Source organism: Delftia sp. SD018, from assembly GCF_017355445.1.
GTDB classification, from domain to species: Bacteria; Pseudomonadota; Gammaproteobacteria; order Burkholderiales; family Burkholderiaceae_C; genus Comamonas; species Comamonas acidovorans.
Genome location: NZ_JADDRN010000026.1, coordinates 1 through 54,890, shown reverse-complemented (window position 1 = coordinate 54,890; position 54,890 = coordinate 1). Strand labels below are relative to the sequence as shown.

Genomic DNA, 54,890 nt, shown 5'->3' with positions numbered 1-54,890 from the left:
CTTGGAGCGGCCGGTTTCGCGGTCCATCATGACCTTGGCGGAGGCCACGTTGCCGAACTCGGCAAAGTTGCTTTCCAGGCTGGAGTCGGTCACGGAGTAGGGCAGATTGCCCACGTAGATTTTGGTGGTCATAGGAAAACCTCTTCGATTGGATGTGCGCAAAAGGGCGCACCGTTGGCATGCATGCGGCGGACTGTGCAATCCGCGGCGGTGAATGGGTGGGAGGGCGGCAGGCGGGCCGTCAGCACGCAGGCGGATGCTGCATGCAAGTCTGGAGCCAGCCCTGGGTGACGGCAAAAAGCCGTGCTGCTTCGCGGGAGGCGAACGCCTTGTCGAAACGGAATACGCGGCAGTAGCTGCCGTTGCCCTGAGAGCGATGGACCGCGAAGGAGGCGCGGAAGCGGCCGCAGTCGGTCGGGTGTGTCGAGGGCGAGACGACGTACTTGCCCATGGGGATGCCGGTGTTTGAAATGTGGTTCAGTCAGGTTCGCAGCCTTGAACAGGCCTGCGTGAGCATCTGGGAACTCGGTTGGCTGCAGCTCTACAGACCAACTGTGCGACAAAGGTCGCAAGAGACATCCTGCGGGGAGCGGCGGACAGCCGTTGTGCAGGGAAGGGAAGTGGGCGGCTTAAGCGCTTGGCCTCAACAACGGAGCTGACTATAACCTGTTGTGTATTTAGGCGCAATTTAATATTCTTTTTAATTGTAAAACAGTGCGTGGTCGCCGATTTTGTTATGTTATAACGTAACTGTTTTGATGCAGGGCAAGGTCGCTGACCGCCCTTTTTGACCAGGAAACCACCATGTCCCACTCCCTGACCACCAAGCAACAACGCGTGCTCGACACGCTGCGCCAGGCCGGCGCGCCGCTGACGGCCTATGCGCTGCTCGACCAGTTGCGGGACCACGGTTTGACGGCCCCTACCCAGGTCTACCGCGCGCTGGACAAGCTGGCCGAGCAGGGCGTGGTCCATCGCCTGGAGTCGCTGAATGCCTATGTCTGCTGCTCGCATCCGGACGAGGGCAGCCATGATTTCTCGGCGTTTGCGATCTGCGACAGCTGCGGCCAGGTCGATGAGTTCGTGGACGACGCGCTCAACCGCTGCCTGGGCAGCTGGGCGCATGGCAATGCCTTTGCGCTGGCCCACTCGAACATCGAACTGCATGGCAAGTGCTCCGCCTGCACCGCGCTCCCCGCCTGAGACCCCTCCCTGCGCATGCGGCCGCAGTGCCCGCCGCGCGATCCCTGTCCCTGTTCGAGAGATTCCATGATGCATACCGTAGCGCCGGTTCAGCCGCCGCATGCCCGATTGCCTGTGACCGTGCTGTCGGGTTTTCTGGGCGCGGGCAAGACCACCTTGCTCAACCACATCCTGCACAACCGCGAAGGGCGGCGCGTGGCCGTCATCGTCAATGACATGTCCGAGGTCAACATCGACGCGGCCCTGGTGCGCGATGGCGGGGCCGACCTGTCGCGCACCGACGAAAAGCTGGTGGAGATGAGCAATGGCTGCATCTGCTGCACGCTGCGCGAGGACCTGCTGCTGGAGGTGGCGCGGCTGGCGGGCGAGGGCCGCTTCGACCAACTGGTCATCGAGTCCACGGGCATCTCCGAGCCGCTGCCGGTGGCCGAGACCTTCACCTTCGCGGGCGAGGACGGACGCAGCCTGGGCGATGTGGCGCGGCTGGACACCATGGTGACCGTGGTCGATGCCTTCAACTTCCTGCACGACTATGGCTCGCGTGACAGCCTGCGCTCGCGCGGTGAATCGCTGGGCGAGGAGGACCGCCGCACCGTGGTCGATCTGCTGATCGAGCAGGTGGAGTTCTGCGATGTGATCGTGCTCAACAAGATCGACCTGGTCACCGAGGAGGACTGCACGCGGCTGATGGCCATCCTGCGCGGGCTCAACCCGCGTGCCAGGCTGGAGATCGCCTCCTTCGGCCAGCTGCCGCTGGATCGCGTGCTCGATACCGGGCTGTTCGATTTCGAGGAGGCCTCCAGGGCGCCGGGCTGGTTGCAGCAATTGCGTGGCACGCACCAGCCGGAGACCGAGGCCTATGGCGTTGCCGGCTTTGTCTACCGCGCCCGCCGCCCCTTTCATCCCCGGCGCTTCTTCGGCCTGGTGCAAAGCGAATGGCCGGGAGTGGTGCGCTCCAAGGGATTTTTCTGGCTGGCCAGCCATCCGGCGCTGGCCGGCTCCTGGTCCCAGGCCGGCGCCGTGGCCCGCCATGGCCCGGCCGGGCACTGGTGGGCCGCCGTGGAGGCCGAGCGCTGGCCGCGCGACCCCGAGAGCGTGGAGCGCATCCTGGACAAATGGGTCGATGGCGTGGGCGACGCGCGCCAGGAACTGGTGCTGATCGGCATGGGCATGGACGAGGACGCGCTGCGCGCCCGCCTGGACGAGTGCCTGCTGACCGATGCAGAAATGGCCCTGGGCCCGCAGGCCTGGGCGCAATGGGACAACCCGTTTCCCGACTGGAATTGAACGAATACCGCGCCGGCCTGGGTCGGCGCGGCCCCTGGAGCCCCGAATGCCTGCACCTCTTCCCGATGTTTCCCTGACCGATCCCGCGCCCAGCCTCAGCCCGCTGCAATGGGTGGGCATGCAGGGCATAGACCTGCCCGTGACCGTGGCCGAGCCCGGCTACTGGCGCGAGCTGCATGCGCGTGCCGATGTGCAGGTCGATCTTCCTGCGCCCCATGTCAAGGGCATACACATGTCCCGGCTGTACCGGCAACTGGACAGCCTGGCCGAGGAGTCCGCGCTGTCTGCCCTGGCGCTGCGCCAGGCGCTGCAGGCCATGATCGACAGCCACCTCGACTGCCAAAGCCGCAGCGCCCGACTGCGCCTGTCGCTGGACCTGCTGACCCAGCGGCCGGCCCTGGTCACCCACGATCTGTCGGGCTGGAAGTCCTATCCCGTGCGCCTGGACGCCACGCTGGCGCAGGGCGTGTTCCAGCTGCGGCTGCAGGTGAGCGTGGGCTATTCCTCGACCTGCCCCTGCTCGGCGGCACTGTCGCGCCAGTTGCTGGAGCATGGCTTTTTGCAGGCCTTTGCGGGCGAGCCCCTGGTGGAGCCGGACCAGGTGGCTTCCTGGCTGCGCCGGCATGGCACGCTGGCCACGGCACACAGCCAGCGCAGCGAGGCCCAGGTCAGCGTGGACCTGGCCTGTGATGGGCCGGACCTCGGCATCCTGCCCCTGATCGCCCGCGTGGAGCAGGCGCTGGGCACGCCCGTGCAGACCGCGGTCAAGCGCGCCGACGAGCAGGCCTTTGCCGCGCTCAACGGCCGCAACCTGATGTTTGTCGAGGATGCGGCGCGCCGCATACAGGCCGCACTGGAAGGCATCTACGCCCGGCCGCGCGTGCATGTGCGCCACATGGAGAGCCTGCATCCGCACGATGCCGTGGCCTGGGCATGACCGGCGAGCCGGCACCCGTTTCTCTACAACCCAAGGAGTTTTCCATGCAAGTTCTCTCGTCACTCAAGGAAGCCAAGCTGCGCCATCGAGACTGCCAGGTGGTGCGCCGCCGCGGCCGCATCTACGTCATCTGCAAGAGCAACCCGCGCTTCAAGGCCCGCCAGGGCGGCGCAAAGAACAGGCGCAAGGGATGATCCGCAAGAACCCGCGCGGCGACCTGCCGCGCATCCATGCCAGCGCCTTCGTGGACCCCACCGCCATCCTGTGCGGACTGGTGGTCGTGGAAGAGAACGTCTTCATCGGCCCCTATGCGGTGATCCGTGCCGACGAGATGGATGCGGACGGCCACATCGACCCCATCGTGATCGGTGCGCACTCCAACATCCAGGACGGGGTGGTGATCCACTCCAAGTCCGGCGCGCGCGTCAGCGTGGGGCAGCACACCTCGATCGCCCATCGCGCCATCGTCCACGGGCCCTGCACCGTGGGCAATGGCGTGTTCATCGGCTTCAACAGCGTGTTGTTCAACTGCGTGGTCGATGACGGCTGCGTGGTGCGCTACAACGCCGTGGTCGATGGATGCCATCTGCCGCCGGGCTTCTATGTGCCGTCCACTGCGCGCATAGGCCCGGAGACCGACCTGTCCACGCTGGCCCAGGTGCCCGCCGACGCCAGCGATTTCTCCGAGGACGTGGTCCGCACCAACAACGAATTGGTGCGCGGCTACAAGGCCATCCACAATGAGTTCTGACCGGCCGGGAGGGCTGCATGTCCGATTCCGCTGATCTCAAGAACCTGGGGCTGAAGGCCACGCTGGCGCGGCTGTGGGTACTGGACATCTTTCGCCACGGGGACCAGCGGCATCTGGCGGCGGAGGAGGTCTACCGCCAGCTGCATGACCAGGGCCGGGGCACCAGCCTGGCCACGGTCTACCGCGTGCTGGCGCAGCTGGAGCAGGCCGGCATGCTGCGCCAGCAGCGCTTTGCGGCGGGCAAGGCGGTCTATGAACTCGACGACGGCGAGCACCATGACCACCTGATCTGCACGCGCTGCGGCCTGGTGCAGGAGTTCCACGATGCCGTGATCGAGCAGCGCCAGAAGCTGCTGGCGCGCTCGCATGGCTTTGCCATCGTGGAGCACTCGCACATCCTCTACGGGCGCTGCATCAAGCCCGACTGCGAGCGGCTGGCGGGCCGGCCGGAGGCTACCTCTCCTTGAGGCTGCGCTGCGCACGCTCGCAGATGCGGCGCGTGGCGGGCACGGGCGATTCCTGGAGCCATTGCGCGCACAGGGCGCGCACCCAGTCGGGCCGGCTCTTGGCCGCGTCGTTGAGCCAGTTGGCCACCGAGTCCTGCACATAGGGCGAGGCATCGGCGTGCAGCCGCTGCAAAAGGGGCAGGGCGATCTCCGGCTGCTGCTTGAGCGCCGTGATATGGCTGCACCAGACGCCGCGCGGCCGCAGGGCCTCGCTGGCGAAGCGGCGCAGGCGGTCGGAGGGCCGCCTTGTCCACCGGGACAACTCGGCCACGGCCTGCGGCAGGTCGCTGGCCAGATGCGGGCGCACGCCCATCCACGACCATTCGCGCACGCCGAAATGCGCGTCATCGGCCAGCGGCTGCACCAGCTCCAGGCGTTGGCTCAGGGTCAGGCCCGGCTGCGCACCGGCCATGAAGCAGGCCCAGCCGCGCACCGTGTCAGAGCGGTGCGTGAGGCAGCGCTGCCAGCCGGCCTGGCCCAGCGCCTGCCACAGCAGGCCGCCAATGCACTCCATGCGTTTGAGAATGCCAAGCTGGCCCAGCGCCTGCGCCGTGTCCTCCAGTTGCGGCCACGCGTCGGGAAAGACGGCCTGCAGCAGCCGGGCCTGGTCCACGGCCAGGCTTTCGGTCAGCGTGGCGGTCTCGATCTCGCCCAGGGACAGGGCCTGCAGCAGTTCGGGAGTGATATCGACCGTGCGGTTGGCGCCCTTGCGCCGGGGCGTGGGCGCCGTCATGCGCTGACCTCCACGCCTGCGGCGGCCTTGGCCAGCAGCTTTCCCAACTGGCCGCGTTCGGCGGGCGACAGGTTGGAAAACAGGCCGGCGATCCATTGGCTGTGCCGGGCAAACAGCTTGCGCGCCAGCTGGCGGCCCTTGGCAGTGAGCTGCACGCGCAGCGCGCGGCGGTCGGCCGGGTCGGGCAGGCGCTCGGCCAGGGCCTCGCGTTCCAGGCCGTCCAGCAGGCCGGTCACGGTGGCGCGGGTGATGCCGGCCTGCTCGGCCAGGTGGTTGGGCGCCAGCCCTTCGCTGGCGGATTCCAGCAGGAACAGCAGCACGAAGCGCCCTTCGGACAGGCCATGGGGCGCCAGCAGCGCGGCGCAGTCACGGTCGATGCGCGCAGCCAGGGACAGGGTCTGGAAGCACAGCCGCATGCTGTCCACGTCGTCCAGCTTGCGGCGCTCGGCCTCGGCCAGCAGGGCCTGGTATTTCTGTTCGAGTTGCATGCGGCAAGCATACAGTATGGTGGCTAACCATGTGGCTGCGCCTCCAGGCAAGCAGTGGCCTGTGCGCGAAGGCTGCGCCTGCGGCGCAGCCTTCGCACGCCTATGAGCACGCCCGTGGCGCTCATCAGCAGGCCGCCCAGGCTGAAGGCCAGCAGCAGCCCATCCCACAGCGGCCGGCGCTGCAGCAGCGGCAGCCAGTCCCAGCTGTGCAGCATGGCGAACAGCCAGCGCTTGAGGCGCTGGGTGCCATCCAGCCGGCCCAGCACCTGGCCCGTGTGCGGGTCGATGTGCACCCAGCTGGCCGCGGCATCGCCAAAGACCACGCGCAGCACGGGCAGGGGCTTGTCATGGCCGCCCATCATGGTGTGCTCGGCGCGCTCGTACCAGTACAGGTCGTGCGCGGTCAACCATTCGCTGCGCAGCACGGGGGCGTCGATCAGCACGGCCGCGCGGTCCAGCAGGGCCTCGCGCGAATGGGCCACGGGCGCGGCGCTGGCGCTGTCCAGCACCAGGGGCGTACCGGCTGCGGGCTGGGCCAGCACCTCGGTGCGGCCTGCGGTGCGCAGCCAGCGCAGTTCGCGCACGGGGCCGCGCGCTGCGGCGATCAGCGACTGCGGCGTGGCGTCGTCCCCGGTCAGGCGCAGCGGGCCCTGCTGCCACCGGGCCATGTGCAGTGGTGGCGTGCCCGTGTCGAACAGGCGCCAGGGGTTCATGGACATCAGGCCGCTGAAGATCCAGGCCAGCGTGGTCAGCGCAAACAGCAGGCCCGCCACATGGTGCCAGCGCATGGCTCGGCCCGGGTAGGGCGTGCGCCGGCCGCTGCGGTAGGGCTGCCTGAACCGCCAGCGCATCACCCCGACCACGGTGCCGGTGACGGCCACGGCAATGCCGACCAGCGACAGCACGTTGACGATGTCGGCCCAGGCGCCATCAAAGGCATTGCCCCGGAACATGTACAGCCAGTGCAGCCAGGCGCCCAGGTAGTTCCAGCCGCGCTCGGTGCGCGTGGCATCGCGCACCACCTCGGCCGTGCGGCCGGAGATGTAGAGCAGCGTGCCCTGGGCATCGTCCAGTTGCACGCGGTGCAGGGGGCGGTGGATGTCCAGCGCGCGCGAGTGGCTGAAGGCATCCTCATCCACCGTGCCCAGGTAGTGCAGGCCCGTGCCGTCCCCCGCGAAGGCGCGGGCACTGGCCAGGGCCTGCGCCTCGCTGGTGGCGGGCAGCACCTGGCCGCTGGCCGCATCAATGGCCACGGGCTGGCGCCGCCCCTCGGGCGTGGCCAGGTAGCTGGCACGGCCGGCGCTGCCGGCATGCAGGCGCAGGTCCTTGAGCGGGCCGTCGATGCCGGCCGCGCGCAGCGCCTCGGCGGGCGCGAGCAGGGCGGCGTTGCCATCGAGCGGGGGCAGGTGGCGCAGCCGTTCGGCCTCGGTGAGCTTGGGGTAGCCCACATACATCATCACCATGCCCGAGACAAACCACAGCGCAAAGAACAGGCACACGGCAATGCCCAGCCAGCGGTGCAGCAGGAACAGCCAGCGTTTGAGGTGAAGGCGCATGGCGCGGCCCTCTCTCAGAACGCCACGCGCAGCGTGATATCGGCCGTGCGCGGCGCCCCCAGGTAGGCCATGGTGCTGGTCAGGCTGGCGGCATAGACGCGGTCCGTGGCATTGCGCAGCCGTGCAACCACGGTCATGCGCGGGTCGATCCGGTAGCTCAGGCCCAGGTCCAGCAGCGTGTAGGCAGGCCAGGACAGGGTGTTGGCCGCGTCGGCATAGATACCGCCCACGCGGCGCAGCCCGGCGTTGACCTCCAGCGCCGGCGTGATGCGGTAGCTGGTCCAGAGGTTGAGCACGCTGGCGGGCGTGTTCGTGGGCCGCTTGCCGGCCAGGGACACGCCGCCTTGCTGGTAGTTGTCATAGCGCGCGTCCACATGGCTCCAGTTGCCCTGGACCGACCAGCGCGGCGTGGGCGCCAGGCCCATGGACAGCTCCACCCCGCGCGAGGACTGCTGGCCCACCAGCACCGTGCGCGTGCTGTCCTGCGGGTCCTGGGTGGAGATGTTGCGGCGCGTGATGCGATAGACCGCCAGCGCCGCCGTTCCCTTGCCCTGCCAGAACGACAGCTTGCTGCCCGCCTCCACCTGGCGGCCCGTGGTCAGTCCGGTGTTGTTGATGGCGTCGGCAAACGAGGCGCCCATCAGCATGCCCGACGGCGGATCGGCCGCCGTGGAGAACTGCGCGTAGAGATTGGCCTCGGGCGTGGCATCCCAGACCAGGCCCACGCGCCCGGTCGTCGGGCTGTAGCTGCGGCTGTAGCTGGCGGGCAGCGCGGGCGTTACATCGCGGCGGTTGGTCAGGTCCACGTCGATGCGTTCATGGCGCAGGGCGGTCAACAGGTGCAGGGCCGGGGTGAGGGCCGTGCGGTTTTCCAGGTACAGGGCGGTGGTGGTGACCTTGTTGTCGCGGTCGGGCCTGAAGCCGGGTGCCATGCCGGGAATGTCGTAGAAGTTCTCTGTCGTGAAATCGTAGGGATTGACCGTGCTCACCGTGCCAGACAGGCTGTTCGGAAAGCGTGTCTGCCGGTTCACGCTCACATCCAGCCCAAAGGCCCATTCGCTGCGCCGGCCGGCCAGCTCGCCCAGGTAGCTGCCTTCGATGCGGTCGCCCACCATGCGCTGGTCATGGCGCTGCAGCAGCGCGGCCGAGCGCACCACCGCGCTGTTGTCGGGCGTGAAGCGGTAGGTCTCCACGTTGCGGTAGTCGCGCAGCGCGTCATAGGCGTAGAAGGTGTTGCTCAGCTTGAGCCGGTCGCTGGCCCGCCATTCGGTGATGGAGCGCAGCCACTGCACGCGCTGGGCGTACAGGCCGTCGGCGCTGTTGTAGTTCTTGCCGAGGGTGGCCTCGTCAATGCGCGCCTGGCCGCGCAGCGGGTTGAGCAGCGGCGTGCCCCAGTAGGGGCGGTCCACGCGCTCATGCTGGGCTTCGTAGGCCAGGGTGTGCGTCAGGCCGCCACCCAGGTCGGACAGCAGCGAGGCCGCCAGCTGCGTGGAGCGCGACTGCGTGCCGCCCACCCAACTGCCGGCATCGCGGTGGTTGAGGTCCAGGCGCAGGTAATGGGTGGTGCCCTGGCCTTCGCCGGCATCGCCCAGGCGGCGGTTCAGCCCTACGGAGGCTTCCTTGAGCCCATAGCTGCCCAAGCGCAGCTGGCCTTCGGTGAAGCTGTCGCGCTGGGCCAGTTTGGTGATGTAGTTCAGCGTGCCGCCCACGCCGCCTGCGCCATAGAGAAAGCCGGAGGCGCCGCCAATGGCCTCCACCCGGTCGTAGATCCAGCTGTCCACGGGCCGTGCCGCAATGGAGTACTGCAGGTTGATGCCGTTGAACAACTGGCTGACCGACCCCGTGCCGAAGCCCCGGTAGCTGATGCCGATGTTGCCGGGCGGGCTGTAGGCCGTGACGCCCGGAATGGAGCGCAGGATCTCCTGCGTGTCCTGGGCGCCACGCGCCTCGATGGCGGCGCGGTCCACGATGTGCACCGAGGCCGGTGTCTCGCGCGCCGTCAGGCCCAGGCGGCTGGCCGTGCCCACGGTCTTGTTGAGCGGCAGCAGTCCGTTGGCGTCGGCCGTGGCCTGGTCGGAGACTTCGACGGCGGGCAGTGCCGCCTCGGCCAGGGCCTGCGCGTGCGCGGCAGGTGCCCATGCGGCGCCCAGCGCGCAGCACAGCGCCGTGGCCAGTGGATGGAGACGAAAGGCGTGCGTGGACGCGCGCACCGGCGCCGCCATCGCGGGGAAAGGGGAAGAATTCACGAACTGACTCCGGGTCTTGCACCGCGCATGCGGTGCAGTCCTGGGCCACAGGCGCGGCACAGGCGGGCCGGGCGCGCATCAGCAGGCCCGGCGGCGATTCAAGAGAACACGGCAGTCAGCGGGGGAGGGCCGCGCGCCGGCAGCGGCGCGCGTGTGACGGAGGCAATGTGCGCCGCCACCAGTGGCAGCAGCGCGTGGGCCAGCGGCTGCTGGTGGGGCACGGCCATCGCCGGCAGGGCCGGCGGCGGTGCGCCAGCGGGCAGGCACATGGGGCAGTCGAGCTGGTGGTGGCCCATGCCAGGCGCCGCGCTGTCGCCCAGCGCCACCAGCTTGACGTCGCCGCTGGCCGTGCAGACCAGCTCGAATCCCTGGGGATGGACCAGGGGCGATGCCACGGCAACGCCCAGCGTCACGGCAAACCAGGCCAATATCAGCCGGGTGAGCCAGAACGAGGAGCGAAGCGCTTGCATGGGGCGTGATTATGGCTTGGGGGCTGGCGTCGGTGTGAACAGACTGCCGCCCAGCTTGACGCCAGCCTTCAGGCCGCGCTTGGCGAACCAGCCCTGGTTCATCTCCAGCACATAGCGCACGGGCTTGGCCGAGCAGTGCGAGTCCTCGGTCATGGGCTTCATGTCGGCCAGGTTCACGATGGTGCCGTCATCGGCCACGAAGGCGGCGGTCAGCGGCAGCAGGGTGTTGCGCATCCAGAAGCACTGCACGGCAGGCACCTCGAAGACGAAGATCATGCCCTCCTGCTGGGGCATTTCCTGGCGGAACATCAGGCCGATGGCGCGCTCGCGGTCCGAGGCGGCCACCTGGGCATCGATGCGATGGATTCCGGCCGTCAACTCCACGCGGCGCAGATTCATCTGGGGGTTGCCCTGGGGCTGTGCGCCTGCCGATACGGCGGCACCAGCCAGGCAGGCGGCCATGAGCAACCGCTGCAGCGCGCGGCGGGAAAGGGATGTGTGGAGGGGTGTCGAAGGCTTCGTCATCTTGCACATTCTGTCGCAGGGGGCGCGTGGCCGGACGCAAAAATCGGCCTGGCCGGGCCATCATGGCCGGGCGGGCGGCAAAAAGCCCGCAGTGCATTGCTGACTTGCGGGCTTTTTTGAGGGGATGCCTGCTGGCATCCCTTGGCATGGATCAGGCCACGGCCTTGTGTGCCTTCTTCGTGGAGCGCTTGGCGTGCTTCTTGCCGGAGTGCTTGCCGCTCTTGGCGACCTTGGCCTTCTTGGCTGTGTGAGCGGGAGCAGCTGCGGAAGCGGCCGTGGGAGCCGACATCGGCGCTTCGGGTGCTGCGGCGGCCTGTGCGAAGGCGCCTGCGGCAAACGAACCGGCGATCAGGACAGCGAGGAGTTTTTTCATATATGCCATTTCCTAGAAAAGCGGTAGAAGCCAAGTTGAATCAGACAACGGTGCGAAATTCTTGATGCACCGCACATGCTCAACGCGCTTACTGTATCGCCGTTGACAGGAGGGCGGCCCGATTGTCGTTAGAATTTTCTGCACCAAATTCGTGCCCGTTCCGGGCATTCACTCTTGCCTCGTGCACCAGCCAACGGAGACCCGTCCCCATGAACCGCTTCCAGCACATCCAGGTGCCGGCCGAGGGCCAGAAGATCACTGTCAACGCCGACATGTCGTTGAACGTGCCAGACCAGCCCATCATTCCTTTCATTGAAGGCGACGGCACCGGCGTGGACATCACGCCCGTGATGATCAAGGTGGTGGATGCCGCCGTGGCCAGGGCCTATGGCGGCAAGCGCAAGATCCAGTGGATGGAGGTCTTCGCGGGCGAGAAATCCACGCGCATCTACGGCCCCGATGTCTGGCTGCCCGAGGAAACCATGCAGGCCCTGCGCGAGTACGTGGTCTCCATCAAGGGCCCGCTGACCACGCCCGTGGGCGGCGGCATCCGCTCGCTGAACGTGGCGCTGCGCCAGGAGCTTGACCTCTACGTCTGCCTGCGCCCCGTGCAGTATTTCAAGGGCGTGCCTTCGCCGCTGAAGGAGCCCGAGAAGACCAACATGGTCATCTTCCGCGAGAACTCCGAGGACATCTACGCGGGCATCGAGTACGAGGCGCGCAGCGACAACGCCAAGAAGCTCATCGACTTCCTGGTCAAGGAAATGGGCGTCAAGAAGATCCGCTTCCCCGAGACCTCGGGCATCGGCGTCAAGCCCGTGTCCATCGAGGGCACGGAGCGCCTGGTGCGCAAGGCCATCCAGTACGCCATCGACAATGACAAGCCCAGCGTGACCCTGGTCCACAAGGGCAACATCATGAAGTTCACCGAAGGGGGCTTCCGCGATTGGGGCTACGCGCTGGCCGCGCGCGAGTTCGGCGCCCAGCCCATCGACGGCGGACCCTGGCTCAAGTTCAAGAACCCGCGCACGGGCCGCGACATCGTCATCAAGGACTCCATTGCCGACGCCTTCCTGCAGCAGATCCTGCTGCGCCCGGCCGAGTACTCGGTGGTGGCCACGCTCAACCTCAACGGCGACTACATCTCGGACGCGCTGGCGGCCCAGGTCGGCGGCATCGGCATTGCGCCCGGCGCCAACATGTCCGACTCCGTGGCCTGCTTCGAGGCCACGCACGGCACGGCCCCCAAGTACGCGGGCAAGGACTATGTGAACCCGGGCTCCGAAATCCTCTCGGCCGAGATGATGCTGCGCCACATGGGCTGGCGCGAGTCGGCCGACCTGGTCATCAGCGCGCTGGAAAAGGCCATCCAGAGCAAGCAGGTGACCTACGACTTCGCCCGCCTGATGGACGGCGCCACCCAGGTGTCGTGCTCCGGCTTTGGCGAGGTGATGATCTCCAAGATGGATTGACGGGCGCCCGCTCTCCATGAAAAAACCGCGCCAGGGCGCGGTTTTTTCTTTGCTGGTCGTTGAGGGATCAGCTCTTGGGCAGCGCACAGCCATCGGGCCCGCAATCCTCGCCTTGGGGCGCTGTTTGCTCGTCGGCGGTGATGGCCGCCACCTGCTGCACCCACTCGCCCAGTTGCTGCGCCCAGCCCTGTGCATCTCCCAGCCAGGGACCGATGTCGATGCGCTGTATGGCGCGCTGGCCCGGCTGCTCTGCCTCGGGGTGGTCGAACTCCAGCGCGAAGGTCGGGAAACCCTGGCCCTGGGCCAGTTCCAGCCATTCGCGCGACTGGGCGATATGGGCCTGGGTTGCGGCGCCCGAAAGGCGCTGGAAGGCGTCGGTGAAGGCCGCCACGTCCAGGCCCAGGTCCCGGGCCAGTTCCAGCAGCACGGCCGGATCGCTGATGCGCCGGCCTTCGACGTAGTGGGCCTGCTGCTGGCGCGCCAGCATGTCCAGGCCCCGGCCCGCCAGTTCCTCGGCGGCCAGCAGCGCCGTGGTGGGCGGTTCGGAGTCCAGCACGGCGCCCAGGTCGTTGAGCAGGCCGTCGAAGTAGGCCGTGCCGAAGGGCTGGCCCGTCATCTCCGCAATGCGCTGGTCGTGCGGCATCACGTGGCCGCGCCAGTCGGCCGTGATGGTGCGGGTGTGGGCGCCCGTGAGCATGCCGCCGCCATGCCATTGCAGCGTGACGCCGGGCACGCTGCGCGCGGCCTTGACCAGGGGCGCGGCGGCATAGCACCAGCCGCACAGCGGGTCGAAGATGTAGTGAAGGACAAAGGGCGGCTGCGCGGTCGTGGTCATGGCAGGAGCGGGCTGTGATGAAGGCGCCCACTGTAGCGGCTATTGGCTTGCCCGTGACGGGGCAGGGCCGCAGGCAGAATGGGCGACTGCCGCCGTGCAGCCACCGTGCTGCCATCGCCGATTCCGTCTGCATTGCCATGCGCCTCAAATCCACGCCGCCTCCGTCCGATCCGTCCGTTCTCTCTGCCCCGGCCGCCGAGCCCAGCGTCCAGTCCGTCGCCCGGCGCGGCATGCTGGGTTTTCTGCTGTTCTGGCTGCTGGTCATGGGCGTGCTGTACTGGGCCATGCAGATGTACCTGAAGCCGGCCGGCGTCAAGGTCCAGGCCGATGGCACGGTGGCCATTGCGCGTGACCGCGATGGGCATTTCCGCGTGGAAGGGGCCGTCAACGGGCAGCCCGTCATGTTCCTGGTGGACACGGGCGCCAGCATGGTCGGCGTGACCGAGCCGCTGGCCGAGCGCGCAGGCCTGGACGGCGGTGAGCCCGTGCGCTTTCGCACCGCCAATGGCGAGCGCGACGGCCGCATGGTGGTGGCCGAGCAGGTGCGCGTGGCCTCCCTGGTGGTCAGCGGCCTGCGCGTGGGCACGGGCTATACCGGCAGCACGGACAGGGATGCGCTGCTGGGCCAGAACTTCCTGCGCCAGTTCGATGTGGAAATACGCGGCGACCGCATGCTGATCCATCCGCGCGGCAGCGGGTCTTCGCCCAAGCGGTAAGTACGTAAGCAACTAAGTAACTAACTAGTTAAGCAAGGGAGAGGGACATGACAAACAACGCCTTTCGCACCGACAGGCGCAGATGGCTGCAGACGGGCGCAGCCCTGGCGGCGCTGGGCTGCACGGCCTGTGCCAGCGTGGGGCAGGGCGGTGCCTCTTCCACCGGCGCCGGTACCGGCACCGGCCTGGCCGAAGACCTGGGCGAACGCCTGGAACAGGGCGTGCAGAGCGGAGAACTGGCGAACCTGCACGCCGTCGCCGTGATGCGCCACGGCCGGCTGGCGCTGGAGCGCTATTTCCAGGGCGAGGACGAACGCTGGGGCGAGCCGCTGGGCAAGGTGGCCTTCAACGCCGACTCCCTGCACGATGTGCGCTCGGTCAGCAAGAGCATCGTCGGCCTGCTGTACGGCATGGCCCTGGCCGAGGGCAAGGTGCCCGCGCTGGACACGCCCCTGGTCCAGGCCTTTCCCGCCTACGGCGATCTGGCGGCCGATGAGGGCCGGCGCGCCATCCTGGTCTCCCATGCCCTGGGCATGACCATGGGCCTTCAATGGGACGAGGACCTTCCGTATTCCGACCCGCGCAACAGCGAAATCGCCATGGAGCGCAGCAGCGACCGCTACCGCTACGTGCTGGAGCAGCCCATCGTCGCCCCGCCCGGCGAACGCTGGTGCTACAGCGGCGGGGCCACGGCCCTGCTGGGCCATCTGATCGCGCAGGGCAGTGGCATGCCGCTGCTGGACTATGCGCGGCACAAGCTGTTTGCTCCGCTGGGCATCGACAAGGCCGAGTGGACGCCTGGCACCAACGGCGAGGCGGCCGCCGCCTCCGGCCTGCGCCTGCGGGCGCGGGACCTGGCCCGCATCGGCCAGCTGGTGCTGCAGCAGGGCGAGTGGCCGGGTGGAAGGCAAGGCCGGGCGCTGGTGCCCCGGCATTGGATTGTGCAATCCATTCAGCCGCGCGTGGACGCCTGGCCCGGCCTGCGCTACGGCCACCACTGGTACGTGGGGCAGACCCGCGCCGGCCTGGCGTACTACATGGCCATCGGCCTGGGCGGCCAGCGGCTGGTGGTCGTGCCCCAGCATTCGCTGGTGTATGCCGTCTTCATGGGCAACTACGACAGCCCCCAGCAGGTGCAGCGCGTGGGCGCCGTGCAGGGCCTGATCGCCGCTGCCTTGCGTTGACTGCCTGGCGTTGACAGCCTTGCCCTGACAGCCGAGCGCGGGCACGTCGGGCGTGCGAGAATCCCGGCTTCCAAGGTCGGCCGCATGCCCGGCTCGCGCAAGCAGGGCGCGAAGCGGGGCGGGCCGGTGCGTGTCGAGGCTCGATCCACTTTCCTGGTTCCGGTGCCGGCCCATGAGCCCCTGAGGCCATGGCGCCGGTTGTTTCTGCCTCCCGCATGATCGCCAGATCACCGTTTGCCCGTGTCCCACCGCCAGCCCATCCGCATCGCCGACCGCCACCAGTTCGACACCCTGATCGACGCCCGTTCGCCTGCCGAATTCGCGCATGACCACATTCCCGGCGCCATCAACTGCCCCGTGCTCGACAACGAGGAGCGCGCCCGGATCGGCACCATCTACAAGCAGGTCAGCCCCTTCGAGGCCAAGCGCCTGGGCGCGGCCATGGTCTCGGCCAATCTGGCGCGCCATCTGCAGGAAACCTTCGCCGACAAGCCCGCCAACTGGAAGCCGCTGGTCTACTGCTGGCGCGGCGGCCTGCGCAGCGGCTCCATGGTCACCTGGCTGCGCCTGGTCGGCTGGGATGCCCAGCAACTGGCCAACGGCTACAAGTCCTATCGCGGCCATGTGATCGAGCTGATCGACCGCCTGGTGCCCCAGCTGCGCCTGCAGGTGCTGTGCGGCGCCACCGGCAGCGCCAAGACCCGCGTGCTGCACGCCCTGGCCGAGGCCGGCGAGCAGGTGCTGGACCTGGAGGGCTATGCCAGCCACAAGGGCTCCTTGCTGGGCAACCTGCCCGGCGTGGAGCAGCCCAGCCAGAAATACTTCGAGACGCTGCTGGCCCAGCAGCTGGAGAGTTTCGATCCGTCGCGCACCGTGTACGTGGAAGGCGAGAGCGCCAAGATCGGCCGCGTGTCCCTGCCGCTGGTGCTGGTCGAGCACATGCGCCAGTCGCCCGTGATTGCGCTCGATGCCACGCCCGAGGCACGCCTGGCCTACCTGCTGCGCGACTACGCCTACCTGGGCGACGATCCGCAGACGCTGGCCGACAAGCTGGGCTGGCTCAAGGAGCTGCAGGGCAAGGAGACCATCTCGCGCTGGCAGGCCTGGGCGCATGAGCGCAGCCTCTCGCCGCTTTTCTCCGAGCTCATGGCCCAGCACTACGACCCGCACTACGAGCGCTCGCAGGAGCGGCATTTCACGCAGTGGCGCACGCGCCGCAGGGTGCAGGCCGACGACCTCAGCGAGGCCGGCATCGCCGCGCTGGCGCAGCAGATACTGGCGCTGGATGGGGCATCGGCCGCATGAAGCAGCTGGGTGGATCAGGCGTTTGAATCAGGCGTGTGAATCTGCCAGCACCGGGTACAGCGACAGCAGCAGCAGGGCGGCCATGCCCCAGTTGAAGCGGCGCAGTGCCTGCGGCGAGCGCAGCGCGCGCCCCACGGCGCTGCCGAACAGCGTCCAGACGCTGACGCTGGGATAGTTCACGATGCCCAGCACCAGGGCGGCCAGCACCAGGTTGACGAAGAAATCCTCGCGCGGCGTGTAGGTGGCAATCACGCCGATGGCCATGATCCAGGCCTTGGGATTGACCCACTGGAAGGCCGCCGCCTGCCAGAACCCGAACGGCCGGGCTCCCGCGTTGCCGCCGTCGATGCCGCCGCTGCCCGCAATCTTCCAGGCCAGCCAGACCAGGTAGGCCGCGCCCAGGTACTTGAGCGCGGTGTAGATCACCGGCAGCCGCTCGAACACCGCGCCCAGGCCCGCGCCCACCAGCAGCACCATGACCACCACGCCCAGGGTGATGCCCAGCATATGGGGCACGGTGCGGCGGTAACCGAAGCTGGCGCCCGAGGCCGTCAACATCACATTGTTGGGGCCGGGCGTGACGGAGCTGACGAAGGAGAACATGGCCAGCGGCAGCAGGAACGAGGTGTGGGCGGTATCGAAGGGCATGGTGGCAACAGGCATGGCAGGGAATCCGGCGCCCTGTCTGCGCATGCCGCAGGCCGCGGCGCCGTCAGACCATGCTAATGGCAGCGTTCGGTACAGTAGCAGTACACTTTGCCAGAACAATTTGCCAACTGGCCTGCCCATATGACCCTGACACTTGATCCCGCAGCCACGCCGAAGCAAGCGCAGGCACAGCAGACACCGCAGGCACCGCGCGCATCCTCAGATACGGCTTTCCAGGCCGCTGCGCCCTGGCGCCCGCTGCGGTCTTCCGACCTCTCGCTGGTGGACCAACTGGTGGACCACTACGGCGGCCTGATCCGCCACCACGGCCTGCGCGCGGGCTCGCGCCTGCCTTCCGTGCGTGCGCTGGCGCAAGAGGCGGCCGTGAGCCGCGACACCGTGGTGCAGGCCTATGACCGGCTGGCCGCCCAGGGCCTGGTGCATTCGCGGCGCGGCTCGGGCGTCTTCGTCAGCGCTCGACGCGCGGCCCAGGCGGCGCCCCGCGCCAGCGATGCCCTGCCTACGCTGGAGCAGGGCGCGGCCTTCGATACCGCCTTTTTGCTGCGCAGCATGTTCCGCGAGGGCATGGAGCATTCGGGGGGCGCGGGCATGCTGCCGCCGGAATGGCTGGACCAGGAGATGCTGGCCTCGGCCCTGCGCGCCGTGGGCCGCAGCACGGGGCCGAGCCTGCTGACCTACGGCGTGCCCCAGGGCTACCTGCCGCTGCGCCAGCAGATCGCCTCGGTGCTGCAGGCCCAGGACGTGCCCGCCCACCCCGAGGCCCACCTGATGACCGTGGCCGGTGTCACGCAGGGCCTGGACCTGATCGTGCGCAGCCTGGTGCGGCCCGGCGATACGGTGCTGGTGGAAGACCCGGGCTGGTTTCTCATCTTCGGCCGGCTCAACGCCCTGGGCGTGAACGTGGTCGGCGTGCCCCGCCTGCCCGGCGGCCCCGACGTGGAGGCGCTGGAGCGGCTGGCCCGCCAGCACCAGCCCCGGCTTTTCATCCTGAACACTGCCGTGCACAACCCCACGGGCCAGACCCTGTCGGCCGGCGTGGCCCACGAGGTGCTGCGCATTGCCGAGCGTCACGACTTCTACCTGGCCGAGGACGACACCTACTCCGACTTCCTGCCCGGCGTGCCCGTGCGCCTGGCCGCCATGGACCGGCTGCAGCGCGTGCTCCTGGTGGGCGGCTACTCCAAGACCCTGGCCGGCAGCCTGCGCGTGGGCTATGTGGCGGCGCACACCGACCTGATACGGCGGCTGACCGACCTCAAGCTGCTGGGCGGGCTGACCACGGCGCTGCCGGGCGAGCAGGTGGTGCACCGCGTGCTGGCCGATGGCCAGTACCGCAAGCATGTGGACCGCCTGCGCGAGCGCGTGGACCGCGCGCGCAACCGCTGCCTGCGCATGCTCGAGGCCCTGGACTGCCGCGCGCCGCACGAGCCGCAGGCCGGCATGTTCGCCTGGGTGGACTGCGGCGTGGATTCGGAGGTGCTGGCCCGCCATGCCGCGCCGCAGGGCCTGCTGCTGGCACCGGGCCTGCTGTTTTCGCCCAGGCAGGCCGCAGGCAGCATGCTGCGCATTCCCGTGCCCATGGTGGAACAGCCCCAGACCTGGAAGATCCTTGGCCACCTGCTGGCGCAGCACCGGGGCGGTGGTGGATGACTGGATGACTGGATGGTGCAGCAACGCTGCCTGACGGGAGGTTGACGCTGCCGGCGCCAGGGCATGTAAGACAGGGCATCGGGCCTCGGCGCCCCGGTAGTGCGCTGCTATCGTTCCGGGATGACTATTGAGCTTGTCTTGCCAGGGGAGGCCGGCCGCAGAGCCGGGGTGAACGACAGCCGGCCCCGACCGGGAGGCGGTGCGGCGCGCCGCCTGGCGCCGGTGCTGGCGCTGCTGCTGACAGCGGGCTGTGCCGACACGCCCGCGCCGCGCGGCAAGGTGGAGGGCGCCTCGTTCGAGCCCAGCGAAATCGTGCAGTCCGACAGCAACCGCATGGCCACCCTGGCCATGAAGGAGAACCTGGACAGCCTGATGCGCATCATGGACAAGCTGTACCTGCGCAACCCCTCCGAGTGGAAGAAAACCGCCGAAAGCCGCGAGGCCGCATCCGCCTACGTGCGCATCGCCATCACCGAGCGCCAGCCCTGGGCCGACCTGCGCGGCGCCCAGGACGTGGCCGCGCTCTCGCTGGCGCTGCAGCCCGACTTCAAGGGCGACCGCGTGGCCGCCTTCGTCCATGCGCTGGCCGACACCATCATCACCGCCCACGGCGGGCGCACCAGCTTCACCCTGGTCCATGGGCTGGACCCGCAGCTGATCTACAACGCCGCACGCAACGTGGAAGTGGCCAACTGGATTCTCAACTCACGGCGCAACGCAGCGGGCGGGCCGCTGCTGCTGTCCAACCACCTGGGCGACGACGCGCGCAACCTGAGCTTCGAGCGCGAGATGGGCAAGATCATCGGCCGGCTGGACCTGATCGCCAACTACACCACCGAGCGCTACCGGCGCTCCTTCATCGGCTACGGGCAGGGGCTGGTGGCGGGGCCCTTCATGCAGTTCCTGCCCGTGCGTTGAGGCGCGGCCTCAGAGCCTGTAGCTGAGCGTCACGGACACCGAGCGCGGTGCCCCGTAGCGCGCCAGGCCCCCCGACCATGAATAGCCAAGATCCTGGTAGTAGCGACGGTCCAGCAGGTTGTCCACGCTCAGCTGCACATGGGCATTGGCATTGACCTGGTAGCCCACGCCCAGGCCCAGCAGGGCGTAGCTGCGCTGCGTGGTCTCGAAGCCGGTTTCGCGGCGGAACATCTTGCTTTGCGCATGCAGCGATCCGTACAGGCTCCAGCGCCCGTACTCGCCGGGCAGGCGATAGCTGGTGTAGAGCTTGAGCAGGTGCTGGGGCTCGTCGGTGCTCACGCGCTGGCCGATGTTGGTGGCAATCCGGTCCTTGGTGTAGCGCGCCCGCACATAGGTGTAGCCGGCCGAAACCTGCCAGCCGGGCTGCAGCAGTCCGGACAGCTGCAACTCCAGGCCATCGCTTTGGATCTCGCCGGCCGCGCGAAAGCAACTGATGGCGCCGCTGGTGGGGCAATTGGCATCGTCACGCACGGCACGGTTGCGCTGCGTGATGCGGAACACCGAGGCGCTGGCATGGAGTCGCCCGTCAAAGTACTCGCCCTTGGCGCCCAGCTCGTAGTTGGTGCCTGTCATCGGGTCCAGGGTGTTGCCCCGCACGTCCATCGAGCTTTGGGGCTGGTAGCTCTGTGTCAGGCTGGCATAGACCGAATGCCTGTCATCCACGTCATAGACCAGGCCCGCATAGGGAACGAACCTGGCGCTCTCGTCCAGGCTGCGCTTCCAGTTGGGCGTGCCGGTGTACCAGCCCGTCGTGTCCTGCTCATACCAGCCCAGACGCCCGCCCAGAATCAGGTGCAGCGGATCGGCCAGGCTGAAGTTGCCGCTGGCGTAGATGGCTTTTTCGCGCGTCTTGCGGCCCCACAGGTCGCCATTGGCAGGCACTGAGCCGGTCCAGGGCGCGGAGTAGGGATTCCAGTTCGCAATGTCGACGATGCGCGAGGCCGACGACCCCCAGGTCTCGGCCGCATGCGAGCTGTCATTGCGGTAGCTGGCGCCCACGGCGATCTCGTGCGTGCGCCCGAACCACTCGACCGGGCCCCGGGCGCGCAGGTCGGCCACGGTCTGGCGTGTGCCGTAGCGCCAGCCCGTCTCGGACTGCTCCAGCTGTGTGGTCGATCCCGCGACGCGGCTGTTGGTGGTGTTTCGGATGTCGGAATCGGCCTCGACATGGTTGATGCCCAGCTTGACCGTCCAGCCGTTGCGCAGGCGCTGCTCCAGATCAACGAACACGCCATCGTTGTCGCGGTTCTGGAAAGACTCCGCGTTGTTGAGGAAAGTGGAGCGCGGCAGGTCCATATGGCCGCCATCGGGCAGGGTGGGCAGGCCCGTGAACACGCCTTTGGTGCGCGTGCGCTGGCGGTAGGCGCCCAGGCCCAGCGTGGTGTCTGGCGTGAGGTCCGCTTCCACGATGCCGTACAGGCTGGCATTGCGGGTGTTGGTGACATCGACAAAGCTGTCGCTGTCGCGCCAGCCGCCCACCACGCGAGCGCGCACGCTGCCGCTGGCATTGAGCGCACGGCTTGCGTCCAGCGAGGCCTGGCGGTTGTTCCAGCTGCCCAGGCCCAGCGTGGCATTGAGCAGCGGCTGGGCCGTAGGGCGCTTGCGCACCAGGTTGACCGAGCCCGAAGGCGCGCCCACGCCATCCATCAGGCCCGTGGCGCCGCGCACCACCTCCACGCGGTCATACATCAGCAGGTCGGCCGAGACATTGCGTGAATTGAAGCCCGTCACGTCCAGCGGCAGGCCGTCCACATTCACATGCTCCAGCGCAAATCCGCGCGCGTAGAAGGTGGACTCCGAATCGGTCACGGCCGGGTTCTTGGCATACAGCCCGGGCGTGACCTTGGCAATGTCCTGCAGGGTGCTCAGGTGGAAGTCATCCATTTGCTGGCGCGTCACCACGCTCACGGACTGCGGCGTCTGGCGCTGCGACAGGTTCAGCCCCGTGGCGCTGGCCATGCTGGGCGTGGTGTATGAGCCCGTGCCTTCCGTGGCGCTGCTGCGCTCCGCATCGGCCGTCACATTGACGGTCTGCAGCGTGCTGGCGGAAGACGGTGGGGTCGGGCCTGCCGCAGCAGGCAAGGGCGCGGCAGCCTTCAGTGAAAAGCCTCCGCCAGGCTGCTGCACGGCTGCCACGCCGCTGCCCGCCAGCAGTTGCTGCAATCCGGCCGACACGCCGTGGCTGCCGGTCAGCCCGCCCGTGCGCAGGCCCGCCACCAGTGCCGGGTCATAGGACAGGCTGACGCCCGCTGCGCGCGAGAAGCGATCCAGTGCCGCATCGAGCGGACCTGCTGCAATGCTGAAATCGCGCGTGAGCGCTCCGGCCTGGCCTGTGGCCGTCTGCGCCCATGCTGCGCCTGAAGGCACGAGGGTCGACATCGCCATGCCGATGACGGCGGCTTGCACAAGAGTGACAAGCGGTCGGGGGCGCCACTGCGGTTGGCTACCGGGCCTGGGCGGGTGATGACGGGACATGCTGGGTTCTCCTGGATGGAATACGGGAAAGGATTGAAGGACTCATTCCCAGGCCGTACGAAAATCCGGATCCCCTCACTTTTTCTGAAAAAAAAGTGGAAATCACTGGCCGGATGCCGGCCCCACATGAACCCACCAGCGCGTGCGCCGGCTGATGCTCACGGGCTGCGTCTGCGCGATGAGCTGCAGCACCTGCTCGGTCTGGCGCACATGGAAGGTGCCCGACAGGCGCAGGCCTGCCACGCGCTCGTCGCAACTGATGTGCCCATGGCGGTAGCGCCCCAGTTCCGCCAGAAGGTCACCCAGGCGGATGGCCCGGCCTGCCATCACGCCATCTGCCCAGTCGTCCGCACCAAAGTCCGGGGGAGGTGCCGGGGTACTGGCATCGGCCGACAGCCACCACGGCGAGCCGGGCATCGCCGTTTGCCGTGCGGCGCTGTCTGCGGCCTTTGCAGGCGTCAGCCGTACGGCGCCTTCCTGCACGCTGACAAGGGCCCGATGCTTGTGCAGCCTGACCACAAAGCGCGTGCCCAGGGCCTGCAGATCGCCGAACGGCGTGCGCACCCTGAAGGGCCGGTGGCCGGGTGCAGTCTCGTCGGCGCCCGTGGTCACCAGGATTTCCCCACGGCTGAGCACCACCAGGCGCTGCTGCGGGTCCAGCTCCGTGCGGATGGCCGTGTCCGTGTTGAGCACGATGGTGCTGCCATCGTCCAGCCTGACGGTGCGCTGCTCGCCCACCGAGGTGCTGGCGCTGGCCAGCAGGCGCTGCCAAGGCGTGTGGCTGTAGGCCATCCAGCCCGTTGCCGTGGCGATTCCGGACAAGGACAGCAGCTTGAGGGCGCGGCGGCGCGAGACGCTGCGGGACTGGCGCATGCGCTGCGCTGCATCCAGCGTGTCCAGTGCCAGGCGTTGCGGCATGCGGCCAAAGTCGGTCCTCAGTGATTGCACCCGATCCCAGGCCAGGGCATGGGCGGGCTGCGCATGCAGCCATTGCTCGAAGGCCTGCCGTGTTGCGGGGCTGGGCGTGTTGAAGTCCAGCCGTACGGACCACTGGATGGCTTCGTCGATCAGGCCGGGCGAAAGATCGCTGCTCATGCCCCGAAGCGCAGCGCGTAGCAGTGGCGCAGGGCCGTGGCGATGTAGCGCTCGGCCGTGGCCAGGGACACGCCCAGTCGTTCGGCGATCTGCGGGCAGGTGAGTCCTTCCAGCTGCGCCCACAGAAAGGCGCTGCGCACGCGGGGCTTCAAGGCATCCAGCATGCGGTCTATGGCGACCAGGGTTTCCAGGAAGATCAGCCGGCTTTCCGGCGAGGGGGCCTGCGCCTCGGGCATGAGGGCCAGGGTTTCCAGCCAGGCACGTTCCAGCTCGCGACGGCGCCAGTGGTCCACCAGCAGGCCATGGGCAATGGTGCTCAGGTAGGCGCGGGGCTGGCGCAGGCCGGTTGCGTCAGGGCCGGGTTGGCGGGTGAGCAGGCGCATGAACACGTCCTGCGCCATGTCGGCCGCGTCGAAGGAGTCGCCCAACCGGCGCCGCAACCAGCCCTGCAGCCAGTTCTGGTGGCTGTGGTACAGGCTTTCCACGCTGGTTGCCGCCTTGGCGGACTGGGAAATCTGCGCGTCCATGGAGCGTCCATTCAACGAATGCAATCACGGGGCTCGTCATGCATTGCGAAGGGCTGGCGGCGGCTGCGTCCATGGCGTGAGCTAACGAGAAAGGCGTGATTATAGATTTGGTAATGAGAATGAATCGCAAATGAGGCGCAGGCACAACCATTCGCACGCGGGCAGGCCGCGCGCGAGGCAGCATGATCCGCATCAGCCGTTCAGCTGCACAGAACGATGGTGACCAGAGCGGAGGTGTCTTCGATGGCGCGTACCGCATGCGCCATGTTGGCCGGCAGGTGCATCAGCTGGCCGGCCTGCAGGGACTGGCGGCTTTCGCCGAGCATCACCTCCAGCTCGCCTTCCAGGCAGTGCAGGCTGACGCTGCCCGGCACCTTGTGCGGCGGCAGCGACTGGCTGGCGCGCAGCACCACACGGATGACCTCCATGTCCTGGGACTTGAACAGGGCGCAGGTCCGGGCACCCGCCAGCCGCGCACCAAACGGCAGGACATCGATGGCTTGAGCGGTCAGTGCAAAGGGGGTGGCCATGGCGGACCTCCGGGCGTTGGCGGGCAATACTGCCATTGTCCTCCGAAGCACCGCAATCCATCAACCGCAGCTGTGTGACAGCAGGGGCTTGTGCAGGGTCTCAGCCCGGCACGCTGGCCTCCACCAGCAGGGTCAGCAACTGCAGCGACTCCTGCCAGCCCAGGTGACAGGCCTCGGCGGGAATGACGGCGGGCACGCCTTCCTGGGTCACATCCATTTCAGTGCCGCAGAACACCTCGCGCAGCGTGATGGTGGTGATCATCTCGCCAGGCAGTTGCGGGTCGTCGAAGCGGTCGGTATGGCGTACCAGCTGGCCAGGCTCCAGGTCCAGGAACTCCCCGCCGAAGCCGCTTCGCCCGCCCGTGGACAGATTGACGAAGGCCATGCGGTAGCGCCCGCCGACCCGGGCGTCGAACTCGGGCACCTCGCAGATGTAGCCGTGGGGCGGCAGCCATTTGGCCAGGGCAGCGGCCGTGGTGAATGCCTGGTACACGCGCTGCGGCGGTGCCTTGAGGATGCGATGAAGCCGGATGGTGTGGACGGTGTGGGACATGCGGAACTCCTTGGCATGGTGTCGTGCAAGGCTGCCAGCCTCGCACCGATGCAGTCCTTGCGCAAGAGGCGGGACATGGAGCCTGACGCAGGATTCAATGATTCATAAATCGAATCCTTGCTTGGTTTTAAAGAATTGGACTTGAATCATTGACGCCCGCACCATGGCGGCGAGCGCTGGACACACAGCGCCGCTTTCCATAGGAAACAGGATAGGAAACAGGAGACAAGCAAATGAAGCATTCCCCGTTGCGCAGGGCCCTGGCCCTTGGCGCTATCAGCACCATTGCGGCCGTGGCCGCGCCCTCCGTGTCGGCGCAGGGGGGTTACCCCTCCAATCCCATCACCCTGGTCGTGCCGTTCGCGGCCGGCAGCGGCACGGACGCCGTGGCGCGCCTGGTGGCCACCCGGCTGGGCGAGCGGCTCAAGCAGCCCGTGATCGTGGACAACAAGGCCGGCGCCAATGCACAGATTGCCGCCAACCATGTGGCCAAGGCCAAGCCGGACGGCTACACGCTGTTCATGACCACCAACACCTCGCACTCGGCCAACCCCTGGCTGGTCAAGGGCCTGAAGTACGACCCCGTCAAGGATTTCACGCCCGTGGCGCGCGTGGGCGAGCTGCCGTTCGCGCTGCTGGTCCACCCCTCCGTTCCTGCCAAGACCGTGCAGGAACTGATCGACTACGCCAAGGCCAATCCCGACCGCCTGTCCTACGGCACGCCCAACAGCACCTCGCTGGTGGCCTCGGAAACCTTCAAGTACGTCACGCACGCCCAGATCACTTCGGTGCCCTACAAGTCCAGCCCGCAGGCGCTGACCGACCTCATGGGCAACCAGATCCAGGTCTATGTGGCCGACCTGGGCTCGGCCTGGGGCACGATCAAGACCGACCGCGTGCGCACCCTGGCCGTGACGGCGGCCAAGGGTTCGACCCTGCTGCCCAATGTGCCGGCCATCGGCAAGACGCTGCCGGGCTTCGACATCACTTCCTGGAACGGCATCTTCGGCCCGGCCGGGATGCCGGCCGAGATCACCGAGCGGCTGAACACCGAGCTGCAGGCCATCCTCAAGGACAAGGCCGTGCAGGAGCAGCTGGCCCAGGTCGGCTTCGAGGTCTGGCCCACGGCCACGCCTGCCGAGTTCGCCACCTATGTGAAGGACCAGATGGCCCGCTGGGGACAACTGGTCAAGCAGGCCGGCATCGAGGCGCAGTGAGGGAGACCGGCATGCAAGAAGCGCAGCAGGGACAGCAGGAGCAGCAGGGACAGCAAGGCCCTCTTGCAGGGGTGAAGGTGCTGGACATGACCTCGGTGGTCATGGGGCCCTTTGCCACCCAGATCCTTGCGGGCCTGGGGGCCGAGGTGATCAAGGTCGAATCGCCCGAGGGCGACAACATGCGCCACGTCGGCCCCATGCGCAACCCCGCCATGGGCCACATCTTCCTGCAGGCCAACCAGGGCAAGCGCTCCGTGGTGCTGGACCTCAAGCAGGGCGCCGCGCGCGAGGCCCTGCTGCGCCTGGCCGAAGGCTGCGACGTGCTGGTCAGCAACGTGCGGCCCCAGGCCATGGCGCGCCTGGGCCTGGCCTACGAGGACGTGGCGGCGCGCAACCCGCGCATCATCCACGTGAGCTGCTGCGGCTTCGACCAGCGCGGCCCCTACGCGGCCAGGCCCGCCTATGACGACCTCATCCAGGGCGCCACCGGCGTGCCCTGGCTGGCGCAGCAATACGGCGGCGGCGAGCCGGCCTATGCCCCCATGACCCTGGGCGACCGCGTCACCGGCCTGCACGCGGTCTATGCCGTCACGGCCGCCCTCTATGCGCGCGAGAAGACCGGCAGGGGCCAGGCCGTGGTCGTGCCCATGTTCGAGGCCATGACCCAGTTCATCCTGGGCGACCACATGGCGGGCCTGTCGTTCGAGCCACAACTGGGCGGCCCCGGCTATGCGCGCCTGCTCACGGCCCACCGCAGGCCCTATCGCACCAGCGACGGCCACCTGTGCGTTCTCATCTACAACGACAAGCACTGGCACAGCTTCTTCAACGCCATAGGCCAGCCCGAGCGCATGGCCGAGCCCATCTTCGCCACCCACAGCCAGCGCGCGCTGCACATCGATGCCGTCTATGCCGAAGTCTCGCGGCTGATGGCAGGGCGCACCACCGCCGAATGGCGCACGCTGCTGGACGCGGCCGATGTGCCCAACATGCCCATGGCCTCGCCCGAGGACCTGATCGCCGACCCCCAGCACCAGGCCACCGGCTTCGTGCACGAGATAGACCACCCCAGCGAAGGCCGGCTGCGCACCACGGCCAGCCCCACGCGCTGGAGCGCCACGCCGCCCGCAGAACGCGCCGCCCCCGCGCCGCGCCTGGGCGAACACACCCTGCAGGTGCTGCGCGACGCGGGCCTGACCGAGGCCGAGCTGGCCGCCCTGCAGGCCAGCCGCGCCTGCAGCCAGGCTGCCGCGCTGCAAGACGCCCCACCACAAACACAAGCACAGGCACAAACAGAAGGAAACCGCCCATGCCCCGCTACCTGATCCGCGAACAAGACGTGCCCGGCTACAGCCCCGCCAACCACCACGGCACCGTCAACCGGCGCCTGGTCAGCGCCGCCAACGTGGGCGCGCGCCACATGGAGCTGGTACTGGGCACGCTGGAGCAGGGCGGCGGCGCGCTGCCCCATGCCCACCCCGGCATGGAGCAGGCCTGCTACCTGCTGGCCGGCACGGCCGAGGTGGAAATCGACACCCCGGACGGCAAGGAACGCTTTGCCATGCAGCCCGGCGACACCTGCTTCTTCCCCGAGGACTGCATGCACATCTTCCGCGTGACCAGCGCCGAGCCCGTGCGCCTGCTGGTCTTCTACAGCCCGCCCTACGGCGAGAACCCCGAGCGCGTGCGCCGGCCGGCAGCCTGAGCCCCGTCACCCCACAGACACGACAAGCGAACAGCAACAAGCAACGGAGAACACACCATGGACTTTCTGTGGAACGAAGAACAGGAACAGATACGCGACGCCGTCGAGCGCGCCTGCGCCCCCTTTGACGCCGACTACTGGCTGCGCAAGGACCACGAAGGCGGCTTCCCGCACGACTTCCACAAGGCCCTGGCCGACGCGGGCTGGCTGGGCATTGCCATGCCCGAAGAATTCGGCGGCGCGGGCCTGGGCATCAGCGAAGCGGCGCTGATGATGCACACCATCTCGGCCACGGGCGCGGGCCTGTCGGGCGCCTCGGCCGTGCACATGAACATCTTCGGCCTGCACCCCGTCGTCGTCTTCGGCACGGACGAGCAAAAGCGCCGCTGGCTGCCCCCGCTGATCGCGGGCACGGACAAGGCCTGCTTCGGCGTCACCGAGCCCAATGCCGGCCTCAACACCCTCAAGCTGCAGACCCGCGCCGTGCGCGATGGCGACGTCTACGTGGTCCATGGCCAGAAAGTCTTCATCTCCACCGCCCAGGTTGCCAACAAGATCCTGCTGCTGGTGCGCACCAAGCCCGTGGAAGAGTGCAAGGGCACGGAAGGCCTGAGCCTGTTCTACACCGACCTGGACCGCGAACGCATCGAAGTGCGCGAGATCGACAAGCTGGGCCGCAAATGCGTGGACACCAATCAGCTGTTCATCGACGGCCTGCGCATCCCCGCCGAGGACCGCATCGGCGAAGAGGGCAAGGGCTTCTCGTACATCCTGCACGGCCTCAATCCCGAGCGCATCCTCATCGCCGCCGAGGCCGTAGGCCTGGGCCGCGCCGCCCTGGCGCGCGCCACCCAGTACGCCAAGGAGCGCGTGGTCTTCGACCGTCCCATCGGCCAGAACCAGGGCATACAGCACCCGCTCGCCCAGGCCTGGATGGGGCTTGAGGCGGCCCACCTCATGGTGCAAAAGGCCGCCTTCCTCTACGACAGGGGCCTGCCCTGCGGCGCCGAGGCCAACGCCGCCAAGTACCTGGCAGCCGAAGCCTGCGCCAAGGCCTGCGAAACCGCCATCTTCACGCACGGCGGCATGGGCTACGCCAAGGAATACCACGTGGAGCGCTACATGCGCGAATCCTGGATCCCGCGCCTGGCGCCCGTCAGCCCCCAATTGATCATGTGCTTCATCGCCGAAAAGGTATTGGGCTTGCCTAAATCGTATTGACCCCTTGAGTCGCTTCGCGCCTTCCCCCTTCTCGCTGCGCGGAGGGGGACGACACCCTCGGTGCGGGGCGGCCCTTCCTCGGTGTCTCAAAGTTGAGGTGCGCGGGTTTTGTGGCTGCGAACCATCTGAAGTCCCATGATTTATCAATCTGTATTTCAGAGGTAGCCATGGTGCAAGATGCCATCTCGCTTGCTCCTCATCCGCCGCCTCTCATGAAGACCCACCTGCTGCGCTATTTCGTCGCCCTGGCCGAGGAACGTCACTTCGGCCGCGCGGCCCAGCGGCTGTGCATCACCCAGCCGCCGCTGAGCATGGCGCTCAAGACCCTGGAGCAGGACCTGGGCGCCAGCCTCATGGACCGCGACGCCAAGAACGTGCGCCTCACCCCTGCGGGCGAGGCCTTCCTGGTCGAGGCACGCAAGGTGCTCGCCCAGCTGCAGCATGCGGCCGACGTGGTGCGCGGCGTGGCCGAAGGCATGCAGGGCCGGCTGGACGTGGGCATCACCGGCTCCATGGTCTACCGCCAGGTGCCGGACTTCTGCCGTGCCTTCCGCGCAGAACGCCCCCTGGTCGAAGTCTGCCTGCATGAAATGTCCACGCGCGAGCAACTGCAGGCCATTGCCAGCGGCCAGATCGACTGCGGCTTTCTCAACATAGCCACCCCGCCAGATGGCCTGCAGACCCTGTCGATTGGCGAGGAACCCTTTGTCTGCTGCCTGCCCGCCACGCATGCGCTGACCCGGCAGTCCGACATCGACCTGCGCGAACTGGCCCGCGACACCTTCGTCATGTTCGCCCGCGAAGTGGCCCCGGCCAACTACGACAACGTCATCGCCTGCCTGCAGCAGGCCGGCATCCACCCCCACACCCGCCACGCAGCGCGCCAGTGGCTCACCGTCATGGCTCTGGTCTCGGCAGAGCAGGGCGTGGCCCTGGTGCCCAGCTGCATGCAGCGCGTGGGCATGAACGGCGTGGTGTTCGTGCCGCTGCGCGGTCCGCAGCAGGCCATGACGCCCGCTGTCATGGCCTGGCGGGCGGACCAGCCTGCGGCGGTGCTGGAGGCGTTTATTGAGCATGTTCGGCGTCTGGTATTGAGAGAGTCGAATGGGCTTTGACACAGATGGGTTACGCCTTTTGAGGCCCTGGCCAAACGTTTTCTGTTGTCGCCTGCAGATACATCGCTCTTCTGAATATGGTAGATCGAATAATAGGATTGGTCTTATTGCCTTAGCCATTATTGCGTCCTAGCCTTGCATTGCGCAATTTTGCGCAATATTGAAGGAGATGCAATCATGCGAGAAAATTTCATCGGATCTGTTCTTTGCGTTTTACTTTCTGCAACTGCTTTGTCAGCCAGTGCAGAAGTACTCTCCGAGGCAAAAACCGTATCTGCGAATAGCTATGGGACCAAGATTCCGCTCGGTATTTTTGGCGCTTCTGGAAACTATGGGGATTCACTCAAAGCAATTGACGGAAATGCCGGTACATATTGGAATTCCAATGGATTTTCAACCCAGTGGATTGCCTTGGATCTTGGGTGGGAAAGGAATTTTTCTCTTATTCGTTTGTTGACGGTGCAAAGTCCTGCAGGGGATACAAATCATCGGATATGGGGAAGAACCAATGGAGGGAAAATGATCTTCCTCGGCGCAATCACGAGTTACACGAGTGGTGGTCTTTGGTTGGAATTTCAGAATCGCCGCCCAGACCCTGTGCGAGTTGTCTATGTTGAAACAATATCATCACCATCTTGGGTGGCATGGGCTGATATTGAGATATATCAATAGATGTTGATTCTTGGAAAAGCCTGAGCCTCCTGAATTCTTATTCCTGTTGAGAATTTATTGGGAAAATTGAGGCTGTTTTTTATTGTGGCTATGCAAAATTGGCCAAATACCTCCCCACGTTGAAAAAGCATGCTCACTGTATTTTTTAATTCTTTGAGTTTTCTGGCTTATCTTTGGCAATATTGATGTTGTTTTCTAAGAGAAAATTCAATTCTGCAGATATATCTGCATCTGAGTATGCGGTATTTGCGTTAGCGGGGATTTTCCTGGCGGTAGGACTTGCGTTCTATAATGGTGATATTGAGCTGCCCAGATTGTTGTATATATTGCCGTGGATTGTGGGATTTATATTTTTGATCTTTGCCCTCGCACGTGTTATTTCCGGGATACTGACTAGCGCAAACCTGCCTTTGCTTTTATTTGCCTTGCTGTTGGTATTTGGCGTTTGTTTCTTTGCACTGAAGTCCACAAGCACCGGATTCATCAGGCACGACGAAATATATAGCTGGGGAATGTGGGGTGTGCAGCATTTTTTGGGTCAGCCCTATGACACCTACTACACTCAGGCTCCGTATCCTCAGTTTTTTGCATATGAACTTGGCTCCGTATTCCTGGCGCAAGGCAATCACGTATCACATTTCGCTGCGAAGCTTGTGTGTGGAATACCGGCTCTCGTTATCGTTATTGCATTTTCCGATCTTGTTGCAAGGAGCTCCAGCCAACTCATCAACTGGCTGACATTGCTGCTCACTTTCGGAGCATTGGCAAGTTTTGGAAATCTGCTGTTTTGGGCCTATGCCGATCCGCTTGCTACGGCATTGATTCTATTGAGCTTCACGCTCTTGTTGCAGTATTCCGAGAAGCCTGCCAAATTGCGTCCCTTAATGCTGTCGCTGTTCTGCGGTTTGTTGGCATCTCTCACCAAACAACCCGGATTGGTCTGGTGCCTTGCCTCGCTTCCCATGCTGATAATCTATGGCGTGTGGCGTTGGAAATGGCGGCCTGCGGCATTGGCCGCGTGCATTGTAGCGATGCTGCTCGCGGCAATATGGCCCCTCTTTGTTGCCCCGGAGTTCACGGGAAATCAAGGGGTGCTTGATATCGTGAAGAAAAATGGCGGATGGATGGCGTCAGTCATGCTATCCCTGAAAAAGTACATCGTCGATTCCCCGGATATAGGCATGCTTCTCATTGGGGCGATGCTGGTCTCCTTGTTTTCAGGTAGGGGCAGGGTCTTCTGGATTCTTTGTGTCCTGCCATTTCTGGCTGTTTGGTTTACCGTAGGTGCTTATGAACAACGCCATGGAATCCATGTTCTGTTTGTGTCCACGGCTCTTGCCAATTATCTGCTGATTAAAAGATATCCATGTATTGATGGTATTTCAAGACAACCAAGGATCTTCAATTTTCAAGAGAGAATTCCAACGGATACGATTTGCGTGGCGGTGTCTGTAGTTCTGTTGACTTCATCCGTATATCTTGCATATCAGCGGAATTATTCAAATCTGCAAGATGGGAATAAAGCAATTTTCATATCTCAATTTGGAGACGAATCAAATGATGTGTACCGAGATATCATAGATAATCAGCGAAGAATTTTTGTTGTCAGCAACTATCAATATGGTATGTTCTTCAACAGGACCATCATTGGCCGGCCAGAGCTACACAGGAGTGTGTTGAAACCCAAGGAGTTTCTTGAAGAACTTGCCAATTTCAAACCTGAATATATTTTCGATGCGGGAGAATGGACTTACGGCCCTTATTCTTCTCATCTGCGCGAACTGATTGAGGTTTGCCCGGATGCCTTTTCCTTGAGAAAGAAAAACGATTTCTCGCCTTACTCTGCAATCTACCAAGTTGACAGTCAGGCGCTGGGCACTGAGTGCACTTCCCGCTTTGACAGTGCCCCTCTGTAGTCGGCGATCGACTCTGCCCACGTGCCCATGTGCCCACGTGTCAGCTTCAGTCCGATGGCACAGCGTCGGTACTGCCCAGAATCTCCGCCACCTTGAGCGCCAGCGCATCCAATGTGAACGGCTTGGTCAGAAGCTGCGTACCGGGGTGCAGGTTTTCCTGGCTGAGCGGAGATGCCTCGGTGAACCCGGTGATGAAGAGCACCGGCAGGTCGGACCGGGCCAGGCGCGCCTCGTCGGCCAGCTGCTTGCCGTTCATTCCGCCGCGAAGCCTCATGTCCGTGATCAGCATGTCCACCCGGGTTCCGGCGCGCAGTACCTGCAGTGCGGCGGCTGCATCGGCCACGGCAAGCACCGTGTAGCCCAGGTCGACAAGCGCCTCGTCGATGAGATGGCGGATCGGGGCTTCGTCATCCACGACCAGCAAGGTCCTTTGGGCAGGAACGACTACCTGCCTTGCCGCATCGACCGCGCGTTCTGCAACGGGCGCGGCGTCGCACCTGGGCAGATACAGGCAGACCGTGGTGCCCTGGCCCGGCTGGGAGAAGATCCTGACCGCTCCTCCCGATTGCCGCGCGAAGCCGTAGATCATCGACAGCCCCAATCCTGTTCCATGGCCCACCGGCTTGGTGGTGTAGAACGGCTCGAAGGCGCGCGCAATGGTCTGCTCCGACATGCCGGTGCCCGTATCGGTGACGCACAGCGACACATAGCCGCCCGGCGGAAGATCCCACTCCCGGGCTGCCGCCTCTTCAAGCTCGATATTGGCTGTCCTGATGGTCAGCCGGCCGCCTTCGGGCATGGCATCGCGGGCGTTGATGCACAGGTTCAGGATGGCGTTCTCCAGCTGCGTTCCATCGATTTGCGCATGCCACAGATGGGCTGCCGGCACGATGTCGATGTCCACGCTGGCGCCCACGGTCCTGCGCAGCAGGTCCTCCCAATCGGCCAGGAGCGCGGCCATATCGGTGGGCTTGGAGTCCAGGATCTGCCGGCGCGAGAACGCAAGCAGCCGCTGCGTGAGCGTGGCGGCGCGCCGCACCGCCCCCTGCGCTCCATGGATGAAGCGCGTGAGGTTGTCCACCTGGCCGCGCGCCAGCATCCGCTGCAGCAGCTCCAGATTGCCCATGACGGCCGCCAGCAGGTTGTTGAAGTCGTGCGCAAGGCCGCCCGTCAACTGGCCCACGGCCTCCATCTTCTGCGACTGGCGCAGTTGCTCCTGCACCTTGGCCAGCGCTTCGGCCTTGGCCATTTCGGAGGTGATGTCGCGGCCCACCGCGTTGATGCGGCCTGCCGCCGAACGCGTGGACCAGGAGATCCAGCGGTAGCTTCCGTCCCGATGGCGATACCGGTTATCAAACCTGGCATGCGCCATGCCTGTGGCCAGCTCCTGCGTGTCCTGGATGGTGCGCGCCAGATCCTCCGGATGGATGAGATGAAAAAGCGTTGTGCCCAGCAGCTCGTCTTCACGCCAGCCCAATACCTCGGTCCAGGCCGGGTTGACCGCAGTGATGATGCCCTCGAACGTGCAGCGCATCATGATGTCGGATGACAGCTGCCACAGCGCGTTGCGGTCGGCCGTGCGCTCTGCCACCTGTTCCTCCAGCGTGGCATTCAAGCGCTCCAGCGCGGCCTGGGCCTGCTTGCGCTCGGTGATGTCGGAGGCCGCTCCCAGCCAGCCGGTGATGGCGCCTGCGGCATCGAACAGCGGCACGGCGCGCGAGAACGCCCAGCCCACGCTGCCATCAACCCGGTTCACCCGGTGCTCGATCACGTAGTCGGTCTTCGTGCGGATGGCCCGCGCGATCTCCGCGCGCACCAGGTCGCGGTCCTCCGGGGGGATGTAGTCTTCCAGCCAGTTCGTGTTGGACGCCTGCGTGTCGGGGATGAACCCGCCGCCTGCCAGCTGATGCAGCTCACTCCAGTCCGCACTGATGGAGTAGCGCACTTCCGAGGAGGAGCGCACCAGCGCATCCAGCCGTTCCTCGCTCTGGCGCAACATGTCCAGCGCGCGCCGTTCCGCATCGATGTCCAGAATGGCGATGGCCGTGGCCACGACTTCCTTGTCCGCATTGCGCAGCGGCACCCCGAACACGCGCGTCCATACCTCAAGCCCCTGGGGCGTGTCATAGACACAGTCAACGCCCGGCACCACCAGCTCACCGCGGAACGCGCGGGCGGCCACAAACTGGTCGCGGGGGACGGGCTTGCCCTCCTTGTCCCAGCTGCGCCAGCGCCCCCGGTCCTCCTCGGCCGACAGCAGCGAAGGGATGGGGGTGTCCGGCAGGAAATGGCGGTAGGCCGGGTTGGACATCAGCACCTTGCCGCCCTTGCTCACCAGGCACAGGCCTATCGGCAGATGCTCGATGAAATCCGAGAACAGCGTTTTTTGATCCGCGACCTGCGCATCGAATGGGTCCTGATCGCTGGCGCCCACGCCCTGCACGGCGCTGGCATTGCCCGCCGTGGCAATCGCCAGCTGCGCCCGCAGCCGGGCGTTTTCCTCGCGAAGCAGGGCAATCTCTTCGGACTCTTGGATCATGGGGGGGGTGGAGCGGGGCGTTGGGTGGAGGAGAGGGGCAGCTCGCCGCTGGCGGGGACGGCGATGCTGCCTGGGGATCATAGCTGTGACTGCTGGTGCGACCGATGTTGAGGCTGCAGTCCTTTGTGCGGCAATTCTTGTGGGCTTTCGGCCTCCCAGGGACTATTGGGTTGAACTGGCCGTGCAATGGGCTGAATTTGGTTCCCCAATGACTGATGAATCGGTCGACGAACGCTCTAAATGTGCCGTTGAAAATATGGAAGTCGAGAACCTTATTGGGAAAATGGCAAAAGAATGCATATTTTCGCCAATTTCTCGAATATGAATCAAACAAATCGGCAATGAATGATCTGCCCCGTCGTGCAGGCCATGGCTGAAGGGTGGCGGCGAGAGGGCTTCCCTGCAGGAAACGTGCCGCAGGCACCGCCGCTGCTGTGACTTTCATGTCACACAGCACAGCTGTCACGAAGAATACTTATGTGTTGCCTAGAGTTCCCGCAGCGGTGGCAGGAGGCTACCGTCATTCTCATTAATAAGTTCAGTTCGTATCTCGCCAATGAAAAATCAAAAAACGTGCTCGCGCATTCTGGGACTCGCGATGGGCACATTCTTCGCCTCTTCTTCCAGCTTGGCCTTGGCACAATCTTCCGTCACCATTTTTGGTGTGGTGGACGTCGGCGTCACCATTGCCAAGTCCGGCAGCAACAGGCTCAATGCACTGAACTCCAGCCAAGGCAAGACCAGCTTGCTTGGCTTGCGTGGCACGGAGGACCTCGGCGGCGGCAACAGAGCTCAGCTCTGGCTTGAAGGCGGCCTCAACCCCGATGTCGGCACTGGCGGCAGCAGCGGCTCCCTTGGCTTCGAGCGCCGCTCCACGATCGGGCTGAGCAACAATTCCTGGGGTGAAATCCGGCTGGGTCGCGACTACACCCCCAGCTACAACATCTTCACCGCTTTCGCGGGCCCCGACACCACCACCGGTGTGCAGGCCAATCTGTTCCAGACGATCCGCCAGACTGCCTACAACGCCGCCAGCCAAAGCGGCGTGGTCGACCGCACGCGCATCAGCAACGCCGTGGGCTACTTCCTGCCGAGCGACTTGGGCGGTGTCTATGGCCAGTTCTCGGTTTCCTTTGGCGACGAGAACGCCTCCGGCTCTGGCGCAAGCAAGGCCCGCAGGTACATAGGCGGCAACCTGGGCTATCGCTCTGGCCCGCTGAACGTGGGTATCGGCTACGGCAGGATCGACGGCACCGCAGCCGTGGCTTCGCCCAGCGCCATCGCCGCAACCAGCGATCTCGAAGACCTGGTGCTGGGCGCCTCGTACAACTTCGGCAGTTTCCTGCTCAATGGCGGATACAACAGCCTGAAGTGGGAGCCCGTCAACGGCGCAACCTCCGGGAAGGTGGACGGTTTCTACCTGGGCGCGACCATCCCCATGGGGCCAGGCAGCTTGCGCGTCAAGTACGCCAGCGCCAAGTTCAGCGGCAACGCCTCAGCCCTCACGCGCAGCGGCGGCAAGGCCGACAAGTATTCGATCGGATATGTCTACGACTTCTCCAAGCGCACCTCTCTGTACGCAGGGCTGGCGCGTGTCAACAACAAGAACGGCGCCAGCGTCGGCCTGATCGGCGGCCCTGCGGGTGTGGCCAACGCCGGCTCGACCGGTGTTGATCTGGGCATCAGCCACTCGTTCTGAGCGGCACAGCGCCTTTTCCAGAAACGAAGCCTTCAAGCTTGGGCAGGCCCTTGCCACGCAGGGCCTGCCGATCTGCCTATCTGCCTATCTACCTATCAGGCTTGCCTCTTCTTCTCAAGACCTACTCGCCATGCGCCCCCCCACTTCTTCTTCCTGCCTGATGGCAGTGATCGCCGCCGCGGCTGCCTTGCTGAGCGCCTGCGCCGACACCCGCCCGATCCAGGCCGCCGGCTCCGAGACGGTGACGCAGACCACCGGCGTCGGCAGCATCCGCGCCACCGTCACACGCCAGGACGTCCAGTTCGACGACAGGTTCTATTTCCCCTACGAAGGCCAACACCCCGCCACCAAGGCCGATTTCCCCAAGGGCTTTCTGCCAGCCTACGGTTCGGGCCTGGCCTTGAAGGGCAGGCATGCCGACGGCACGCTGGAGTTCTATGCCATCACCGATCGCGGCCCGAACGCGACCACCGGCCCGGTCACGCAGATCACTGACGGCTCCAATCCCGCGGGCTTTGCCAGTTCCACGGTGTTTCCTTCGCCCAACTTCACTCCGTCCATCGGCGTGATCGCCCTGGGAAAGGACGGAGCCAGGCTCGTCTCCACCCTGCCGCTCAGATTCAGCGCCACACAGAACGCCAACGGCCGCGTGCAGCCACGGGGCATCACAGGCAACACGGGCGAGCAAGTCCTGGACGACTCCTTCACCTATCCCGGCAAGGCCAAGGGCTACAGCGAATTCGGCCTGGACACAGAATCCGTGGTGGTGGATGCCGCACGCAATGTGCTGTGGGTGTCCGACGAATACGGACCCTTCATCGTGAAGATCGAGCCGGCCACCGGCATCATCCAGAAGAGATACGGGCCCGGCACTGGCGCGGCCGATCTGCCGGCCATTCTCGCCAAGCGCCGCGCCAACCGTGGCATGGAGGGGCTGAGCATCGATGCGGCCAGCGGCAAGCTGCACGGTTTCCTGCAAAGCCCCCTGGACGACGGCAAGGCCGACTACACCACCGCTGCCGTTGCCGACGCCACAGGCAAGTCGGAGAACGTGCGCGACTACGCTCGCTTTGTGCGCTGGGTGGAGTTTGACCCGACCACCGAGAAAACCCGCCTGTTTGCCTTGCCCGTGGACAGCCGCTGGTACAACCAAGGCAAGACCGGCAATGCCAAGCTGGGTGATGTGGTCTCACTGGGCAAGGGGAAATTCATCGCCATCGAGCAAGGCACGGGCAAGGACAAGAAAGTCTTCAACGACCTGGTTCTGATCGAGTTTCCGGCCAACGCCACCGACATCACCGCGCTGGGCTCCGACCTGGAGAAGAGCAGCCTGACTGGCAAGCCGGTCAATGGCTCGGACTATTCCAAGGTCGTGACGCTCAAGAAGACCCGGCTCTTCAACCTGAACGCCACCGGCTGGGTGGCCGAGAAGGCCGAAGGCCTGGCGCTGGTCGATGACTACACGCTGGCGCTGACCAACGACACCGACTTCGGTGTTTCGCTGGCAGTGCTGGACGCCAGCGGCAAGGAAATCGAAGGCTCGAACGTCACCAAATGCATGGTGGACGCCGAAGGCAAGATCGTGAACGACGGCCAATGCGCCAAGGGCGCGGCGAGCCTGCGCTTTACCACCAATGACGTCAACGATCGCACGCAGCGACTGTGGACCTTTGGGTTCAGCAAGAAGCTGAGCGAATACGGCGCTCCTTGAATGACTGCGACTGCATGGCATAGGCAAGACAACGGGGCCACCGTGTTCCAGGGCGGTTCGTCCAGATGGGTAGTCGCCGCGCCGAACCAGCTCGCCACGTGCAGCCCTGGCGCCCACAAACTGGTCCCTGGGGATAGGCTTGCCTTCCTGGTCCCAACTGCGCCAGCACCCCCGGGTCTTCCTCGGGGGCCACAAGCGAAGGTGGAGGACTTTCCGGCAGGAAATGGCGCTAGGCCGGATTGGACATCAGCACCTGCCCACCCCGGCTCACCAGGCACAGACCTATAGGCAGATGCTCGATGAAATCCGAGAACAGCGTCTTCTGGTCCGCGACCTGTGCATCGAACGGGTCCTGATCGCTGGCGCCCGCGCCCTGTACGGCGCTGGCATGGCCCGCCGTGGCAATCGCCAGCTGCGCTCACAGCCGGGCTTTTTCCTCCCGGTGCAGGGCAATCTCTTCAGACTCTTGGATCATGGGGAATGGAGCGCGGCTTCGGGTGGAGGATGGGGTCAGATCGCCGCTGGCGGGGACGGCGATTTTGGTTTGGGGATCATTGCTGTGAGTGGCTGGTTGGTGAGGGCGATCCCAAGAGACGCGGCTTCCTCTGGCATCCACACAGAACAGCGCTGTCGGGTCAAGACTCCTGAGGACTTACCCTGGACCGCAGCTGCTTGATGTGTGCCATGGATACGATCAATAGCCGCTTGGGCACTCAGTGGATGGATTCGCCCGCAGCCAGAGCCCGCGAGATCTCCTCACGCTCAACGAGGGTCAGGACCAAGCGGGATCAATGGCGCGCGGGCGGTTAAGTTCCGCCGGTCGCAGCCGGGATGTTCCGAATGGAGGTGTGTGGCCGATCCCACATCGCTGCCTTCTGCATTTCGGTACAGTGGATCCGAGGTCGTTGCTTCGTGGTCAGCACTCCTTGCTCCCGGTGCATGTTGCATCGGCCGGCGGAATCCACAGCCTAGTATCGTCATTCATGGCCAAACCCGCGTTTAGGCTGCGGGCATCAGCCCGTCATTAGATGACGTGAACGCAGTAGTGATGCCGTCCAGTTATGGTCTGAGGCAGTATCTCCTCACCTTATGCATCTGCCTTTAGCGTTGTCAGCATTTTATCTAGTCGATTAAGTTCATTAACCACCTGCGAACCTGCGGAGTCGTTAACGAGACCTTCAGCCATTTCCAGCCTTATCCACTGAGCAGCGGTGGGAGGCTTTTTCAAATGGCTACCTCTTAGCTGAATCGCTGCCGTCCGAAGTACCTCTTCGTAGTCGGGATCCACCCCTCGGAAGTTGGCAAAGGACCATACGTTGTACTTTCCCCGACCTTCACGTCCGGACCAAGCAACCACAAGCAATACCCATATGTTGCTTTCTGGATCAGCCTCGAACTTTGCCCAAGACTTCAGACGCAATCGCACCTCAGCAGGGCCTGTGACGACTTCCAGTCGATCGCCAAATGCCCGCTTGGCCGTTTGAACCACACCGACATGGCGTGCCTGATCTAAGACATCGTTCCACAGTGCGCGGCGTTGGTGATACTCGATCAAAAGAGGCTCATTTATGGTGAGTGTTGGGTTTTCCAGTAGAGCACTGAGCCGCTCTTTTCTATAATCGCGAAAAACATTAAGAACAGCGATGTGGCTCTTTGCAATTTTTTCGATAAGCGTGTCTTTCTCTTCCTCTCGCTGCCCGGATAGCGCCAGGTCTTCTGTTAGATAATCTTTAAACTGGTTCAACGCATCCAGAGAGCGATTGCTCAGCAATCCTGATTTTTGATGAGTTGAAATCAGATCTATTAGCCATTGGTAACCAAGAGGTATCCAATGATCATCACCCGGCTTGTTTCCTTCGTTGGAATCCAAGTACACGAATATCTGGTTATAGCTCGGAAAGGATTTAGTGATGCCTTTTCTGTAGGCGGCCAGCTGGTCCGAGTGAACGGCGCTTCCATACTTGTTTTCTATCGCCACCACCAGCTTGTTCTGTCGCGAAACCAGTAGCAAATCGATCGGCCGCCCTCTGCCCATAGACTTGTCGCTTTGCACACGGTATTCGGTGTGAACCAACAGGTCACTGAATGTTTTTCCCAAGATATCCCGAGGAGCTAGAACATTATGGCCCAATTCTTCGCGCCGATTGGTACGCCAGACATTGAGGAGCAATTCCCGAAAGGCTTGATCGCCAATTCCATGGCCCTCTTGGGGGCGAAACAGCCATCCCAAGAAAGCAGAGACACGGGTCTCGGACAGGTCTGTAATGAATAGCAATCTATGCTCTCTCTCCCGGCCGATGAGTGCTAGGTAGCTGGGATCGCTTAGAAAAAAGTCTATTTGTGCCTTTGTGGTCATTAATAAATTATAGATGGATTATGATTCGTTATCTATTATATCGGTAGATGCCGGGGATTTGCTAGGTGCGTACTTCAAAGCCAAATTTAGCAGGCCTTACCCATAGCGCAGTCAGCATAACTGCCAAATTGCGCTGCAATTCGCTTTTTTGGCCCCCGTTTAACGGCATCAACGCTGACCTAGCGCCTGCGCGACTGGAACGCCGCTTGCGCATGGGAACAGTTGTACCAGTCATGCTGACTCGCTTGTGTGAACATGACCAGATTGGTTGGTGCCGGGCCAGCATTGATGGCTCCTCGGTACTAAGCCTCTGGGGGGCAGGAAACGGGAACTAACCCAACGGACAGAGGCAAGCCCGGCTCCAAAAGACACATCGTCGTAGATGCCAGGGCATTCCTCTGGCGATCCTGGTCTGCGGTGCGAACAGGCATGTCTCTAAGATGTTCGAGAAGTGTCTGGACGCGATTCCTGCGATTGCAGGATTGCCAGACGAGGCCTTGAGAGCAGTGAGCGGTTGGCCAAGCACCGGTGGGTTGCGGAGAGGACGCACAGCTGGTTTGCAGGCTTTGGCAAGCTTAGAATCCGCTTTGAATGAAGGTTGGATATCCACGAAGCACTGCTGAAATTGGCGGCAGCGATCATCTGCGCACGCTTCGTGGATCGGTGGTGTTAGCTGTTCTTAGTGCCAATTGCTCCATAAACCCAACCGAAGAATTGATAAATTCTTATGCATTGGGAATATTTTTTCGACTCAATAGTGTGGCCTGGAGTGTAACTTGAGTGATTAATCGGATGGTGAAGGCGCGAGGACAAGGTTTGTAGATTATAGCTGCCGCCGTGTTTTTTCAGTGCGTTATGCTATGAAGAAAATTAGAAAAATGCTCTATTTCAGTCTTTGAAGCGAAGAATTATTTGACGTGCTCAGAAAGAGGAACATTCAGGCCGGCATGAGATGCAACCGGATAGCAAATTCCGCCCCCAATCTTGTAGTCAGCAGTATGTGACAAGAGTTCCTGAGTATCGGATTCATAGAGCGTAAATCGATATTGCTTGAAGAAAGATGCAAAACCAGGCTGAGCCTTAACTTGAAGTTTTGCAATATACTCACCAGGCTGCCATATAAAGAGTTTTCTAAATAGCTCATGAAATGGTTCAACTAATTCTGGTGCAGCGACTACTGGCTGATTGTCACTTGGCGCACGAGCTGCTATTTTTTTTTGAATGTCAGCGGTAAGTGTAGATACACTTTGCCGATACAGCTTCTCCGTTTGGCGATCTAAGTCATTTCCAAAAAATATGGCATGAGACCACGTGTCGCCGGGCCGTAAAGTAAAGGGAACAAAAAGTACCGCTGTTTGCGACGTGGGTGTCTCGAAGTAGTTAAGCCCAGCTAGCAAAAACGATGGGTCTCTATCTCGTGATAGTTGTAATCCTATGGAATCTACCCGCAAGGATCTTCCGCCAGTATTGCGAATGCTGATTACTATTCCTGCAGTAGGATTTCCTACCAAATGAGCAATGCGTATTCTGCTATGTACTTCAACTTCCAGTCGCCTTGGACGGAGAATTAGATGAACAGGAGGTAATTGCGATAAGATAATTGCTACTAATGAGAGTAACGCCGCCCAGAACGTCCAATCGAGATATAAAGGAGTAGAAGACAACATTGGTTTTGCTTTGCTTTCTTACATAGGTTTTATATGGGCTATAAGTCATATTCATTCGGGTTTATAGATTTTAATTTATTTGAATGGTGGATGAATTTGCAATTTTATTGATCGCCCCTTACGGAGAATAACGGCATAACTTAAGATGGACTATTTAACAGAATTACTTTGGAACTACATCAGGGGCGACAGTAATATTTTATCAAGTACTACTTTCAGCTTCCTCAACTCGTTTATCCACCTCACCCACCACATCCCCTGGCGCAACCCCCAACACCTGGCACAGCTTGAATACAGACCGAAGGCTCGGACATTTGCTACCAAGCTCCAACTGGCTGATGTAGTTGCGCGCCAGCCCGGCCTCGGCGGCAAGGGTCTCCTGGGACAGTGCGCGCTCGTTGCGCAGTTCACGCAACAAGCTTCCAAAGGCTTTATCAAGTTCTGTCATGGCTGCTCACTAAAGTGAGCAAAGCTTCCGGGTTTGCGTGCAGACAGTCTTCCACCTATAGTTGGAGTTTTGTAAAGCAGCGATGACGCTTCCGGCAGACGGGCGTCGCATTTGCCCAGTGATTTTGGGCGCTGAGCAACTCTCCACTGGAGCGCAGATGGACCAGCAAGCCTTAGCCACCACACCCCCACCCAAACTCGAAGACCTCGCCATAGACGCCGTCCTGCACATGGGCGCTGCGCTGGATGTGCTGGACCTGCACGCTCGCCACAAGGTCACGGCCATCAATTGCGTGTGCCGGGATCTGCTGCGCATCTATTACGTGAAGGCCGATGAGGCGCAGTCGCTGGAGCCGCAGGACAAGGAGTTGGTGGGCCTGCTGCACGACACGGCGGTGAATCTGGGCTATGCCATTGAGGTGGTGGAGCATCTCAATGGCGATGAGGCCGACGACCCCATTCTTTATGCCGTGAGCTATCTGCTCAGGGCCGCGAAGCGGTTTGCGGATGAGGGCGTGTCGGTGGCGTTGGTCTGAAGGGCGCAGCCGGCGCGAATGGCCTGCGGATATGGCGGGAACGAGGCAAAAAATGGGCGAAAAAAAGCGCGCCCCATGCTGAAGCGCGCTGTCGGGTTGGGGTCGAGACTCAGTCCTTCTTGGCCCGGATGACTTCGCCGCCCACGGCGTCGATCTTGACTTCCATGAGCGTGCCGTTGGCCTGCAGCACTTCGACCTGGTAGCTGGTCTGGCCCCAGTGGGAGTCCAGTTCCGCGCTGACGGGCGTGCCGGGGGTGTGGCGGGTGGCGGCCTGGATGGCTTGCTCTATGGTGGATTTGGCCTTTTCCAGGCGCTGGCGGTCCTTGCGCTTGGCGGCGCCGTCGTTCTTGTGCTGGGCGGCCTGGCCGGTGATGGCGTTGACCCAGACTTCCACGCTGTCGCCGGCCGGGGTGATGACTTCGATTTCGTAGCGCGGGCCCATGCCGTCACCGTCGTCCAGCTGGGCTTCGATGGCCTTGCCGGGCACGGCCTGGGTGGCGCGGGTGATGGCCTGTTCCAGCGGGATCTTGGCCTGGCTGGTGATGGTCTGCCATTCGGCCACCGACTTGGCGGCGGCGGGCAAGGCGGCGGTGGCGCAGGTCAGGGCCAGGGCGATGGAGAGGGCGGCGGTGCGGGCGAACGGGGCAGGCTTCATGGGTGTGGCTCCTTCCGGGAATGGGGTTGGACAAGACAACGGTCGGGGCCATTGTCTCTACCGTCCCGGAGAGCGGTTGTCGGAGAGGGCGCCCTCTGCCCCCTCCGGTGTACTGCGGTTTGATCCAGCGCAAGCTCTGCGTTCAGAGGCCCAGCACCTTGGCCACGTAGTCGGCGTCCTTGTCGCCCCGGCCCGAGAGGTTGATGAGGATGTGCTGGTCCTTGGGCAGGCCGGGCGCCACGCGCATGGCCCAGGCCACGGCGTGGGCGCTTTCCAGCGCGGGGATGATGCCTTCCACGCGCGACAGCTGCATGAAGGCGTCCAGGCATTCCTTGTCGGTGACGGATTCGTATTGCACGCGCCCCAGGTCCTTGAGGTAGCTGTGCTGCGGGCCCACGCCCGGATAGTCCAGGCCCGAGGCAATGCTGTGCACGGCAGCCGGCGTGCCGTCTGCGTTTTCCAGCACGTAGCACTTCATGCCGTGGATTTCGCCGGGCTTGCCCATGCTGAGGGTGGCTGCGTGGCGGCCGGGCTTGTCCGTGCCTTCGCCCGAGGGCTCCACGCCTACGAGCTTGACCGAGGCATCGCCCAGGAAGGCGGTGAAGATGCCCATGGCGTTGGAGCCGCCGCCCACGCAGGCGGCCACGTGGTCGGGCAGCTTGTCGTGTTTGGCCTGGAATTGCTCGCGCGCCTCGCGGCCGATGATGCTCTGGAAGTCGCGCACCATCATCGGGAACGGGTGGGGGCCGACCACGGAGCCGATGGCGTAGATGTAGTCGGTGGGGTTGGTGAGGTATTCCTCGAAGGCGCTGTCCACGGCCTCCTTGAGCGTGGCTGCGCCGCGCGTGACGGGCACGAGCTTGCAGCCCAGGATGCGCATCTTGGTGACGTTGGGATGTTCCTTCTCGATGTCCACCTGGCCCATGTGGATCTCGCAGGGAATGCCCACCAGCGCGCAGGCCGTGGCCAGGGCCACGCCGTGCTGGCCGGCGCCGGTTTCTGCGATGACCTTTTTCTTGCCCATGAACTTGGCCAGCAGGGCCTCGCCCAGGCAGTGGTTGATCTTGTGGGCGCCGGTGTGGTTGAGGTCTTCGCGCTTGAGGTGGATCTGTGCGCCGCCGAGCTGCTCCGACAGGCGCCGTGCGTGGAAGATGGGGCTGGGGCGGCCCACGTAGTCGGCGAAGAGTTGGGCCAGTTCCTGCTGGAAGTCTTGGCGTTTGGTGATTTCGGCGTAGGCGGTGTTGATGTCGTCCATGGCCTGCTTGAGGTGGGGCGGGACCAACTGGCCGCCGTAGGGGCCGAAGTAGCCTTCCTCGGTGGGCATGGGGGCGAAGGTGGGGGGTGTAGTGGTCATGGTTGCTGGCGGGTGTTCTGTGGAATGGCGGATGGTGGCGGTGGCAGCTTACGTAGGGCTGCCATGGGTCTGAAGAGAGAAAACCCCGGTTGGATTGACCGGGGTTTCTTGCTTTTTGACCCTGCCGGGTAGTTGTTTTTCGAGGCCGGGTTTCGGCCCGGCGGCCGACCGACTTTCTTGCCGCGCGGCAAGAAAGTAGGCAAAGAAACGCGCCCGAATGCCCGCGACCCCTTCGCTGCGCTGCGGGGCAACCTGCGTCGGGCCGCCTGCGGGGTTCGCCGTGAAACTCACTGCGCGCTGCGCGCTCCGTTCAGACAACTGCGGCGAGTCAGTTGACGAAGCAGTCCTGTCCTTCGGCAGGACTGCAACCCCGCAGGCGGCCCGACGCAGGCGCGGGCATACGGGATTGGGGGGTGCGGGTGCGGGTGGGGGTGCAGGGCATTGCCCGCTGGCCTGAGCCTGGCGGTCAGCCGTTCTTTTGCAGGGAGCGGATGACGCTGGAGAAGTCCAGGGCGCCGTTGCCTGCGATGGAGTGCATGGCGTACATGGCGCGGGCCATGCCTCCCAGCGGCGTGGATGCCTTGACGGCCATGGCGTTTTCCTGGGCCAGGCCCAGGTCCTTGAGCATGAGGTCGGTGCCGAAGCCGCCTGCGTAGTTCTTGGAGGCGGGGGCGTTTTCGTGGACGCCGGGGAAGGGGTTGTATTTTTCCAGGGCCCAGTTGCCGCCCGAGCTGCGTCGCATGATTTCGCTGAGGACCTTGGGGTCCAGGCCGTTGGCCACGCCCAGGGCGATGGCTTCGCTGGTGCCGATCATGAGGATGCCCAGCAGCATGTTGTTGCAGATCTTGGCGGTCTGGCCCGCGCCCACGGCGCCGGCGTGGAAGATGTTGGCGCCCATTTTTTCGAGCAGGGGGCGGGCGCGTTCGAGGTCGGCGTCGCTGCCGCCCACCATGAAGGTGAGGGTGCCTGCAATGGCGCCGCCCGTGCCGCCGGAGACGGGCGCGTCGATGAAGGCGATGCCTGTGGCCTGTGCGGCCTTGGCGACCTTTTGGCTGGTGGCGGCGGCGATGGTGGAGCTGTCGATGATGAGCGCGCCCTTGGCAATGCGCTGCAGCAGGCCGGCCGCGCCGTCACGGCCGAGGAAGAGGCCTTCCACGTGCTGGCTGGCTGGCAGCATGGAGACCACGGCTTCGGCGCCCTGCACGGCGTCCTCGGCGCTGGCGGCAATGGTCACGCCCTCTGCAGCGACCTTGGCGCAGGCGTCTTTGGAGAGGTCGAAGGCCTTGACCGTGTGGCCGGCCTTGTGCAGGTTGATGGCCATGGGGCCGCCCATGTTGCCGAGTCCGATGAATGCGATCTGCATGTGCTTGTCTCCTGTGTTGTGAAGCTTGTGGTGTGTCTCAGTGGCCGGTGTCGCTGGTGACGTTGGTGTCGCCAGTGTTCGTGTCGCCATTGGCAATGTCGGCGCCACGTTCCTTGAGCAGGGAGCGCAGGATGCCGCGATGGCAGCGCGCCTCCTGCTCGCAGTAGCAGCCGATGGCAAAGGCGCTGTGCTGTGAGAGGGCGGCCAGCAGGTCCAGGGTGCGGCTGGCGGCGGGCTCGGCCATTTCCTTGCGGAATTTGCGCACGAATTGCTGCCAGAGCTTGTCTGCCTCGGCCTGCTGGCCGTGGTCCTGCAGCCGGTGCGATTCGAGCGCGGTGTGCATGGTGTCGGGCTGGGGCGAGAGTTCGGGGTACCAGACGTCGTAGTAGTCGCGGCTGGCGAATTCGGCCTTGGGCACGCCGCGCGGCGGGCGGCGCACGGTGCCTATGCGCAGGCCTTCATCGGCGTGGCGGGGGCTGCCTAGCTGGACGATGCGGATGGGCATGGGGCTCTCCTGCAAAGGCGGCTTATTCGTCGCCGAAGATGGGGTGCTTGCGTGTGCGGCGCCCGGCCGGGGCGGGCGGCGCTGGCGGTGTCTTTGCGTCGGCGGGCGCGGGTTCGCTGGCCTGGGCCTTGCGCTTTTTCGGGGGCGTGGCCTTGGCGTGGGGGTTGAAGGCCAGGGCCTGGGCAATCCAGTGCTGCCACTGCTGGCGCGTGGCGTAGGCGGCGGGGCCGATGAAGAAGTAGCCGTCCATCTGGCCCTTGGACGATAGCGGGCGCAGCCCCGGCGTCTCGGCCACGGCGGCGTGCTGCGAGGGCGGTAGGCGCACCAGCAGTTCGTCGTCTTCCACGCCCAGGCACAGCTTGCCGTTGACCATGAAGACATGGCAGCCGAACATGCGCTTTTCCTGCACGTCGTCGCAGCCGGCCAGGGCTTCGCGCACGGCGTCTATGAGGTGCAGCGTGGTGTCGGAGAGCGGGCGGGCGGGCATGGCGTGGGCTGGATGTGGATGGATCAGCGGATCATGTCGGGCGCATCGCCTTCCAGCATGCGCCGCGCGATGATGACGCGCATGATTTCGTTCGTGCCTTCGAGGATCTGGTGCACGCGGGCATCGCGCATGAGGCGCTCCAACGGGTATTCGCGGATGTAGCCGTAGCCGCCGTGCAGCTGCAGGGCTTCGTTGCAGACCATGAAGCCGGCATCGGTGGCAAAGCGCTTGGCCATGGCGCAGTAGGTGGAGGCGTCGCGCGCACCGGCATCGAGCTTGGAGGCGGCCAGGCGCACCATCTGGCGCGCGGCCACGAGTTCGGTGGCCATGTCTGCCAGCTTGAACTGCAGGGCCTGGAAGCTGGCAATGGGCTTGCCGAACTGCTTGCGCTCGTGCATGTACTGCTGGGCCTGGGTGAGCGCGCCCTGGGCGGCGCCCACGGAGCAGGTGGCGATGTTGATGCGCCCGCCGTCCAGGCCCTTCATGGCGATCTTGAAGCCTTCGCCCTCGCGGCCCAGCAGGTTGTGCGCAGGAATGCGCACGTTGTCGAAGCTGATGACGCGCGTGGGCTGGCTGTTCCAGCCCATCTTCTCTTCTTTCTTGCCGTAGCTGATGCCGGGCAGGTCGGCGGGCACGGCAAAGGCGGAGATGCCGCTGGCGCCCGAGCCTGCGTCGCCCGTTCTGGCCATCAGCACCAGCATGTCGGTGCTGCCCGCGCCGCTGATGAAGGCTTTGGCGCCGTTGATGATGTATTCATGCCCCGCCAGTTCGGCCCGGGTCTTGAGCGAGCCGGCGTCCGAGCCCGCGCCGGGCTCGGTCAGGCAGTAGCTGGCCAGCTTGCGCCCGCTGGTCAGGGCCTCGCCCCATTCGGCGCGCACGGCGTCGGTGGCCCAGGTGCCCAGCATCCAGGTGGCCATGTTGTGGATGGTGATGAAGGCGGTGGTGGAGGGATCGACGGCGGCCAGTTCCTCGAAGACCATGGTGGCATCCAGGCGCGGCAGTTGCAGGCCGCCCGCGTTCTCGGGCGCGTACAGGCCGCAAAAGCCCAGTTCGCCCGCCTTGGCGATGGCCTCGCGCGGGAAGATGGATTCACGGTCCCAGTGCGCGGCATGGGGCGCGAGTTCGGCCTGGGCAAAGGCGCGGGCCGATTCGGCAAAGGCGCGCTGGTCGTCGTTGAGTTCGAAGTCCATGGCTGGCTTGTCTCCTGCGTTGGGCTCTGGGGCCCTTGTTGTTCTGGGGGGGGCTTTCGGGGCCTGTGGGCGCCTGTCGGTGCGTGCGGCGGTCAGTGCTGCAGCCAGCGCTCCAGCGCCTGCATGCGCTCCTGTGTCGCGGCCGTGAGGCATTCGTGGTACAGGCGCGGGCCTTCGGGCTGGGTTTCGCTGTCGCGCGTGGCGGCCTTGCAGCGTGCCGTGCGGCCCTTGATCCAGCCGTTCTGGTCGTGGCGCAGGCCCGTGCGCTTGCCCTGGGGCAGTTGCTGCATGACGTCCAGGTAGCGGATGTTGAGCGCGGTGTCGGCCTCCTGGAAGGCCTGGACCGCGCAGGCATTGCGGCTGGCGGCGGCGGTGGAGGCCGGGTCGCAGGCTGCACCGGCCTGCGCGTGAAGGGTCAGGGGCAGAGCGGCCAGGGCGGTGAGCAAGGCGGCACCCAGGCCCCGGGAGAGGGAGGCGGTCATTGGAAAACGCATGCCGCCATCATCCCAGAGCCGGGGCCTGTCCCGGATCAATCCAGGCCCGCCCACCCGTGCATCAGCGCAGGCTGATGGTGGTGTTCACGCCCTGGCTGGTGGTGCTGTCGTCGAACCAGCGCGCCGTGACGGTCTTGGTCTGCGTGTAGAACAGCACGACCTGCTTGCCGTAGGGGCCCAGGTCACCCAGCTTGGAGGCGCGGCTGCCCGTGAAGGAGAACAGAGGAACCGGCACGGGAATCGGCACGTTGATGCCGACCTGGCCCACGTCGATGTCTTCCTGGAACTTGCGCGCCGCCGCGCCCGACTGCGTGAAGATGGCCGTGCCGTTGCCGTTGGGGTTGGCGTTGATGAACTCGATGGCCTCGTCCAGGCTGTCGGCAGCCGCCAGGCAGAGCACGGGCCCGAAGATCTCCTGGTCATACACGCTCATGCCGGGCTTGACGCCGCTGAACACGGTGGGGCCGACGAAGTTGCCCTTGTCGTAGCCGGCCACCTGGGGCTTGCGGCCGTCCAGCTCCAGCTTGGCGCCGTCGGCCAGGCCGCGTTCGATCAGGCTTTCCACACGCGACAGCGCCGCGCAGGACACCAGCGGGCCCACGTCGGTGCCGGGCTCGGTGCCGCCGCTGACCTTCAGGGTCTTGGACTTTTCCACCAGCTCGGGAATCCACTTCTGCGCATCGCCCACCAGCACGGCCACCGACAGCGCCATGCAGCGCTGGCCTGCCGCACCGAAGGCTGCGCCCAGCAGGGCGTTGAGCGTTTGCTCCTTGTTGGCGTCAGGCATGACGATGGCGTGGTTCTTGGCGCCCATCATGCATTGCACGCGCTTGCCGGCCAGGCTGGCGCGGTTGTAGACATGGGTGCCGACCTTGGTGGAGCCCACGAAGCTGATGGCCTTGATGTCGGGGTGATCGCAGATGGCGTTGACCACGTCCTCGCCGCCGTGCACCACGTTCAGCACGCCGGGCGGAATGCCGGCTTCCAGCGCCAGTTCGCACAGGCGCATGGTGACCATGGGGTCCTGCTCGGAGGGCTTGAGCACGAAGGTGTTGCCCGTGGCAATGGCCATGGGGAACATCCACAGCGGAATCATGGCCGGGAAGTTGAAGGGGGTGATGCCCGCGCACACGCCCAGCGGCTGCAGCACGGAATAGGTGTCCACGCCGTTGGCCACGTTGTTGGCCAGCTCGCCCAGCTGCAGCGAGCCGATGTTGGCCGCATGCTCCACCACTTCCAGGCCGCGGAAGACGTCGCCTTCCGCGTCAGGCAGGGTCTTGCCCTGTTCGGCGGTCAGCAGGGCGGCCAACTCCTTCATGTTCTCGCGGATCAGCTGCTGCAGCTTCAGGAAGATGCGGGCGCGCTGGCCGATGGGGGTCTTGCGCCAGGTCTTGAAGGCTTCCTTGGCGTTGGCGACGGCGGCGTTGACCTCGTCGGGCGTGGCAAAGGGCACACGGGCCAGCACTTCCTGCGTGGCCGGGTTGACCACATCGCGCCATTGGGTGCTTTGGGATTCGACCAGCTTGCCGTTGATCAGCAGCTTGACCGTGGGCGCCAAAACCTTGGCGGACGTGGATGCATTCATGGCTTGTCTCCTGTTGCGGTGGTGTCAGCCCGGCATGCGTGCGCCGGGCGTTCATCGCATGGTAGCTGTGCGGTTTTTCGCAAGCAATGGAGATATGTGCAGTCTTCATGTGCGTTTTTGCACAGGCCGGCGCAAAAAAGAGCATGGCCTGCGGCAGGCGCAGGCCATGCTGGTTCAGGCGGTCAGCGGCTCAGTCCGTGCCGGTGGCCGGCAGGCGGGCGTCGTCGGAAGGAGCAGGGGGCTGAACGGCGCGGGCGCCGGGCTTGCGCAGTGGCTCCAGCTTCACGCGGGCATTGGCGCCCAGGCCGGACTCCAGCTTGGCCAGCAGGCGCAGCAGCTCCTGCAGCTCGCCGTCTTCCAGCGGGGACACCAAGCGGTGGTAGGCCTGGTCCACCAGCGGCACGCTGGCAGCCAGAAGGGCGCGGCCCTTGTCGGTCAGCGTCAGTTCGTGCTGGCGGCGGTCGCGCGTGCTCAGGGCGCGGTGCACGTATTCGCGCTCTTCCAGCCCGCGCACCAGGCGCAGCGTGGTCACCTTGTCAAAGCCCATGGCGCGCGCCAGGGAGCTTTGGTCGGAGCCGGGGGAGGCGTCGATCAGCACCAGGGCGCCGTACTGTGGCGGCGTCAGTCCCAGGGGGCGGCATTGCTCTTCAAAAATGCCGACCGAAATCTGGTGGGCGCGCCGCAGCAAAAAGCCAGGGCGCTGATATAGCGGCAGTGGTGCAGGCGTCATCGTGTCCATATGCGTCTAGTATTCTTGCAGAAGTGTCCAGTATTCATTCGATTTCCACCAATTGTGCCCATTTTGGTGCATGATTACCATGCGTTTGCATGCTAACTACAAAAGAGGTCTACATGCGAAATTTTGTTGGCAGACGGCAATTTTTGAAGACGAGCGGATTGGGAGTATTGGGTTTACCCGTAGCAGGTGCCATCGCCAGTACCGAGAGTGTGCCTCTGAAATTGATTGTGCCTTTCACTCCGGGGACTGGAATCGACACGATAGCGCGAACCATCGGACCTTTGCTGGCCAAGCGCCAGGGCCGGCCCGTGGTGGTGGAGAACAAGCCGGGCGCCTCTGGAAATATCGGCACCGAGGCCGTTGTGCGCTCGCCCGCCAATGGCCAGACGCTTTTGGTGACAGTGAATACCCTGGTGATGAATGCATCGCTGTATCCCAAATTGCCATTCAATCCGCTGACAGACCTCGAACCCGTGACGCTGACCAGTTGGGGGCAGTTGATTTTGGTGACGCCCACGGCCTCGGCCTATCAGACGGCGGCCGATCTGGTGAAGGCCGCCAAGGCCTCGCCGGGCCGCATCAATTACGCGTCGCCGGGAGTGGGCACTCCGCACCATATGGCGATGGAGCTTTTCAAGAGCACGGCCGGGGTGTCGATCACGCACATTCCGTATCGCGGAACAGGGCCGGCGCTGACCGACCTGCTGGGCGGCCAGGTGGAATGCATGTTCCTGCCCATTCATGTGGCTTTGACGCATGTGAAGGCCGGCAAGCTGCGCGCGCTGGGCATTGGCAGCCAGCGGCGCCACCCGCTGCTGCCTGATGTGCCTACGCTCAAGGAGGCCAAGGCGGGCGATGTGAACGTGGATATGTGGTACGGCGTGTTTGCGCCGGCCGGCATGCCGGCGGACCAGGTCGATGCCCTCAATCGCGAGATCCGCGCGATTTTGGCGTCGGATGAAGTCCGGCATGCCTTCGCGCCCCAGGGGATGGATCCGGCCGGCAGCACGCCGGCCGAGTTCAAGGCCCTGGTGCAAAAGGACGCCCGGCGCTGGGCCGATCTGGTCAAGGCGCGGGGGATTACCGCCGAGTAGGCGGGGCGGGCGCCAACAGCGCCCCTGGAGAAAGCATGGAGAGTCAGCGGATGAAAGTAGCGATCGTGGGGGGCGGCATCGGAGGCCTGTGCCTGGCATTGGCCCTGCATCAAAGAGGCATTGCCTGCGAAGTCTTCGAGGCCGTGCCCGAGGTCCGCGAGATCGGCGCGGGCATTACCCTGCTGCCGCATGCCATGCGCGAACTCAGCGACCTGGGCCTGCAGCCGCAGCTGGAGGCCCTGGCGATCGAGAACCTGGAAAGCGTGTTCTTCAACCGCTATGGCCAGTTCGTCTACCGCGAGCCGCGCGGCCGCCATGCGGGCTACGAGCTGCCGGAGCTGGGCATACACCGGGGCCGCCTGCACCGCGTTCTCTTCGAGGCCGCCGTGCAGCGCCTGGGCCCGGGTGCCGTGCACACGGGCCACCGCTGCGTGCGCGTGGACCAGTCGGCCCATGGCGCCACCGTGCATTTCGCGCCGGATGCGCAGGGCCATGCGCCGCCGTCCGCCACGGCCGACATCGTCGTGGCCTGCGATGGCGTCAACTCCGCCGTGCGGCGCCAGTTCTATCCGCAGGAGGAGCTGGCCTTCGGCGGCATCAACACCTGGCGCGGGGTCTCGCGCTTCAAGCCCATCCTCACGGGCAAGAGCTACCTGCGCATCGGCTCGGTCGATACCGGCAAGATGGTGATCTATCCCATCGAGGACAACGTCGACGGCCAGGGCATGCAGCGCATCAACTGGGTGGCCGAGATCCGCGACCCGCAGATGCGCATGAACGACTGGAATCGCGCCGGGCGCATGGAGGATGTGCTGGAGATTTTTGGCGGCTGGACCTTCGACTGGCTGGATGTGCCAGCCCTGATCCGCTCGGCCGAGACCATCTTCGAGTACCCCATGGTGGACAAGGATCCCGTGGACCAGTGGAGCTTCGGCCGCGTGACCCTGCTGGGCGATGCCGCCCACCCCATGTATCCGCGCGGCTCCAACGGCTCGGCCCAGGCCATGCGCGATGCGCGGGTGCTGGCCGACCTGCTGGCCGCCGACCCGCAAGGCGACCCGCTGGCGCTGCTGGCCGCCTATGAGGCCAGCCGCCTGCCCGCCACCAGCCAGGTGGTGCTGACCAACCGCTCCACGCCGCCCGACTTCATCATCATGAAGGCGGACGAGCTCAGCGGCGGCCAGCCCTTCGGCCATATCGACGAGCTGATCAGCCAGGACGAGCTGCGTGCCATTGCCCGCCATTACGAGCAGGTGGCGGGGTTTGCGAATCCGCAGTCGCAAGGGTGAGGTGCTTGGGCAATGGCTTGCCTTGGCCGGTATTCAGGTACTCAGGTGTTGCATCCCGACTCTTTTTGGGACCCTGCCGGGCGGTTGTTTTTCGAGGCCGGGTTTCGGCCCGGCGGCCGACCTCCTTTCTTGTCGCGCGACAAGAAAGGAGGCAAAGAAACGCGCCCAAATGCCCGCGTCCCCTTCGCTTCGCTACGGGGCAGGCACGGGCTCTTATACACATATGACGCTGCCGACGCCCCTCGGCGTGTGTACCTCGGCCACGCCGAG

General features: G+C 64.8%; 54 protein-coding genes and 1 pseudogene (1 of these 55 running past the window's edge). 26 read left to right on the top strand and 29 right to left on the bottom strand.

The window, feature by feature from the left end; all coding sequences use genetic code 11:
- Together INR38_RS22580 and INR38_RS22575 are read right to left on the bottom strand one after the other, a co-directional pair.
- Nucleotides 1-132, bottom strand: the 5' end (the start) of a protein-coding gene (locus INR38_RS22580) for an RNA-binding protein (RefSeq protein ID WP_012205474.1). It extends 216 nt beyond the left edge of the window; 132 of the gene's 348 nt are visible here — the first part of the coding sequence; the start codon lies at nt 130-132; the stop codon falls past the left edge of the window.
- A 109-nt stretch (nt 133-241) separates the two neighbouring features.
- Nucleotides 242-451: a hypothetical protein gene (locus INR38_RS22575; RefSeq protein ID WP_012205475.1), complete on the bottom strand. Its 210-nt coding sequence runs from the start codon at nt 449-451 to the stop codon at nt 242-244.
- A 353-nt stretch (nt 452-804) separates the two neighbouring features.
- Here INR38_RS22575 and INR38_RS22570 point away from each other — a divergent pair, with 353 nt between their 5' ends.
- From INR38_RS22570 to fur, 6 genes are all read left to right on the top strand, one after another.
- Nucleotides 805-1,203: a Fur family transcriptional regulator gene (locus INR38_RS22570; RefSeq protein WP_051940745.1), complete on the top strand. Its 399-nt coding sequence runs from the start codon at nt 805-807 to the stop codon at nt 1,201-1,203.
- A 66-nt stretch (nt 1,204-1,269) separates the two neighbouring features.
- The gene (gene zigA / locus INR38_RS22565) at nt 1,270-2,490 is read left to right on the top strand and encodes a zinc metallochaperone GTPase ZigA (protein WP_207443484.1); all 1,221 of its coding nucleotides are present in this window, start codon (nt 1,270-1,272) and stop codon (nt 2,488-2,490) included.
- Between the two features lie 46 nt (nt 2,491-2,536).
- Entirely contained in the window at nt 2,537-3,427 is an 891-nt protein-coding gene (gene folE2, locus INR38_RS22560; protein WP_207443483.1) for a GTP cyclohydrolase FolE2, read from the top strand.
- Nucleotides 3,428-3,471: 44 nt separating this feature from the next.
- Nucleotides 3,472-3,621 carry a type B 50S ribosomal protein L36 gene (ykgO, locus tag INR38_RS22555; protein ID WP_013802515.1) on the top strand — a complete coding sequence of 50 codons (150 nt, stop codon included), beginning with the start codon at nt 3,472-3,474 and terminating at the stop codon, nt 3,619-3,621.
- Nucleotides 3,618-4,178 carry a carbonate dehydratase gene (locus tag INR38_RS22550; RefSeq protein WP_013802514.1) on the top strand — a complete coding sequence of 187 codons (561 nt, stop codon included), beginning with the start codon at nt 3,618-3,620 and terminating at the stop codon, nt 4,176-4,178. Before ykgO ends, INR38_RS22550 begins: the two co-directional genes overlap by 4 nt.
- A gap of 17 nt (nt 4,179-4,195) precedes the next feature.
- Complete coding sequence (gene fur, locus INR38_RS22545; RefSeq protein WP_199138414.1) at nt 4,196-4,645, top strand: ferric iron uptake transcriptional regulator; 450 nt, start codon at nt 4,196-4,198, stop codon at nt 4,643-4,645.
- On the opposite strand, the gene INR38_RS22540 is transcribed toward fur, so the two are convergent.
- From INR38_RS22540 to INR38_RS22510, 7 genes are all read right to left on the bottom strand, one after another.
- Nucleotides 4,632-5,417, bottom strand: a complete 786-nt coding sequence (locus INR38_RS22540) for a DNA alkylation repair protein (protein ID WP_207443482.1) — start codon at nt 5,415-5,417, stop codon at nt 4,632-4,634. The genes fur and INR38_RS22540 overlap by 14 nt on opposite strands.
- Nucleotides 5,414-5,905: a MarR family transcriptional regulator gene (locus INR38_RS22535; protein WP_207443481.1), complete on the bottom strand. Its 492-nt coding sequence runs from the start codon at nt 5,903-5,905 to the stop codon at nt 5,414-5,416. The genes INR38_RS22540 and INR38_RS22535 overlap by 4 nt, the downstream gene beginning before the upstream one ends.
- A 23-nt stretch (nt 5,906-5,928) precedes the next feature.
- The gene (locus tag INR38_RS22530; protein WP_207443480.1) at nt 5,929-7,461 is read right to left on the bottom strand and encodes a PepSY domain-containing protein; all 1,533 of its coding nucleotides are present in this window, start codon (nt 7,459-7,461) and stop codon (nt 5,929-5,931) included.
- Nucleotides 7,462-7,475: 14 nt separating this feature from the next.
- Nucleotides 7,476-9,683, bottom strand: a complete 2,208-nt coding sequence (locus INR38_RS22525) for a TonB-dependent siderophore receptor (protein ID WP_207443506.1) — start codon at nt 9,681-9,683, stop codon at nt 7,476-7,478.
- A gap of 122 nt (nt 9,684-9,805) precedes the next feature.
- Complete coding sequence (locus INR38_RS22520; protein ID WP_043821811.1) at nt 9,806-10,177, bottom strand: DUF2946 family protein; 372 nt, start codon at nt 10,175-10,177, stop codon at nt 9,806-9,808.
- A 9-nt stretch (nt 10,178-10,186) separates the two neighbouring features.
- Nucleotides 10,187-10,639, bottom strand: coding sequence for a DUF192 domain-containing protein (locus INR38_RS22515; RefSeq protein WP_043796166.1), 453 nt, complete (start codon nt 10,637-10,639; stop codon nt 10,187-10,189).
- 214 nt (nt 10,640-10,853) lie between these two features.
- On the bottom strand, nt 10,854-11,075 hold the full coding sequence (locus tag INR38_RS22510) for a hypothetical protein (protein ID WP_012205488.1): 222 nt from the start codon (nt 11,073-11,075) through the stop codon (nt 10,854-10,856).
- 209 nt (nt 11,076-11,284) lie between these two features.
- Here INR38_RS22510 and icd point away from each other — a divergent pair, with 209 nt between their 5' ends.
- A complete protein-coding gene (gene icd / locus INR38_RS22505; RefSeq protein WP_207443479.1) occupies nt 11,285-12,547 on the top strand; it encodes an NADP-dependent isocitrate dehydrogenase in 1,263 nt (420 codons plus the stop codon).
- Between the two features lie 67 nt (nt 12,548-12,614).
- Here the strand turns inward: icd and INR38_RS22500 are convergent, their stop codons facing one another.
- A complete protein-coding gene (locus INR38_RS22500) occupies nt 12,615-13,382 on the bottom strand; it encodes a DsbA family protein (RefSeq protein ID WP_207443478.1) in 768 nt (255 codons plus the stop codon).
- 137 nt (nt 13,383-13,519) lie between these two features.
- On the opposite strand from INR38_RS22500, the gene INR38_RS22495 reads away from it, so the two are divergent.
- From INR38_RS22495 to mnmH, 3 genes are all read left to right on the top strand, one after another.
- The gene (locus tag INR38_RS22495) at nt 13,520-14,098 is read left to right on the top strand and encodes a TIGR02281 family clan AA aspartic protease (RefSeq protein WP_242699157.1); all 579 of its coding nucleotides are present in this window, start codon (nt 13,520-13,522) and stop codon (nt 14,096-14,098) included.
- A gap of 47 nt (nt 14,099-14,145) precedes the next feature.
- The gene (locus INR38_RS22490; RefSeq protein WP_207443476.1) at nt 14,146-15,282 is read left to right on the top strand and encodes a serine hydrolase; all 1,137 of its coding nucleotides are present in this window, start codon (nt 14,146-14,148) and stop codon (nt 15,280-15,282) included.
- A 240-nt stretch (nt 15,283-15,522) separates the two neighbouring features.
- Nucleotides 15,523-16,587: a tRNA 2-selenouridine(34) synthase MnmH gene (gene mnmH / locus INR38_RS22485; RefSeq protein ID WP_207443475.1), complete on the top strand. Its 1,065-nt coding sequence runs from the start codon at nt 15,523-15,525 to the stop codon at nt 16,585-16,587.
- Between the two features lie 27 nt (nt 16,588-16,614).
- On the opposite strand, the gene INR38_RS22480 is transcribed toward mnmH, so the two are convergent.
- A complete protein-coding gene (locus tag INR38_RS22480; RefSeq protein ID WP_199961805.1) occupies nt 16,615-17,250 on the bottom strand; it encodes a LysE family translocator in 636 nt (211 codons plus the stop codon).
- Between the two features lie 126 nt (nt 17,251-17,376).
- Here INR38_RS22480 and INR38_RS22475 point away from each other — a divergent pair, with 126 nt between their 5' ends.
- Together INR38_RS22475 and INR38_RS22470 are read left to right on the top strand one after the other, a co-directional pair.
- Nucleotides 17,377-18,906 carry a PLP-dependent aminotransferase family protein gene (locus INR38_RS22475; RefSeq protein WP_043821821.1) on the top strand — a complete coding sequence of 510 codons (1,530 nt, stop codon included), beginning with the start codon at nt 17,377-17,379 and terminating at the stop codon, nt 18,904-18,906.
- Nucleotides 18,907-19,044: 138 nt separating this feature from the next.
- On the top strand, nt 19,045-19,824 hold the full coding sequence (locus tag INR38_RS22470; RefSeq protein WP_043821822.1) for a hypothetical protein: 780 nt from the start codon (nt 19,045-19,047) through the stop codon (nt 19,822-19,824).
- Between the two features lie 9 nt (nt 19,825-19,833).
- Here the strand turns inward: INR38_RS22470 and INR38_RS22465 are convergent, their stop codons facing one another.
- The 5 genes from INR38_RS22465 to INR38_RS22445 form a co-directional block, all read right to left on the bottom strand.
- Nucleotides 19,834-22,269: a TonB-dependent receptor gene (locus tag INR38_RS22465; RefSeq protein WP_242699155.1), complete on the bottom strand. Its 2,436-nt coding sequence runs from the start codon at nt 22,267-22,269 to the stop codon at nt 19,834-19,836.
- 192 nt (nt 22,270-22,461) lie between these two features.
- Nucleotides 22,462-23,454: a FecR domain-containing protein gene (locus INR38_RS22460; protein WP_096916198.1), complete on the bottom strand. Its 993-nt coding sequence runs from the start codon at nt 23,452-23,454 to the stop codon at nt 22,462-22,464.
- Entirely contained in the window at nt 23,451-23,981 is a 531-nt protein-coding gene (locus INR38_RS22455; RefSeq protein ID WP_051940748.1) for a sigma-70 family RNA polymerase sigma factor, read from the bottom strand. The genes INR38_RS22460 and INR38_RS22455 overlap by 4 nt, the downstream gene beginning before the upstream one ends.
- A 200-nt stretch (nt 23,982-24,181) precedes the next feature.
- Complete coding sequence (locus tag INR38_RS22450; RefSeq protein ID WP_013802496.1) at nt 24,182-24,511, bottom strand: cupin domain-containing protein; 330 nt, start codon at nt 24,509-24,511, stop codon at nt 24,182-24,184.
- Nucleotides 24,512-24,611: 100 nt separating this feature from the next.
- Nucleotides 24,612-25,064, bottom strand: coding sequence for an SRPBCC family protein (locus INR38_RS22445; protein ID WP_207443473.1), 453 nt, complete (start codon nt 25,062-25,064; stop codon nt 24,612-24,614).
- Nucleotides 25,065-25,297: 233 nt separating this feature from the next.
- Here INR38_RS22445 and INR38_RS22440 point away from each other — a divergent pair, with 233 nt between their 5' ends.
- From INR38_RS22440 to INR38_RS22410, 7 genes are all read left to right on the top strand, one after another.
- Nucleotides 25,298-26,281: a tripartite tricarboxylate transporter substrate binding protein gene (locus tag INR38_RS22440; protein WP_088164821.1), complete on the top strand. Its 984-nt coding sequence runs from the start codon at nt 25,298-25,300 to the stop codon at nt 26,279-26,281.
- An 86-nt stretch (nt 26,282-26,367) separates the two neighbouring features.
- Nucleotides 26,368-27,606, top strand: coding sequence for a CoA transferase (locus tag INR38_RS22435; RefSeq protein ID WP_052155323.1), 1,239 nt, complete (start codon nt 26,368-26,370; stop codon nt 27,604-27,606).
- Nucleotides 27,591-27,986, top strand: a complete 396-nt coding sequence (locus INR38_RS22430; protein WP_012205502.1) for a cupin domain-containing protein — start codon at nt 27,591-27,593, stop codon at nt 27,984-27,986. Before INR38_RS22435 ends, INR38_RS22430 begins: the two co-directional genes overlap by 16 nt.
- A 57-nt stretch (nt 27,987-28,043) precedes the next feature.
- Entirely contained in the window at nt 28,044-29,207 is a 1,164-nt protein-coding gene (locus INR38_RS22425; RefSeq protein WP_012205503.1) for an acyl-CoA dehydrogenase family protein, read from the top strand.
- Nucleotides 29,208-29,374: 167 nt separating this feature from the next.
- Entirely contained in the window at nt 29,375-30,322 is a 948-nt protein-coding gene (locus tag INR38_RS22420; RefSeq protein WP_207443472.1) for a LysR substrate-binding domain-containing protein, read from the top strand.
- Nucleotides 30,323-30,499: 177 nt separating this feature from the next.
- On the top strand, nt 30,500-30,994 hold the full coding sequence (locus INR38_RS22415) for a discoidin domain-containing protein (protein WP_153053742.1): 495 nt from the start codon (nt 30,500-30,502) through the stop codon (nt 30,992-30,994).
- Between the two features lie 185 nt (nt 30,995-31,179).
- Nucleotides 31,180-32,910 carry a hypothetical protein gene (locus tag INR38_RS22410; protein WP_207443471.1) on the top strand — a complete coding sequence of 577 codons (1,731 nt, stop codon included), beginning with the start codon at nt 31,180-31,182 and terminating at the stop codon, nt 32,908-32,910.
- Between the two features lie 46 nt (nt 32,911-32,956).
- Here INR38_RS22410 and INR38_RS22405 read toward each other — a convergent pair whose 3' ends face one another.
- Nucleotides 32,957-35,449 carry a PAS domain S-box protein gene (locus tag INR38_RS22405; protein ID WP_207475996.1) on the bottom strand — a complete coding sequence of 831 codons (2,493 nt, stop codon included), beginning with the start codon at nt 35,447-35,449 and terminating at the stop codon, nt 32,957-32,959.
- 598 nt (nt 35,450-36,047) lie between these two features.
- Between INR38_RS22405 and INR38_RS22400 the strand changes: the two genes are divergently transcribed.
- The 3 genes from INR38_RS22400 (at nt 36,048) to INR38_RS22390 (ending at nt 39,535) form a co-directional block, all read left to right on the top strand.
- Complete coding sequence (locus tag INR38_RS22400; protein WP_013802488.1) at nt 36,048-37,148, top strand: porin; 1,101 nt, start codon at nt 36,048-36,050, stop codon at nt 37,146-37,148.
- A gap of 130 nt (nt 37,149-37,278) precedes the next feature.
- Nucleotides 37,279-38,859 carry an esterase-like activity of phytase family protein gene (locus tag INR38_RS22395; protein WP_207444586.1) on the top strand — a complete coding sequence of 527 codons (1,581 nt, stop codon included), beginning with the start codon at nt 37,279-37,281 and terminating at the stop codon, nt 38,857-38,859.
- Nucleotides 38,860-39,151: 292 nt separating this feature from the next.
- Nucleotides 39,152-39,535, top strand: a complete 384-nt coding sequence (locus INR38_RS22390) for a hypothetical protein (protein WP_207475995.1) — start codon at nt 39,152-39,154, stop codon at nt 39,533-39,535.
- Between the two features lie 411 nt (nt 39,536-39,946).
- Here the strand turns inward: INR38_RS22390 and INR38_RS22385 are convergent, their stop codons facing one another.
- Nucleotides 39,947-41,215: a PD-(D/E)XK nuclease family protein gene (locus tag INR38_RS22385; protein ID WP_207444585.1), complete on the bottom strand. Its 1,269-nt coding sequence runs from the start codon at nt 41,213-41,215 to the stop codon at nt 39,947-39,949.
- A 183-nt stretch (nt 41,216-41,398) separates the two neighbouring features.
- Here INR38_RS22385 and INR38_RS22380 point away from each other — a divergent pair.
- Nucleotides 41,399-41,888, top strand: a pseudogene (locus INR38_RS22380) (transposase); the annotation flags it as partial.
- Nucleotides 41,889-42,123: 235 nt separating this feature from the next.
- On the opposite strand, the gene INR38_RS22375 reads toward INR38_RS22380, so the two are convergent.
- Both INR38_RS22375 and INR38_RS22370 read right to left on the bottom strand, forming a co-directional pair.
- Nucleotides 42,124-42,882: a hypothetical protein gene (locus tag INR38_RS22375; protein WP_242699154.1), complete on the bottom strand. Its 759-nt coding sequence runs from the start codon at nt 42,880-42,882 to the stop codon at nt 42,124-42,126.
- A gap of 202 nt (nt 42,883-43,084) precedes the next feature.
- On the bottom strand, nt 43,085-43,330 hold the full coding sequence (locus tag INR38_RS22370) for a helix-turn-helix transcriptional regulator (RefSeq protein WP_207444584.1): 246 nt from the start codon (nt 43,328-43,330) through the stop codon (nt 43,085-43,087).
- A gap of 229 nt (nt 43,331-43,559) precedes the next feature.
- On the opposite strand from INR38_RS22370, the gene INR38_RS22365 reads away from it, so the two are divergent.
- Nucleotides 43,560-43,865, top strand: coding sequence for a hypothetical protein (locus INR38_RS22365; RefSeq protein WP_347566767.1), 306 nt, complete (start codon nt 43,560-43,562; stop codon nt 43,863-43,865).
- 109 nt (nt 43,866-43,974) lie between these two features.
- Here the strand turns inward: INR38_RS22365 and INR38_RS22360 are convergent, their stop codons facing one another.
- The 9 genes from INR38_RS22360 to INR38_RS22320 form a co-directional block, all read right to left on the bottom strand.
- The gene (locus INR38_RS22360) at nt 43,975-44,520 is read right to left on the bottom strand and encodes a PepSY domain-containing protein (protein ID WP_016445999.1); all 546 of its coding nucleotides are present in this window, start codon (nt 44,518-44,520) and stop codon (nt 43,975-43,977) included.
- Between the two features lie 142 nt (nt 44,521-44,662).
- A complete protein-coding gene (gene trpB, locus INR38_RS22355; RefSeq protein ID WP_207444582.1) occupies nt 44,663-45,874 on the bottom strand; it encodes a tryptophan synthase subunit beta in 1,212 nt (403 codons plus the stop codon).
- Between the two features lie 466 nt (nt 45,875-46,340).
- Nucleotides 46,341-47,237 (bottom strand): 3-hydroxyisobutyrate dehydrogenase, encoded by an 897-nt coding sequence (mmsB, locus tag INR38_RS22350; protein ID WP_207475994.1) that lies wholly within the window; start codon nt 47,235-47,237, stop codon nt 46,341-46,343.
- A gap of 37 nt (nt 47,238-47,274) precedes the next feature.
- Entirely contained in the window at nt 47,275-47,742 is a 468-nt protein-coding gene (locus tag INR38_RS22345; RefSeq protein WP_034393409.1) for a DUF488 family protein, read from the bottom strand.
- A gap of 22 nt (nt 47,743-47,764) precedes the next feature.
- Entirely contained in the window at nt 47,765-48,229 is a 465-nt protein-coding gene (locus INR38_RS22340; protein WP_034393410.1) for a TfoX/Sxy family protein, read from the bottom strand.
- Nucleotides 48,230-48,252: 23 nt separating this feature from the next.
- Entirely contained in the window at nt 48,253-49,419 is a 1,167-nt protein-coding gene (locus tag INR38_RS22335) for an acyl-CoA dehydrogenase family protein (RefSeq protein WP_065345865.1), read from the bottom strand.
- Between the two features lie 92 nt (nt 49,420-49,511).
- Nucleotides 49,512-49,901 carry a lysozyme inhibitor LprI family protein gene (locus INR38_RS22330; protein ID WP_034367521.1) on the bottom strand — a complete coding sequence of 130 codons (390 nt, stop codon included), beginning with the start codon at nt 49,899-49,901 and terminating at the stop codon, nt 49,512-49,514.
- 73 nt (nt 49,902-49,974) lie between these two features.
- Entirely contained in the window at nt 49,975-51,498 is a 1,524-nt protein-coding gene (locus INR38_RS22325; protein WP_012205523.1) for a CoA-acylating methylmalonate-semialdehyde dehydrogenase, read from the bottom strand.
- 190 nt (nt 51,499-51,688) lie between these two features.
- Nucleotides 51,689-52,228: a MarR family transcriptional regulator gene (locus tag INR38_RS22320; RefSeq protein ID WP_242699153.1), complete on the bottom strand. Its 540-nt coding sequence runs from the start codon at nt 52,226-52,228 to the stop codon at nt 51,689-51,691.
- A gap of 122 nt (nt 52,229-52,350) precedes the next feature.
- Between INR38_RS22320 and INR38_RS22315 the strand changes: the two genes are divergently transcribed.
- Both INR38_RS22315 and INR38_RS22310 read left to right on the top strand, forming a co-directional pair.
- Nucleotides 52,351-53,331, top strand: coding sequence for a tripartite tricarboxylate transporter substrate binding protein (locus INR38_RS22315; protein ID WP_034393422.1), 981 nt, complete (start codon nt 52,351-52,353; stop codon nt 53,329-53,331).
- A gap of 50 nt (nt 53,332-53,381) precedes the next feature.
- Entirely contained in the window at nt 53,382-54,620 is a 1,239-nt protein-coding gene (locus INR38_RS22310; RefSeq protein ID WP_207443635.1) for a flavin-dependent oxidoreductase, read from the top strand.
- Nucleotides 54,621-54,890: the final 270 nt, after the last annotated feature.

Excerpts from the sequence above, each read along its gene's own strand:
- INR38_RS22575 (WP_012205475.1), bottom strand. The coding sequence starts at position 451 with ATGGGCAAGTACGTCGTCTCGCCCTCGACACACCCGACCGACTGCGGC.
- INR38_RS22570 (WP_051940745.1), top strand. The coding sequence starts at position 805 with ATGTCCCACTCCCTGACCACCAAGCAACAACGCGTGCTCGACACGCTG.
- zigA (WP_207443484.1), top strand. The coding sequence starts at position 1,270 with ATGATGCATACCGTAGCGCCGGTTCAGCCGCCGCATGCCCGATTGCCT.
- folE2 (WP_207443483.1), top strand. The coding sequence starts at position 2,537 with ATGCCTGCACCTCTTCCCGATGTTTCCCTGACCGATCCCGCGCCCAGC.
- ykgO (WP_013802515.1), top strand. The coding sequence starts at position 3,472 with ATGCAAGTTCTCTCGTCACTCAAGGAAGCCAAGCTGCGCCATCGAGAC.
- INR38_RS22550 (WP_013802514.1), top strand. The coding sequence starts at position 3,618 with ATGATCCGCAAGAACCCGCGCGGCGACCTGCCGCGCATCCATGCCAGC.
- fur (WP_199138414.1), top strand. The coding sequence starts at position 4,196 with ATGTCCGATTCCGCTGATCTCAAGAACCTGGGGCTGAAGGCCACGCTG.
- INR38_RS22540 (WP_207443482.1), bottom strand. The coding sequence starts at position 5,417 with ATGACGGCGCCCACGCCCCGGCGCAAGGGCGCCAACCGCACGGTCGAT.
- INR38_RS22535 (WP_207443481.1), bottom strand. The coding sequence starts at position 5,905 with ATGCAACTCGAACAGAAATACCAGGCCCTGCTGGCCGAGGCCGAGCGC.
- INR38_RS22530 (WP_207443480.1), bottom strand. The coding sequence starts at position 7,461 with ATGCGCCTTCACCTCAAACGCTGGCTGTTCCTGCTGCACCGCTGGCTG.
- INR38_RS22525 (WP_207443506.1), bottom strand. The coding sequence starts at position 9,683 with ATGGCGGCGCCGGTGCGCGCGTCCACGCACGCCTTTCGTCTCCATCCA.
- INR38_RS22520 (WP_043821811.1), bottom strand. The coding sequence starts at position 10,177 with ATGCAAGCGCTTCGCTCCTCGTTCTGGCTCACCCGGCTGATATTGGCC.
- INR38_RS22515 (WP_043796166.1), bottom strand. The coding sequence starts at position 10,639 with ATGGCCGCCTGCCTGGCTGGTGCCGCCGTATCGGCAGGCGCACAGCCC.
- INR38_RS22510 (WP_012205488.1), bottom strand. The coding sequence starts at position 11,075 with ATGAAAAAACTCCTCGCTGTCCTGATCGCCGGTTCGTTTGCCGCAGGC.
- icd (WP_207443479.1), top strand. The coding sequence starts at position 11,285 with ATGAACCGCTTCCAGCACATCCAGGTGCCGGCCGAGGGCCAGAAGATC.
- INR38_RS22500 (WP_207443478.1), bottom strand. The coding sequence starts at position 13,382 with ATGACCACGACCGCGCAGCCGCCCTTTGTCCTTCACTACATCTTCGAC.
- INR38_RS22495 (WP_242699157.1), top strand. The coding sequence starts at position 13,520 with ATGCGCCTCAAATCCACGCCGCCTCCGTCCGATCCGTCCGTTCTCTCT.
- INR38_RS22490 (WP_207443476.1), top strand. The coding sequence starts at position 14,146 with ATGACAAACAACGCCTTTCGCACCGACAGGCGCAGATGGCTGCAGACG.
- INR38_RS22480 (WP_199961805.1), bottom strand. The coding sequence starts at position 17,250 with ATGCCTGTTGCCACCATGCCCTTCGATACCGCCCACACCTCGTTCCTG.
- INR38_RS22475 (WP_043821821.1), top strand. The coding sequence starts at position 17,377 with ATGACCCTGACACTTGATCCCGCAGCCACGCCGAAGCAAGCGCAGGCA.
- INR38_RS22465 (WP_242699155.1), bottom strand. The coding sequence starts at position 22,269 with ATGGCGATGTCGACCCTCGTGCCTTCAGGCGCAGCATGGGCGCAGACG.
- INR38_RS22460 (WP_096916198.1), bottom strand. The coding sequence starts at position 23,454 with ATGAGCAGCGATCTTTCGCCCGGCCTGATCGACGAAGCCATCCAGTGG.
- INR38_RS22455 (WP_051940748.1), bottom strand. The coding sequence starts at position 23,981 with ATGGACGCGCAGATTTCCCAGTCCGCCAAGGCGGCAACCAGCGTGGAA.
- INR38_RS22450 (WP_013802496.1), bottom strand. The coding sequence starts at position 24,511 with ATGGCCACCCCCTTTGCACTGACCGCTCAAGCCATCGATGTCCTGCCG.
- INR38_RS22445 (WP_207443473.1), bottom strand. The coding sequence starts at position 25,064 with ATGTCCCACACCGTCCACACCATCCGGCTTCATCGCATCCTCAAGGCA.
- INR38_RS22440 (WP_088164821.1), top strand. The coding sequence starts at position 25,298 with ATGAAGCATTCCCCGTTGCGCAGGGCCCTGGCCCTTGGCGCTATCAGC.
- INR38_RS22435 (WP_052155323.1), top strand. The coding sequence starts at position 26,368 with ATGACCTCGGTGGTCATGGGGCCCTTTGCCACCCAGATCCTTGCGGGC.
- INR38_RS22430 (WP_012205502.1), top strand. The coding sequence starts at position 27,591 with ATGCCCCGCTACCTGATCCGCGAACAAGACGTGCCCGGCTACAGCCCC.
- INR38_RS22425 (WP_012205503.1), top strand. The coding sequence starts at position 28,044 with ATGGACTTTCTGTGGAACGAAGAACAGGAACAGATACGCGACGCCGTC.
- INR38_RS22420 (WP_207443472.1), top strand. The coding sequence starts at position 29,375 with ATGGTGCAAGATGCCATCTCGCTTGCTCCTCATCCGCCGCCTCTCATG.
- INR38_RS22415 (WP_153053742.1), top strand. The coding sequence starts at position 30,500 with ATGCGAGAAAATTTCATCGGATCTGTTCTTTGCGTTTTACTTTCTGCA.
- INR38_RS22410 (WP_207443471.1), top strand. The coding sequence starts at position 31,180 with ATGTTGTTTTCTAAGAGAAAATTCAATTCTGCAGATATATCTGCATCT.
- INR38_RS22405 (WP_207475996.1), bottom strand. The coding sequence starts at position 35,449 with ATGATCCAAGAGTCCGAAGAGATTGCCCTGCTTCGCGAGGAAAACGCC.
- INR38_RS22400 (WP_013802488.1), top strand. The coding sequence starts at position 36,048 with ATGGGCACATTCTTCGCCTCTTCTTCCAGCTTGGCCTTGGCACAATCT.
- INR38_RS22395 (WP_207444586.1), top strand. The coding sequence starts at position 37,279 with ATGCGCCCCCCCACTTCTTCTTCCTGCCTGATGGCAGTGATCGCCGCC.
- INR38_RS22390 (WP_207475995.1), top strand. The coding sequence starts at position 39,152 with ATGCTCGATGAAATCCGAGAACAGCGTCTTCTGGTCCGCGACCTGTGC.
- INR38_RS22385 (WP_207444585.1), bottom strand. The coding sequence starts at position 41,215 with ATGACCACAAAGGCACAAATAGACTTTTTTCTAAGCGATCCCAGCTAC.
- INR38_RS22375 (WP_242699154.1), bottom strand. The coding sequence starts at position 42,882 with ATGTTGTCTTCTACTCCTTTATATCTCGATTGGACGTTCTGGGCGGCG.
- INR38_RS22370 (WP_207444584.1), bottom strand. The coding sequence starts at position 43,330 with ATGACAGAACTTGATAAAGCCTTTGGAAGCTTGTTGCGTGAACTGCGC.
- INR38_RS22365 (WP_347566767.1), top strand. The coding sequence starts at position 43,560 with ATGGGCGCTGCGCTGGATGTGCTGGACCTGCACGCTCGCCACAAGGTC.
- INR38_RS22360 (WP_016445999.1), bottom strand. The coding sequence starts at position 44,520 with ATGAAGCCTGCCCCGTTCGCCCGCACCGCCGCCCTCTCCATCGCCCTG.
- trpB (WP_207444582.1), bottom strand. The coding sequence starts at position 45,874 with ATGACCACTACACCCCCCACCTTCGCCCCCATGCCCACCGAGGAAGGC.
- mmsB (WP_207475994.1), bottom strand. The coding sequence starts at position 47,237 with ATGCAGATCGCATTCATCGGACTCGGCAACATGGGCGGCCCCATGGCC.
- INR38_RS22345 (WP_034393409.1), bottom strand. The coding sequence starts at position 47,742 with ATGCCCATCCGCATCGTCCAGCTAGGCAGCCCCCGCCACGCCGATGAA.
- INR38_RS22340 (WP_034393410.1), bottom strand. The coding sequence starts at position 48,229 with ATGCCCGCCCGCCCGCTCTCCGACACCACGCTGCACCTCATAGACGCC.
- INR38_RS22335 (WP_065345865.1), bottom strand. The coding sequence starts at position 49,419 with ATGGACTTCGAACTCAACGACGACCAGCGCGCCTTTGCCGAATCGGCC.
- INR38_RS22330 (WP_034367521.1), bottom strand. The coding sequence starts at position 49,901 with ATGACCGCCTCCCTCTCCCGGGGCCTGGGTGCCGCCTTGCTCACCGCC.
- INR38_RS22325 (WP_012205523.1), bottom strand. The coding sequence starts at position 51,498 with ATGAATGCATCCACGTCCGCCAAGGTTTTGGCGCCCACGGTCAAGCTG.
- INR38_RS22320 (WP_242699153.1), bottom strand. The coding sequence starts at position 52,228 with ATGACGCCTGCACCACTGCCGCTATATCAGCGCCCTGGCTTTTTGCTG.
- INR38_RS22315 (WP_034393422.1), top strand. The coding sequence starts at position 52,351 with ATGCGAAATTTTGTTGGCAGACGGCAATTTTTGAAGACGAGCGGATTG.
- INR38_RS22310 (WP_207443635.1), top strand. The coding sequence starts at position 53,382 with ATGAAAGTAGCGATCGTGGGGGGCGGCATCGGAGGCCTGTGCCTGGCA.